48 protein-coding genes and 1 pseudogene (2 of these 49 cut by a window edge) are annotated in these 57671 nt (G+C 62.7%); 22 read left to right on the forward strand and 27 right to left on the reverse strand.

The window, feature by feature from the left end; genetic code table 11:
- The 8 genes from G3O01_RS33945 to G3O01_RS33980 form a co-directional block, all read right to left on the reverse strand.
- Positions 1-1240 carry the 5' portion of an ABC transporter ATP-binding protein gene (locus tag G3O01_RS33945; protein WP_205811360.1) on the reverse strand. 389 nt of this gene lie to the left of the window's left edge, so only the first 1240 of its 1629 coding nucleotides appear in the window; its start codon is at positions 1238-1240; its stop codon lies beyond the left edge, outside the window.
- Positions 1241-1242: 2 nt separating this feature from the next.
- Positions 1243-1935 carry an isochorismatase family cysteine hydrolase gene (locus tag G3O01_RS33950; RefSeq protein WP_205811361.1) on the reverse strand — a complete coding sequence of 231 codons (693 nt, stop codon included), beginning with the start codon at positions 1933-1935 and terminating at the stop codon, positions 1243-1245.
- A 57-nt stretch (positions 1936-1992) separates the two neighbouring features.
- On the reverse strand, positions 1993-2919 hold the full coding sequence (locus tag G3O01_RS33955) for an ABC transporter permease (RefSeq protein ID WP_205811362.1): 927 nt from the start codon (positions 2917-2919) through the stop codon (positions 1993-1995).
- Positions 2912-4051: an ABC transporter permease gene (locus tag G3O01_RS33960; RefSeq protein ID WP_205811363.1), complete on the reverse strand. Its 1140-nt coding sequence runs from the start codon at positions 4049-4051 to the stop codon at positions 2912-2914. The genes G3O01_RS33955 and G3O01_RS33960 overlap by 8 nt, the downstream gene beginning before the upstream one ends.
- Before the next feature lie 54 nt (positions 4052-4105).
- A complete protein-coding gene (locus tag G3O01_RS33965) occupies positions 4106-5206 on the reverse strand; it encodes a BMP family ABC transporter substrate-binding protein (protein WP_205811364.1) in 1101 nt (366 codons plus the stop codon).
- 25 nt (positions 5207-5231) lie between these two features.
- Positions 5232-7061 carry an allophanate hydrolase gene (gene atzF, locus G3O01_RS33970; RefSeq protein ID WP_241024503.1) on the reverse strand — a complete coding sequence of 610 codons (1830 nt, stop codon included), beginning with the start codon at positions 7059-7061 and terminating at the stop codon, positions 5232-5234.
- 261 nt (positions 7062-7322) lie between these two features.
- Positions 7323-9503: a catalase/peroxidase HPI gene (gene katG, locus G3O01_RS33975; RefSeq protein WP_205811365.1), complete on the reverse strand. Its 2181-nt coding sequence runs from the start codon at positions 9501-9503 to the stop codon at positions 7323-7325.
- Positions 9504-9648: 145 nt separating this feature from the next.
- Positions 9649-9885, reverse strand: a complete 237-nt coding sequence (locus G3O01_RS33980; RefSeq protein WP_205811366.1) for a hypothetical protein — start codon at positions 9883-9885, stop codon at positions 9649-9651.
- On the opposite strand from G3O01_RS33980, the gene G3O01_RS33985 reads away from it, so the two are divergent.
- Positions 9869-11143: an autotransporter strand-loop-strand O-heptosyltransferase gene (locus G3O01_RS33985; protein WP_205811367.1), complete on the forward strand. Its 1275-nt coding sequence runs from the start codon at positions 9869-9871 to the stop codon at positions 11141-11143. The two genes, G3O01_RS33980 and G3O01_RS33985, sit on opposite strands and share 17 nt — an antisense overlap.
- 186 nt (positions 11144-11329) lie before the next feature.
- Positions 11330-16564, forward strand: coding sequence for an AIDA repeat-containing protein (locus tag G3O01_RS33990; protein WP_205811368.1), 5235 nt, complete (start codon positions 11330-11332; stop codon positions 16562-16564).
- Between the two features lie 78 nt (positions 16565-16642).
- On the opposite strand, the gene G3O01_RS33995 is transcribed toward G3O01_RS33990, so the two are convergent.
- From G3O01_RS33995 to G3O01_RS34010, 4 genes are read right to left on the reverse strand one after another with little or no spacing between them, the layout of a single operon-like run.
- Positions 16643-17476 carry an AraC family transcriptional regulator gene (locus G3O01_RS33995; RefSeq protein ID WP_205811369.1) on the reverse strand — a complete coding sequence of 278 codons (834 nt, stop codon included), beginning with the start codon at positions 17474-17476 and terminating at the stop codon, positions 16643-16645.
- On the reverse strand, positions 17473-18195 hold the full coding sequence (locus G3O01_RS34000) for an NAD(P)H-dependent oxidoreductase (protein ID WP_205811370.1): 723 nt from the start codon (positions 18193-18195) through the stop codon (positions 17473-17475). Before G3O01_RS34000 ends, G3O01_RS33995 begins: the two co-directional genes overlap by 4 nt.
- Positions 18188-18922, reverse strand: a complete 735-nt coding sequence (locus G3O01_RS34005; protein WP_205811371.1) for an enoyl-CoA hydratase-related protein — start codon at positions 18920-18922, stop codon at positions 18188-18190. The genes G3O01_RS34000 and G3O01_RS34005 overlap by 8 nt, the downstream gene beginning before the upstream one ends.
- Positions 18919-19371, reverse strand: a complete 453-nt coding sequence (locus G3O01_RS34010; RefSeq protein WP_205811372.1) for a DUF2000 domain-containing protein — start codon at positions 19369-19371, stop codon at positions 18919-18921. Before G3O01_RS34010 ends, G3O01_RS34005 begins: the two co-directional genes overlap by 4 nt.
- A gap of 351 nt (positions 19372-19722) precedes the next feature.
- Between G3O01_RS34010 and G3O01_RS34015 the strand changes: the two genes are divergently transcribed.
- Complete coding sequence (locus G3O01_RS34015; protein ID WP_205811373.1) at positions 19723-21390, forward strand: GMC family oxidoreductase N-terminal domain-containing protein; 1668 nt, start codon at positions 19723-19725, stop codon at positions 21388-21390.
- A gap of 108 nt (positions 21391-21498) precedes the next feature.
- Entirely contained in the window at positions 21499-23412 is a 1914-nt protein-coding gene (locus G3O01_RS34020; RefSeq protein WP_205811374.1) for an alkyl sulfatase dimerization domain-containing protein, read from the forward strand.
- Positions 23413-23460: 48 nt separating this feature from the next.
- Here the strand turns inward: G3O01_RS34020 and G3O01_RS34025 are convergent, their stop codons facing one another.
- The 3 genes from G3O01_RS34025 to G3O01_RS34035 all read right to left on the reverse strand — a co-directional run bounded on the left by G3O01_RS34025 (position 23461) and on the right by G3O01_RS34035 (position 26075).
- Complete coding sequence (locus tag G3O01_RS34025) at positions 23461-23868, reverse strand: VOC family protein (protein ID WP_205811416.1); 408 nt, start codon at positions 23866-23868, stop codon at positions 23461-23463.
- Between the two features lie 192 nt (positions 23869-24060).
- Complete coding sequence (locus tag G3O01_RS34030) at positions 24061-24672, reverse strand: TetR/AcrR family transcriptional regulator (protein WP_205811375.1); 612 nt, start codon at positions 24670-24672, stop codon at positions 24061-24063.
- A 365-nt stretch (positions 24673-25037) separates the two neighbouring features.
- Entirely contained in the window at positions 25038-26075 is a 1038-nt protein-coding gene (locus tag G3O01_RS34035; protein WP_205811417.1) for a LysR family transcriptional regulator, read from the reverse strand.
- A 395-nt stretch (positions 26076-26470) separates the two neighbouring features.
- Here G3O01_RS34035 and G3O01_RS34040 point away from each other — a divergent pair, with 395 nt between their 5' ends.
- A complete protein-coding gene (locus G3O01_RS34040) occupies positions 26471-26968 on the forward strand; it encodes an Ohr family peroxiredoxin (protein WP_205811376.1) in 498 nt (165 codons plus the stop codon).
- A gap of 105 nt (positions 26969-27073) precedes the next feature.
- Here the strand turns inward: G3O01_RS34040 and G3O01_RS34045 are convergent, their stop codons facing one another.
- Together G3O01_RS34045 and G3O01_RS34050 are read right to left on the reverse strand one after the other, a co-directional pair.
- Positions 27074-27907, reverse strand: a complete 834-nt coding sequence (locus tag G3O01_RS34045; RefSeq protein ID WP_205811377.1) for a ThiF family adenylyltransferase — start codon at positions 27905-27907, stop codon at positions 27074-27076.
- A 54-nt stretch (positions 27908-27961) separates the two neighbouring features.
- A complete protein-coding gene (locus G3O01_RS34050) occupies positions 27962-29347 on the reverse strand; it encodes an MFS transporter (RefSeq protein ID WP_205811378.1) in 1386 nt (461 codons plus the stop codon).
- A 279-nt stretch (positions 29348-29626) separates the two neighbouring features.
- Between G3O01_RS34050 and G3O01_RS34055 the strand changes: the two genes are divergently transcribed.
- Positions 29627-29947 carry a pyrimidine/purine nucleoside phosphorylase gene (locus G3O01_RS34055; protein ID WP_205811379.1) on the forward strand — a complete coding sequence of 107 codons (321 nt, stop codon included), beginning with the start codon at positions 29627-29629 and terminating at the stop codon, positions 29945-29947.
- A 51-nt stretch (positions 29948-29998) separates the two neighbouring features.
- On the opposite strand, the gene G3O01_RS34060 is transcribed toward G3O01_RS34055, so the two are convergent.
- Positions 29999-30958 (reverse strand): LysR substrate-binding domain-containing protein, encoded by a 960-nt coding sequence (locus G3O01_RS34060; RefSeq protein WP_205811380.1) that lies wholly within the window; start codon positions 30956-30958, stop codon positions 29999-30001.
- A 135-nt stretch (positions 30959-31093) separates the two neighbouring features.
- On the opposite strand from G3O01_RS34060, the gene G3O01_RS34065 reads away from it, so the two are divergent.
- Genes G3O01_RS34065 through G3O01_RS34105 form a run of 9 tightly spaced genes read left to right on the forward strand, consistent with a single transcriptional unit; the run spans position 31094 to position 39434 of the window.
- Positions 31094-32158, forward strand: a complete 1065-nt coding sequence (locus G3O01_RS34065; protein ID WP_205811381.1) for an ABC transporter substrate-binding protein — start codon at positions 31094-31096, stop codon at positions 32156-32158.
- A 54-nt stretch (positions 32159-32212) separates the two neighbouring features.
- Positions 32213-33283, forward strand: coding sequence for an ABC transporter ATP-binding protein (locus tag G3O01_RS34070; RefSeq protein WP_205811382.1), 1071 nt, complete (start codon positions 32213-32215; stop codon positions 33281-33283).
- Complete coding sequence (locus G3O01_RS34075; RefSeq protein ID WP_205811383.1) at positions 33270-34142, forward strand: ABC transporter permease; 873 nt, start codon at positions 33270-33272, stop codon at positions 34140-34142. The genes G3O01_RS34070 and G3O01_RS34075 overlap by 14 nt, the downstream gene beginning before the upstream one ends.
- 4 nt (positions 34143-34146) lie before the next feature.
- Positions 34147-34944 carry an ABC transporter permease gene (locus G3O01_RS34080; RefSeq protein ID WP_205811384.1) on the forward strand — a complete coding sequence of 266 codons (798 nt, stop codon included), beginning with the start codon at positions 34147-34149 and terminating at the stop codon, positions 34942-34944.
- Positions 34941-36077 carry an FAD-dependent oxidoreductase gene (locus G3O01_RS34085; RefSeq protein ID WP_205811385.1) on the forward strand — a complete coding sequence of 379 codons (1137 nt, stop codon included), beginning with the start codon at positions 34941-34943 and terminating at the stop codon, positions 36075-36077. The genes G3O01_RS34080 and G3O01_RS34085 overlap by 4 nt, the downstream gene beginning before the upstream one ends.
- 7 nt (positions 36078-36084) lie before the next feature.
- Complete coding sequence (locus G3O01_RS34090) at positions 36085-36426, forward strand: (2Fe-2S)-binding protein (protein WP_205811386.1); 342 nt, start codon at positions 36085-36087, stop codon at positions 36424-36426.
- On the forward strand, positions 36416-37846 hold the full coding sequence (locus G3O01_RS34095) for an FAD-dependent oxidoreductase (RefSeq protein WP_205811387.1): 1431 nt from the start codon (positions 36416-36418) through the stop codon (positions 37844-37846). Before G3O01_RS34090 ends, G3O01_RS34095 begins: the two co-directional genes overlap by 11 nt.
- Positions 37839-39020 carry an FAD-binding oxidoreductase gene (locus tag G3O01_RS34100; RefSeq protein ID WP_205811388.1) on the forward strand — a complete coding sequence of 394 codons (1182 nt, stop codon included), beginning with the start codon at positions 37839-37841 and terminating at the stop codon, positions 39018-39020. Before G3O01_RS34095 ends, G3O01_RS34100 begins: the two co-directional genes overlap by 8 nt.
- Before the next feature lie 60 nt (positions 39021-39080).
- Positions 39081-39434 carry a RidA family protein gene (locus G3O01_RS34105; RefSeq protein ID WP_205811389.1) on the forward strand — a complete coding sequence of 118 codons (354 nt, stop codon included), beginning with the start codon at positions 39081-39083 and terminating at the stop codon, positions 39432-39434.
- A gap of 36 nt (positions 39435-39470) precedes the next feature.
- Here G3O01_RS34105 and G3O01_RS34110 read toward each other — a convergent pair.
- Positions 39471-40967, reverse strand: a pseudogene (locus tag G3O01_RS34110) (diguanylate cyclase); the annotation flags it as partial.
- A gap of 248 nt (positions 40968-41215) precedes the next feature.
- On the opposite strand from G3O01_RS34110, the gene G3O01_RS34115 reads away from it, so the two are divergent.
- The 4 genes from G3O01_RS34115 to G3O01_RS34130 all read left to right on the forward strand — a co-directional run bounded on the left by G3O01_RS34115 (position 41216) and on the right by G3O01_RS34130 (position 45676).
- A complete protein-coding gene (locus tag G3O01_RS34115) occupies positions 41216-42106 on the forward strand; it encodes a LysR family transcriptional regulator (RefSeq protein WP_205811391.1) in 891 nt (296 codons plus the stop codon).
- 270 nt (positions 42107-42376) lie between these two features.
- Complete coding sequence (locus tag G3O01_RS34120) at positions 42377-43561, forward strand: CoA transferase (protein WP_205811392.1); 1185 nt, start codon at positions 42377-42379, stop codon at positions 43559-43561.
- A complete protein-coding gene (locus G3O01_RS34125; RefSeq protein WP_205811393.1) occupies positions 43558-44322 on the forward strand; it encodes an enoyl-CoA hydratase in 765 nt (254 codons plus the stop codon). Before G3O01_RS34120 ends, G3O01_RS34125 begins: the two co-directional genes overlap by 4 nt.
- Before the next feature lie 34 nt (positions 44323-44356).
- Complete coding sequence (locus tag G3O01_RS34130) at positions 44357-45676, forward strand: MFS transporter (RefSeq protein ID WP_205811394.1); 1320 nt, start codon at positions 44357-44359, stop codon at positions 45674-45676.
- 18 nt (positions 45677-45694) lie between these two features.
- Here G3O01_RS34130 and G3O01_RS34135 read toward each other — a convergent pair whose 3' ends face one another.
- On the reverse strand, positions 45695-45955 hold the full coding sequence (locus G3O01_RS34135; protein WP_205811395.1) for a hypothetical protein: 261 nt from the start codon (positions 45953-45955) through the stop codon (positions 45695-45697).
- 245 nt (positions 45956-46200) lie between these two features.
- Complete coding sequence (locus G3O01_RS34140; RefSeq protein WP_205811396.1) at positions 46201-46365, reverse strand: zinc ribbon domain-containing protein; 165 nt, start codon at positions 46363-46365, stop codon at positions 46201-46203.
- Between the two features lie 320 nt (positions 46366-46685).
- On the opposite strand from G3O01_RS34140, the gene G3O01_RS34145 reads away from it, so the two are divergent.
- The gene (locus tag G3O01_RS34145) at positions 46686-48593 is read left to right on the forward strand and encodes an SMP-30/gluconolactonase/LRE family protein (protein ID WP_205811418.1); all 1908 of its coding nucleotides are present in this window, start codon (positions 46686-46688) and stop codon (positions 48591-48593) included.
- 18 nt (positions 48594-48611) lie between these two features.
- Here G3O01_RS34145 and G3O01_RS34150 read toward each other — a convergent pair whose 3' ends face one another.
- The 4 genes from G3O01_RS34150 to G3O01_RS34165 form a co-directional block, all read right to left on the reverse strand.
- Positions 48612-49763, reverse strand: coding sequence for an acyltransferase family protein (locus G3O01_RS34150; RefSeq protein WP_205811397.1), 1152 nt, complete (start codon positions 49761-49763; stop codon positions 48612-48614).
- 117 nt (positions 49764-49880) lie between these two features.
- Positions 49881-50495, reverse strand: coding sequence for a hypothetical protein (locus G3O01_RS34155; RefSeq protein WP_205811398.1), 615 nt, complete (start codon positions 50493-50495; stop codon positions 49881-49883).
- Positions 50496-50549: 54 nt separating this feature from the next.
- Positions 50550-51341, reverse strand: coding sequence for a molybdopterin-dependent oxidoreductase (locus G3O01_RS34160; protein WP_205811399.1), 792 nt, complete (start codon positions 51339-51341; stop codon positions 50550-50552).
- A 3-nt stretch (positions 51342-51344) separates the two neighbouring features.
- Positions 51345-51938 carry a cytochrome b/b6 domain-containing protein gene (locus G3O01_RS34165; protein WP_205811400.1) on the reverse strand — a complete coding sequence of 198 codons (594 nt, stop codon included), beginning with the start codon at positions 51936-51938 and terminating at the stop codon, positions 51345-51347.
- A 374-nt stretch (positions 51939-52312) separates the two neighbouring features.
- On the opposite strand from G3O01_RS34165, the gene G3O01_RS34170 reads away from it, so the two are divergent.
- Positions 52313-54502, forward strand: coding sequence for a TonB-dependent receptor (locus G3O01_RS34170; RefSeq protein ID WP_205811401.1), 2190 nt, complete (start codon positions 52313-52315; stop codon positions 54500-54502).
- A gap of 23 nt (positions 54503-54525) precedes the next feature.
- Here G3O01_RS34170 and G3O01_RS34175 read toward each other — a convergent pair whose 3' ends face one another.
- Complete coding sequence (locus G3O01_RS34175; protein WP_205811402.1) at positions 54526-55188, reverse strand: DsbA family oxidoreductase; 663 nt, start codon at positions 55186-55188, stop codon at positions 54526-54528.
- A 176-nt stretch (positions 55189-55364) separates the two neighbouring features.
- On the opposite strand from G3O01_RS34175, the gene fusA reads away from it, so the two are divergent.
- Complete coding sequence (fusA, locus tag G3O01_RS34180; RefSeq protein ID WP_205811403.1) at positions 55365-57410, forward strand: elongation factor G; 2046 nt, start codon at positions 55365-55367, stop codon at positions 57408-57410.
- Positions 57411-57419: 9 nt separating this feature from the next.
- On the opposite strand, the gene G3O01_RS34185 is transcribed toward fusA, so the two are convergent.
- Positions 57420-57671, reverse strand: the 3' end of a protein-coding gene (locus G3O01_RS34185) for a DUF2894 domain-containing protein (RefSeq protein ID WP_346779241.1). It continues 387 nt past the right edge of the window; only the last 252 of its 639 coding nucleotides appear in the window; its start codon lies off the right edge, out of view — the gene reads right to left on this strand; it ends in the stop codon at positions 57420-57422.

Here is a 57671-nt window from a genome sequence, read left to right on the forward strand (position 1 = left end):
TGAATTCATCGATCAATTGTTTCGCGCGCTCGCGAAGTGCGCGGCGATCGAGCCGCCATCCGCCGCGTCGCACAGGCGCGCGATCGAAGTTGCGCAGCGCGAGGTTCTCCGCAATGCTCATGCCCGCTACGCAGGCGTTACGCAGCGGCTCTTCCGGCAGCGCAAACAGACGCAGACGATGCATCTCTTCACGCGTCGCGCCATACGGCTGGCCCATCACATGCATGTCGCCCGATTGCGCGCGCCGTTGTCCGACCAATGCTTCGATCAGTTCTTTCTGGCCATTGCCCGACACGCCCGCAAGACCAAGAATTTCACCGGCACGCACTGCCAGCGAGACTTCACGCACGGCCGGATGACCGCGATCGTCGACGACGGAAAGCTTCGACAACGACAGACGCGCCGGTGCATCGGCGGCGAGCGCCTTGCGTGCGGGACGCGTTGTGTCGACACCCGCCAGCACGCGCGCATCGGCTGTGTCTTCCGAGCCCATCATCCACGCGGCGAGACTGTCGCGATCCGTATCCGCGACAGCACACGAGCCGACACGCCGGCCTTTACGCAGCACGGTGACATCGTCGGCATACGCCATCACTTCGCGGAACTTGTGCGTGATCATCAGCACGGTCAGTTCACCGGCCAACGTCAGCGAACGCATCAAACCCAGCACTTCGTCCGCTTCCTGCGGCGTCAGCACGGAAGTCGGTTCGTCGAGAATCAGGAACCGTTGGCGCAAATACAGTTGCTTGAGAATCTCGAGCTTCTGCTTTTCGCCCGCGGCGAGACTCGTGACGGGCGCATCCAGAGCTAGCCGGAACGGCATGCGCTGCATAAATGCAGTCAGTTCGGCACGCTCCGTGTGCCAATCGATTTTCCATGGCAAGCTGCCGCGCGCGAGCAGCAGATTCTCTTCGACAGACAGCCCCGGCGCGAGCGTGAAATGCTGATACACCATGCCGATGCCGAGCGCCTGCGCGTCGCGCGGCGAAGCGATGCGCACCTGGCGCGTGTCGGCGATGATCTCGCCGTGATCGAGCACGCCATAGCCGACCAGCCCCTTCACGAGCGTGCTCTTGCCCGCGCCGTTTTCGCCGAGCAGCGCGTGGATCGTGCCCGGCGTGACCTTCAGCGACACATCCTGCAGTGCGCGGAATGCGCCGAACGATTTGCTCGCGCCGATCACTTCGAGGCCGAGCGCCTGAGTGGGAACCTGAGTAGGCAACTGCGCTGCCGTCGACATGATTAGCGCTCCAGCGTGGCGAGCAACGCAGCGGAATCGGACACCGTGCCGAACACGCCGCCCTGCATCAGGATCATGTTGAGCGCGGCATCGTGATTGCCCTTGTCGGTCGCGCCGCAGCAGTCGGCGAGCACCGTGCATTCGAAACCGCGGTCGTTGGCTTCGCGCATCGTCGTGTGGACGCAGACGTCCGTCGTGATGCCTGTCAGCACGATGTTCGTAATGCCGCGTGTGCGCAGGATCAATTCGAGATCCGTTGCGCAGAACGAGCCCTTGCCCGGCTTGTCGATGATGATTTCGCCCGGCAGCGGCGCGAGTTCGTCGATAATTTCCCAGCCCGGTTCGCCGCGCACGAGTATCTTTCCGCACGGACCGTCATCGCCGATACCAATGCCGTTCGTGCCCGCCTGACGGCTGCGCCAGCGCTTGTTGGCGGGCAGATCCGACAGATCGGGCCGATGGCCTTCACGGGTGTGGATGATCGTGAAGCCCTGCTCGCGCATTGCGGCCAGCACGCGTTTGATCGGTTCGATCGGCGCGCGGGTCATCGACAGGTCGTAACCCATCTTGTCGACATAGCCGCCGATGCCGCAGAAATCCGTCTGCATGTCGATGATGACGAGCGCTGTGTTGTCGGGGCGCAGCGAGCCGTCATAGGGCCACGGATAGGGCCGGGCTTCGATATAGCGGGTCATGTGTGTCTCTCTCGAATCAGATGGCAATAAAGGACGTATCGGTTCAACCAGTCAGGCTCAACGCGTCAGGCTCAACTCGCCTGGCGCGCCGGCCAGCGTGCGGTCCGGACGGCAGTTGAAAATCATGATCGCGAGTGTCAGCACGTAAGGCGCGGCGTTGAACAGGTAGTAGCCGCTCGTCACGCCGATCGCCTGCAATGCGGGGCCGAGCGCGCCTGCAGCGCCGAACAGCAGCGCGGCCCACAGACAACGCAGCGGATGCCATCGCGCGAAAATCACCAGCGCGACGGCCATCAACCCCTGTCCGCTCGACAACCCTTCGTTCCAGCTGCCCGGATAAACGAGCGACAGATACGCGCCGCCCACACCCGCGAACATGCCACCGACCGCCGTCGCGATGACGCGCACGCGCGTGATCGGATAGCCCATCGCTCGCGCGCTTTCGGCGTTCTCGCCGACGAGGCGCAGCGTCATGCCCCAACGCGTCGAGCGCAAACCCCACTGAAGCGCGAACGCGAGCACGACACCGATCACGAACAGCGGATTGATCTTCAGCGCGTTGTGCAATTGCGCGGACGCGGTCCAGTTGCCGAGATCGATGGACGCGAGCATCGGCGCCTGCGGCTCGATGAACGGCTTGCCGAGGTAGAACGCGATACCCGTGCCGAACAGCATCAGCGCAATGCCGAACGCGATATCGGAGACGCGCGGCAACGAGCACACGAGGCCGTGCAGGCAACCGAGCAACAGGCCAACAAGCGCCGCAGCAATCACGCCCTGCCAAGCCGAGCCCATCAGATACGCGCCCGCATAGCCGCTCATCGCACCCGACACGAGAATGCCTTCGAGCCCGAGATTCACGCGGCCGCCTTTTTCGGTCAGACATTCGCCGAGGCTCACGAACAGATACGGCGTGCTGACACGGATCGCGCCCGCGAACAGCGACAGCAGCAGCACCGCAACAGGCGAATGGAGATCAGGCATGGGTTTTCTCCAGTTGAACGGACGAGCCGGATTGCGCGACCGCTTGCAGCTTGATGCGCCACGCAGCCATGCGTCCGCCGAGCGCTTCCCACGCGAGCAGGTTCGCGAACAGCAGGCCTTGCAGAACCAGCGTCGCGGCATCGGGCAGATCGAGACGCCGTTGCAGCAGCGAGCCGCTCGCCTCGATACCGCCAATCAGCAGCGCGCACACGACGATCGCCAGCGGGTTCTGACGCGCGGCGAACGCAACGAGAATGCCCGCGTAGCCGTAGCCAGCGAGCAATGACGCGTTCGCACTGCCCTGCACCGCGGTCACTTCGAACATGCCCGCCAGCCCCGCAGCCGCGCCGCCGAGCACGCACGCCGTCAGCGCCAGCGAATTCACCGGCAGGCCGACGAGACGCGCCGCGCGGTTGTTGCCGCCTGCTACGCGCATCGCGAAACCCTTCGTGCTGTGCTTGACGAACACCCACGCCGCGATGCACGCGAGCACGCCCCAGAAGAGGCCCCAATGCACGTCGATGCCCGGCAGCGAGCCGATCGAGAAAGCATCGGGAATGGCACGCGTCGACGGCTTGTTGAGACTTGCCGGGTCACGCAACGGTCCTTCGACCAGATGCTTGAACACGGCAATCGCGATGTACGACATCAGCAGGCTGCTGATCGTCTCGTTGACGCCGCGGTATTGACGCATTGCGCCGACAGCGCCGATCCACGCACCGCCGACCACCATCCCCGCCAGCGCCATCAGCGGCGTGGCGAGCCACCACGGCATGCCCGCCGGCACGAGTTGCGGCACGACAGCCGCGGCCAGCCCGCCGAGCGCCAGCGCGCCTTCGCCGCCGATCACGATCAGCCCGACCTGCGCGGGCAACGCGACGCACAGCGCGGTGAGCATCAACGGCGCGGCGCGCAGCAAGGTGCTCTGCCACGCGAACGCGGAGCCGAATGCGCCCTGGCCGATGAGAACGACAGCATCGAATGCCGGCTGTCCCTGCACGAGCAGGAATAGTGAAAAAAGCAGCAACGTGCCGATCAACGCGCACAGCGTCGGCAGCGCCGGCAAGACGCCGAGCGCGAGCCGCGCGATGCCCGCCATCGGGCTGCCAGTGAGTGATGCCTGGGTGCTCATCGCAATACCTCGCCTGAACGGAATCAGGTCAAATCCATGGCGTACGACACAGCGTCAGATCTGACCCACGACGCCAGCCACCAGATAGTTCATGCTTTCCAGCGTGATATCCGTCTGCGCGTAGCTCGCGCCCGCCGCGATCGCATTGCCGCCCTTGTTGTCCTTCATCGGCCCCTTGAAGATCACGTACTGGCCCGCGACCATCTTGGACTTGATCGAATCGGCGTTGGTCTTCGCATCGGCCGCGACCTTGGCGCCGTACGGCGACATCTTCACGTAGCCTTCCTTCAGGCCGCCGCGCAGGATGTTCGGCGGCGTCTTGCCGCCTTGCGCATCGGCGACGAGCGCGCGATACGGCGTCGACCAGTCCCATTCGGCGCCGGTCAGATAGCCCTTCGGCGCGAGCGCGGCCTGGCTCGCGTGATAGCCGCAGCTCATGGCTCCACGTTTTTCTGCCGTCTCGATCACCACCTTGGGGCCATCGACATGACAGGTCAGCACGTCGCAACCCTGATCGACGAGACTGTTCGCGGCTTCCGCTTCCTTGACGGGCATCGACCAGTCGCCCGTGAAAATCACGTGCGTGGTGATCGACGGATCGACCGATTGGGCGCCGAGCGTGAACGCGTTGATATTGCGCAGCACCTGCGGAATAGGCTTCGCCGCGACGAAGCCGAGCTTCTTCGTCTTGCTCGCATGACCAGCGACAACGCCGTTCAGATACTGGCATTCGTCGATATAGCCGAAGTAGCTCGAAATGTTCGACGGATTGCCGCTCTTCCACAGACCGCCGCAATGCGCGAAACGCACCTTCGGATATTTCGCGGCCATCTTCAGTACATGCGGGTCGAAGTAACCGAACGATGTCGCAAAGATCAGCGTCGCGCCGTCCTGTTCGATCATCGCTTCCATCGTCTTTTGCACAGCGACCGTTTCAGGCACGTTCTCTTCTTCGACGACCTTCACGTTCGGCATCTTCTTCAATGCCGCAGCAGCTTGCGCCTGCGCCTGGTTGTAGCCGTAGTCGCCACGCGCGCCGACATAAATCACGCCGACGGTGAGTTTGTCGGTAGCGGCGAGCGCCTTGTTGATCGGCACGATGTTGGCGAGCGCGAGTGCGCCAGCACCTTTGATGAAGTCGCGGCGATTGGTCATGATGGATACACCTTTGTCAGAGAAGTCACGAAGCGGATTGAGATTGACTGTCGAGAAACGCACGCCAGCCGCCGAACGGGGTGATGTCTTGCGCGCCGCCATCGGGCGCGACGGCAGCGGGTTCGCAGATAAAGCCTTTGACGTTGCGGCCATTTGCCGTTTGCACGTTGCCGATACCGAGCGGCGCGGGCACGGCGGCGACGAACGCGCCGAACGTGCGCAGCGGCACGTCCCATAGCTCGATGGCGATAGCACCGCCCTGTCCGTTTGCCGTGCGTACGAGACCGGGCTTCGGCGGCGTCGTGTTGGCGAGCGCGAAGAGCCGATACTCAGGCGATGTCGTGGTCGCTTCGATGAAGCGCGCGCCCGCTTCCGGCAGTTGCCAGTTCAACGGCTCGCCACGCAGATGCGCGCCGACGACGGCGAGCGTCACTGTCGGTTCATCGAATGGCAGCGGACGCGCGGCGATTTCTTTTGCGCCGTCGCTGGTGTGCGTGAAAAAGAGCGACTGGATTTGCGCGCCCAGTATTGCGAGGCGTTGATCGCCACCAGCAGGCGCGATCAGCGTGACGCCAGCGGGCAAGCCGTCGGCACGGCGCAATGCCGGCACGGCCAGCGCGCACAGGCCGAGCAGATTGACGAAGTTCGTGTACAGGCCAAGTTCGCTGTTGCGCGCAATCGGCTCGGCGCGCAGATCGGCGAGAGTCGGATGCGTGGGCGTCGTCGGGACGATCAACACGTCGACGGATTCGAACAGTTTTTCCGCGTCGCGCTTCAGGCGCATCAGTTCGTACTGGCCGTTGAACGCGTCGGCGGCGCTGAAGGTGTCGGCCTTGCCGATCACTTCAGCGACGACGGGGTCGATCGCGTCCCGCTGTTCGTCGAAGAACTCGCCGAGCGCGGCGCGCCGTTCGGCCACCCACGGGCCGTCGTAGAGCAACGACGCGACCTGCTTCATCGGCGCGAACGGAAAGGTGCCCGCGGTCAAACCCAGGCGCGATGTGATCGTATCGAGCGATGCTGAAAACGCGGCTTTCGCATGATCGTCGCCGAAGAATTCGAGCATGTCGGGAATCGCGACGCGCAGCGGGCCGCGCGGCAGGCCCAGCGGCGCAACGTGCTCGGAATAGCCGTCGAGCGCGTCGAATGCGGCCATCTGCTCGAGCACGCGCCATGCATCGGCGACATCGTGCGCGAAGATCGACAGGCAATCGAGGCTGCGGCATGCAGGCACGACGCCCCGCTTGCTCACGAGTCCCAGCGACGGCTTCAGGCCGACGAGTTCGTTGAAGCCAGCGGGCACGCGGCCCGAGCCTGCCGTATCGGTGCCGAGCGAAAACGCGACGATGCCCGCCGCGACGGCGACCGCCGAACCCGAACTGGAACCGCCGGACACATATGAGTCGAACTCGACCTGGCGCACCGCGCCGAACGGCGAACGCGTGCCGACGAGGCCTGTCGCGAACTGGTCGAGGTTGGTCTTGCCGATCAGGATCGCGCCTGCATCAAGCAGACGCTGGACAGCGAATGCGGTTTCGTCGGGTGTGTAGGCGAACGGCTCGCAAGCGGCCGTCGTCGCGAGGCCGGCGATATCCACGTTGTCCTTGACGGCGAACGGCACGCCGTAGAGCGGCATGTCCTGCAGCCATGCGTCGCCGGATGCTTGCTTGCGCGTCTGCAGGTCGGCGGCCCGCGCGCGGAGCGTGTCTTCAGGCACGCGCAATATCCACGCTTCGGGTCGGTTCGTCGCCGCAAGGCTATGGATGGCGCGATCGACGGTTTGGGCGGGCGTGATTTCACCGCTCGCATATTTTTCGAGCAGTGCGCGCACCGTCATGGCGGGTTGTGTTTTCATGCGTCCAATCTTGAATACAAGTTGGTGAACGCATTTGCACGGACCATGCCAATTGGATGCGAGATCGCTCAAACGCCTGTCGGGTAAGGCTTTGCGGGAATCGACGCGGGTCTCGACAGGCTGCCAGGTTTTCCCCACCGCGGTTCAGCACCGTGTTGTGACGGTGCAGCCCGCACATTCGCTGTGCATCGTTATGAACGAAAAAGCGGCCGGTCTGACGGCCGGCCGCTCTTGGGGGCGTTCGCTTGCACCCGCTATCAATCACCCCAGATCGAAGCGATCCAGATCCATCACCTTGCTCCACGCCGCAACGAAGTCCTGCACGAACTTCTCCTGCGCATCCGCGCTTGCGTAGACTTCGGCCAACGCTCTAAGCTGCGCATTCGAACCGAACAACAGATCGACGCGCGAGCCCGTCCATTTGACTTCGCCCGTCACGCGATCATGCCCGCCGAACAGATCACCCGCTTCCGACATCGGCTTCCATTCGGTATTCATGTCGAGCAGGTTCACGAAGAAGTCATTGCTCAGCGTTTGCGGCCGCTTCGTGAAGACACCATGCGGAGACTCTCCCGCATTCGCGCCCAGCACGCGCATGCCGCCGACGAGCACCGTCATTTCAGGCGCGCTCAGCTTCAGCAATTGCGCCTTGTCGATCAACAGCGCTTCGGCGGAAACGGAGCACGGCCGTTGCAGATAATTGCGAAAGCCATCCGCGAGCGGTTCGAGCACGGCGAACGAGTGAGCATCGGTTTGATCCTGCGTTGCATCGGTGCGTCCTGGCGTGAACGGCACGGTCACGTTATGACCGGCGTTCTTAGCCGCGCGTTCGATGCCCGCGCAACCCGCCAGCACGATGAGATCCGCCAGTGACACCCTCTTGCCATCCAGCCGTCCATCGTTGAATTCCTGCTGCACGGTTTCGAGTGCGCTCAACACCACCACAAGTTGTGCCGGCTGATTCACGTCCCAGCCGTTCTGCGGCGCGAGCCGGATACGCGCACCATTCGCGCCGCCGCGTTTGTCCGAGCCACGGAACGTCGACGCCGATGCCCACGCGGTCGACACGAGTTGCGAAACGCTCAGCCCCGTCGCCAGAATCCTGTCTTTGAGTGCGTCGATATCGCGAGCGTCGATCAGAACGTGATCGACAGCAGGCACGGGGTCTTGCCAGATAAACGTCTCGTTCGGCACATCGGAGCCGAGATACCGCGAGCGCGGCCCCATGTCGCGGTGAGTCAGCTTGAACCACGCGCGAGCGAAGGCATCGGCAAACTCATCGGGATTCTCGTAGAAGCGACGCGAGATCTTTTCGTAGCTTGGGTCGAAGCGCAGCGCAAGGTCCGTTGTCAACAGCGAAGGCGAACGCCGCTTTGAAGGGTCGTGCGGATCGGGAACCGTGCCGGCGCCAGCGCCGCCCTTCGGCGTCCACTGATGCGCACCAGCGGGACTCTTCGTCAGTTCCCATTCGTAGCCGAACAGGTTTTCGAAGAAGTTGTTGCTCCACTGCGTCGGCGTCGTCGTCCAGATGACTTCGAGTCCGCTCGTCGTCGTGTCGTCACCCTTGCCGGTGCGATAGTGATTCTTCCAGCCGAGTCCCTGCTCTTCCAGGCCCGCTGCTTCAGGCTCGGGCCCAAGCTCTGACGACGGACCCGCGCCATGCGTCTTGCCCGTCGTATGTCCGCCGGCGATCAACGCAACCGTCTCTTCATCGTTCATCGCCATGCGCGAAAACGTCTCGCGGATATCTCTCACTGCGGCCGCAGGATCCGGATTGCCGTTCGGCCCTTCCGGATTCACATAGATCAGCCCCATCTGCACGGCAGCAAGCGGCGCTTCGAGTTGCCGGTCGCCCGTATAGCGCTCGTCGCCGAGCCAGGTGCGCTCGGAACCCCAGTAGATGTCTTCGTCGGGTTCCCACGCATCCTCGCGGCCGCCCGCAAAGCCAATGGTCCTGAAACCCATCGCTTCGAGCGCAACCGTGCCCGTCAGGACGATCAGATCGGCCCACGAAATCTTGCGGCCATACTTTTGCTTGACCGGCCAGATCAGTCTGCGCGCCTTGTCGAGATTGACGTTGTCCGGCCAGCTATTGAGCGGCGCGAAACGCTGCTGTCCGGAACCCGCGCCGCCGCGTCCATCGCCCGTACGATAGGTGCCTGCGCTGTGCCATGCCATGCGCACGAAGAGCGGCCCGTAGTGGCCGAAGTCGGCAGGCCACCAGTCCTGCGATACGGTCATCAACGCGCGTAGATCACGCTTGACTGCTTCGAGGTCGAGACTGCGAAACGCTTGCGCATAGTTGAAGCGTTTGTCCATCGGATCGGACAAAGAGGAATGCTGGTGAAGGATTTTCAGGTTCAGCTGATCGGGCCACCAGTCATGGTTCGATGTGCCGCTGCCGGCGGGATGTTCAAACGGACACTTCTTTTCAATCGACATGCCATTACTCCTTTACTCGGGCATTGCCGAGCTTAGGAGGAAAGCGATCATGTCTATTCCACAACGCATGCGTCCGCTTCAAATTTGCACGAAAAGAGAACTCCGGTGAGGTCAATTGCATTGATTGCGTCATGACCTGGTGCAATTAAAGTTTCCACACGCAAATGCCGATATCACCGCGATCAATAAAAGGATCGTGAAGCCAGGATACTTCACGACCGGCAATGACGGCGCAAAGGGCTTGTTTTCCAGTATTTGGGCAAACGTTAGCGCCCGCCTTTCCGCTTTGTGACGGTTGAATGAATTCAGTCACGCTGCCGAATGCATTGCTGGCGAATCCGTGTTGTTTAACTTTCATTTCGATCATGTCGACAGCAGTCACGCAGAGCACCGAAAACGCGGAAAGCAGCTCGAAGCACAACGACACAGGCAACACTCACGCGGTGCCGACGAACGGCCAACCCGTTCAGAAGCCAGCAGCCGTGCCGACCCAGCAAGGGCCGTTCGGCATTCGCTACGATTTCAACGACGGCTGCCGCGTCACACTGCCCGCAGGCGATGCCGAATGGCGCGTGGTGCTGCGCGACACGGCAACGGCGAACCCGCTGTTCGAAACGCAGCTTGCGGCGGGCGCGGTTGCGAGCAGCAAGAAGTACTTCGTACCGTTCGAGATCGAAGTGTGGTCGCAAGGCACGCAAGTGTTCCGCCATCGGCTCGATCTGAGCGACCGCAACGTACTCGTGCATCTGCCCGTGGGCACGCTGGGCGATACGCTCGGCTGGTTTCCCTACGTCGCGAAGTTCGAAAAGCAGCATCGCTGCCGTTTGACCTGCGTGATGGGCGAAGCGCTGATTGCGCTGTTCAGGAAAACCTATCCATCGATCACGTTCGTCACGCCCGAAGCCGTCAATCCCGACGACTACTACGCGACCTACAACATCGGCCTCTTCTTCACCGACGAAGCAAACGTGCATCAGCCCTGCGATTTCAGGCTGGTCGGTTTGCACCGCACAGCAGCCTATATTCTCGGCATCGATCCGCAAGAAGAACGCCCCGACATCGCGTTACCCGACGATAGCCGCCCGATTCCGGAGAAGTACGTTTGCATCGCGACGCAAAGCACGACGCAGTGCAAGTACTGGAACAACCCGACTGGCTGGCGCGAGATCGTGCAATTTCTGAAGCAGCGTGGCTATCGAGTGATCTGCATCGACCAGAAAGCGACGCATGGCAATGGTGTCGTGTGGAATCACCTGCCCTATGGGTGCGAAGATTTCACGGGCGAACAGCCGCTCGCAGAGCGCGCGCGCTGGCTCAGGCATGCGGAGTTCTTCGTTGGCTTGAGCAGCGGCCTGTCATGGCTCGCGTGGGCCATGAACACGCCCGTCGTGATGATCAGCGGTTTCACGCACCCTACCAACGAATTCGACACACCCTACCGCGTCATCAACTATCACACGTGCAATAGCTGCTGGAACGACGTGCGCGTGCAGTTCGATCATCAGGATTTCATGTGGTGTCCGCGTCATGCCGGCACGCCCCGGCAATTCGAATGTACGCGGCTTATCACGGCAGAACAGGTCAAGCACACGATCAGCCGGATTCCGGCGTTCAACACACAGGCAATGGCAGTTGCCTGAAACATGTCGCGTTGCTACACGACATGACCGCAGCGACAACGCTGACGGCGAAGAGCAAGAAGAACAAGAAGAACAAGAAGAACAAGAAGAACAAAACATAGAAATAGAAAGCAGCACGCAGTACCCGTAGCACGACAAACAACAAAAGAAGTGCAGTAGTGGATACAGGGAAATTCGGGGAAAACAATGAAAAGAATGACGTGGCGTCGCGTGGACGCCGCGCGCGCGCTCGGCCGCCGCTACCGCCGATGCTCGCGCCTGCTCGGCATGCTGCTCGCCGCGCTGACGATCCAGCCATGGTTCGCACAAGGCGCGCTCGCACAGACGACGGTCGCCGCAGGCGACACCGAGACGGGCGCAACGATCGGCGGCACTGAGAACGTACTCGGCAGGACGGTCAGCAATAGCGTGACTTCGGGTGGCCAGCAGAACGTGCTGTCGGGCGGCGTGACCAGCAACACGAGCGTCGGCTCCGGCGGCACACAAACGGTCTCGGCAGGCGGCGTTGCGCAAAGCACGGGCGTCGCGGCTGGCGGGAGTGTCGTGGTTTCGTCGGGCGGGACGGCGCGTGCAACGGCAGTCAATGGCGGCACGGACATCGTGAGTGCGGGCGGCGTGGCAAGCGGCACGATCCTGACGGGTGGTGGATCCGAAGTCGTGTCTTCAGGTGGCCTCGCGCGCGGCACGACAGTCAGTTCCGGCGGAACCATCACGGTGTCGGCTGGCGCCACTGCTTCACGCACGACGGTTTCGTCGGGCGGCATCGACTCGGTCTATGGCACCGACACATCCGCCACCATCAGCAGCGGCGCGTCGCAGCACGTCTTCTCGGGCGGCACGGCAAGCGCGACCACCGTGCTCGGCGGCGGACAGAGCATCGTCAGCAGCGGCGGTTCGGCCGTCGGCGCGATCCTCAGCGGCGGTACGCTCACCGTATCCGCGGGCGGCCACGCGACCCGCACCACGCTCAACGCGGGCAGTGTCGAAAACGTCGCGGGCATCGATACCTCGGCGACTGTCGGCGCGGGTGGCCGGCTGATCGTATCGTCGGGCGGAGTGGCGAGCGCGACGGCCGTCAACAACGGTGGCCAGGCGAGCGTCGGCAGCGGCGGTTCGGTGGTGAGTGCCGTCGTGAGCGGCGGCACGCTGGCGGTCTCGGCCGGCGGCTCGGCGCTATCGACGAAACTTTCCGCTGGCGGCACCGAAAACGTTCAAGGCACCGACACCTCGGCGATGGTCGGCAGCGGCGGCACGCAGAACGTGCTGAGCGGCGGCGTCGCAACCGGCGCGACCATCAGCAACGGCGGGCGGCAGACAGTATCGTCAGGCGGCACGACGACCAGTACGACGGTGTTGTCGGGCGGCACCATCGCGGTGTCGGGCGGCGCGAGCGCGACGGGCATCGTGCAGTCGAGCGGCGCGGCGCTCATCACGGATACGTCCGCGACGGTGAGCGGCATCAACGGCGACGGCAACACGTTCGCCATTTCGGGCGGCATCGCGAACAACATCCTGCTCGAAAACGGCGGCACGCTAACCGTGCTGTCGGGCAATTCGGCGACCAATACGCATGTCGTCAATCAGGGCTCGGCTGTCGTCGTTGCGGGCGGCACGACCAGTTCGACGACAGTCGGCAACGGCGGCACGCTGTCCGTATCGTCGGGAGCAACGGCAACCAATGTCACGCAGCAGTCGGGCGCTGCGCTGATCACCAATACGTCGGCGACAGTCACCGGCACCAATACCGCGAACGGCACGACCAACCCGTTCTCGATCTCGAACGGCGTCGCGCAAGACGTGTTTCTCGAAGGCGGCGGCTCGCTGACCGTGCTCAATGGCACGACGGCGAACGGAACGCAGGTCGGCAATCGCGGCAGCGCAATCGTGCAGAACGGCGGGCAGGCGAACAACACGACGGTGAGCAACGGTGGACAGTTGCTCGTATCGTCGGGCGGCTCGGCCAGCAGCGCAACGATCAACAACGGCGGTCAGCTTGTCGTGTCGGGCGGCGGCACGGTCGTCAATGTGACGCAAAGCTCGGGCGCGGCGCTCATCACCAATACATCGGCGATGGTGACCGGCAACAACGCGAGCGGTTCGTTCAGCATCGTCGGCGGCAATGCGCAGAACGTGATCGTCGAGAACGGTGGGCAACTGTCGGTGCTGAACGGCGATGTCGCCACGCAGACCACGGCGGGCAGCGGCGGCCTCGTGGTGGTCTCGGCGGACGGATCGACGGTCGATACAACCGTCAGCAGCGGCGGCACGCAAACGGTACTGACCAGCGGCAGCGCCACGTCGACCACAGTGTCGAGCGGCGGCCGGCTCAACGTCTCGTCGGGCGGCACGGCCATCGATGTCGATCAACTGGCAGGCGCTGCGCTCGTGACCAACACATCGGCGACCGTGTCGGGCGTCAACGCAAGCGGCTCGTTTTCGATCGTCAGCGGTATCGCGCAAAACGTGATCGTCGAAAACGGCGGCGCGTTGACGGTGCTCGCGGGCAACTCGGCATTCAACACCTCGGTCGGCAGCGGCGGCCTGGAAACCGTGTTGGCCGGCGGCACGGCGAGCGGCTCGTTCGTGACGTCGGGCGGTTCCGAGGTTATATCGGCGGGCGGCAAGGCGATCGGCACCACGGTGGCGTCCAACGGATCGCAGACGGTGTTCGGCACGGCTTCCGGCACAACGGCGATCGCCGGCGGCAACGTGATCGTCAGCGCGGGCGGCACGACCAGCGGCACGGTCGTCAGCAGCGGCGGCAAGGAGATCGTGTCGTCGGGCGGCACGACGCAAGGCACGCAGGTCGTGTCCGGCGGGCAGCAGGACGTCGCGGGCGGCACGACCAGCAACACGCAGGTTAGCAGTGGCGGCCAGCAGCTGGTGTCGTCGGGCGGCATCACGCGCGGCACGCAGGTGAGCAGCGGCGCAACGCAGGTCGTGCTGTCGGGCGGCGCGGTGAGCGGCACGGTAGTCAGCGGCGGCACGCAATACGTGTCGGCTGGCGGCACTGCGGCGGGAACGTCGGTTGGGAGCGGCGGATCGAGCTTCGTGATGTCGGGCGGTTCCGCAAGCGGTACGGTGGTGACGAGCGGCGGCGCGTCGGTCGTGAACTCGGGCGGGACCGCGAGCGGCACTACCGTAAGCAGTGGCGGCAGCGAGGTCGTATCGGGCGGGACGACGGTCGGGACATCGGTTGGCAGCGGCGGGCAGCAGGCTGTGACGGCGGGCGGCACGGCGAGCGGCACAACGGTTGCATCGGGCGGATCGCAGGCGGTCAGTTCGGGCGGGGTCACGTCGGGTACATCGGTCGCATCGGGCGGCTTGCAGACGGTCGGCGCGGGCGGCATCACGAACGGGACGTCGGTTGCGTCGGGCGGCTCGCAGACGGTTAGCTCGGGTGGCGTCACATCGGGGACGTCGGTTGCGTCGGGCGGATCGCAAACGGTTAGCTCGGGTGGCGTCGCATCGGGGACGTCGGTCGCGTCAGGCGGATCGCAAACGGTTAGCTCGGGTGGCGTCGCATCGGGCACGTCGGTCGCGTCAGGCGGCTTGCAAACGGTCGGATCGGGCGGCATCACCTCCGGCACGCTAGTCGCGTCGGGCGGCACGCAGGATGTGCTGTCGGGCGGCACCGCGAACGGTTCGATCGTCGCGAGCGGCGGCCTGCAAACCGTATCGAGCGGCGCGAGCGTAAGCGGCACGCAGGTGCTGAGCGGCGGCACGCAGCAACTGTTCGGATCGCTGACGAATCCTGTCGTGTCGGCAGGCGGCACGCTGACGATCGGCCAGGGCACCGCGGCGGGCGAACTGGTCGGCAACACCGTCAACGACGGCCTGCTGGTGTTCAACCGCCCCGATGCGATCACCTACGCGGGCAACGTCACGGGCGCGGGCCGCATCGAGCAGCGAGGCACAGGCACCGTCGTGCTGAACGGCGACAGTCATCTGTTCACGGGCGCGACGGAAGTGATGACCGGCACGCTAGCCGTCGGCGATATCAGCAACCCGGCCGCGCAGTTGGGCGGCGATGTGATCGTCGACGCACCCGGCACCTTGCGCGGACATGGCTCGATTTCCGGCAGCGTGACGAACAACGGCGTCGTGATGCCGGGCGGCTCGATCGGCACGCTGACGGTGGCCGGAAACTATACGCAGGCCAGCACGGCGACGCTTTCGATCGAAGTCAGCCCGACGTCGGGCTCGCAGTTGCGCGTCGGCGGCGCGGCCACGCTGAACGGCGGGCTGAGCATTCAGTACGATCCCGGCACCTATCAGGCAACGCGTTACGCGATCGTCACCGCGAGCGCGGGTGTGAACGGACGCTTCACCCATGTGTCGGGCACGCTCGCCAGTGGCGCGAATCTCGGCACGTTGCAGCAATCGGTCGAATACACCGCGAACGAAGTCGATCTGGTGTTGACCGGGCTCGGCCAGCAATCGCCCGACGGCACCGCGCCGACGGGCGGGACGACGGGCGTGGTGATTATTGCGCCGGCCGACACGAGCATCTACACCGCGCTCGGCACGACACTCGCGCTGTCCGCCCAGGCGACGAATGCGGCGCTGCTCGAACGCGTGGCGTTGACGGACTATGAGATGGTCGGCAAATCGGTGTGGGCGAACGCCGTCGGTTCGCAGACGAAAGTGCACGGCACGGGCAGCGCGCCGGGATTCGAGGCGCGCAACTATGGCTTCATTGCCGGGCTCGATCGTCGGGTCGGCGCGTACACGGTCGGCGTGGCGGGCAGCTACAACCACAACGACATCAGCGAGGACACCACCGGCGACTCCGGCACCACGGATGCGCTGCGCGCCGCGCTGTACGGCGCGCGAACGTTCGGCCCCGTCGACGTTTCCGCGACACTCGGCGCGGGCGTCGATTTTCTGTCGCAGAAGCGGCCATTCGGCGCGGTCGGCACAGCCGAAGGCGACCACATGGGACAAGAGGCGTCGGCTGCTGCGCAGGCGGCGCTGCCGCTCGCGCTCGGCAGCGTCAAGGTGACGCCGCGCATCGGCATGCGCTTTTCGTACCTGCACGCGAATGGCTTCAGTGAAAGCGGCGCGAATGGCCAGGACCTGTCGGTCGGCACTGACACCGTGCGCAGCCTGCAACCCTACGCGCAGATCTCGTTCGACAAGGACTTCGGCAACCAGCTACGGCCGATGAAGTTCGAGCTGCGCGTCGGCTATGCACGCGAGTTGCTCGGCACGGGTCGCACGGTGACGGTCGGTGCGCAGGACGGGACACTGTTCGCCGCGTCGGGTACCACGCTGCCGCGCGATCAGCTCACGGCCGGCGTCAGTATCGGCATGCAGCCGACGAAGTCGCTGAGCGTGTCGATCGACTACGATGCGCTGATCGCGACCAGTCACACGTCGGCGCAGGCCGCGCATCTGCAGGTGGGTTACCGGTTCTGACGTGCGGCTCGCAGGCGGCATGCTTCGGCATGCCGCCGCCGTTACCCTGCCCGCTCACGTGCAAGCAAGCTAAACCAGTCAAGAAAACGCCGCCTGATAGACCTTCGGCGTCACGCCCGTCTGTTGCTTGAACACACGCGTGAAATGCGACTGATCGGCAAAACCGGTTCGTGCGCCGACTTCTGCAATAGGCCGCCCCGACCGCAGCATCGGCATTGCGTGACGCACGCGCTCTTGTTGCTGGAACGCATGCGGGCTCAGCCCGACTTCCCGTTCGAACGCGCGCAGCAGTACGAAAGGCGTCACGCCGAATTCGCTGGCCAGCGTCGACAGCGTGAGCCGTGCATGCAGGTCATCGCATAGCCGGCTCTTGACCGCGCGAACGAGCGTGGGCTCGCGGCGCACCACGGGCAGGCGATCAGCGTGGCCCGCGTGCCGCGCATGCAGACCAACGACAGCACAGGCAAGCGCCTCGCTGCGCTTGAACGGATCGTCATCCACTTCCGAGCACCAGTTCACGCCGTACAGATAACGCGAGACATCCGCATCGACGATGAACGGACTCGTCACGTCGAACCGCTCGCGTCGCGCAATGCCGAGCCGCTCGCAATACGCCGCGAGCGCCTCAGGCTGCACGTGTTCAACGCGCATTTTCCAGTGGCCATCGCCAGCGGCGGCGCCTGAATGCACGGTATCCGCATCGATGACGATCACGTCGCCGCGATGGCACACACGCCGCTCCTGCCGCACTTCGACGGCGAGTGCGCCGCCCGTGATAACGGCGAGGCAATGCGTGTCATGCGTATGCGGCGGATAGCGGTGGCCGACGAACTGCCCTTTGAGCATGACGGCATCCATCACGTCGGGTGCGCGCCAGACTTTGACGGAAGGTGTCGGCAAGGTGGCTTTCATCGCGATGCGACCTGTGGGAGCGGACGAAAAATATCATCATAGTCCTCCAGCCGCGGCATCGTCAGCGACGGCTGCGCATCCAGCCGCTCGACGAAATCGCCCCAACGCAGCATCATGTCCGCGCGCTCTTCCGGCGAACAGTACGGAACATGCCACGCGAAGAACGGTTCGAGCACTTCGTAGCCGACATAACCGAGCGTGCCCTGCAGCAGATGACGCAGCATGCCGCGCGCAAGTTCGCCGTGAATCCCCTGCTCACCAAACATATGCTCGCGCCCACCGAGCGTCACGCCGATCACGGCGCGCTTGCCCGCCATCCCGCCCCGCGCATAGATGCGCTTGCCGCCATACAGTGCGCCCGACAGGAAACATCGGTCGATCCAGCCTTTCACGATGGCCGGCACCGAAAACCAGTAGAGCGGAAACACGAGCATCAGGATATCGCTCGATAGCAACGCATCGACTTCACGCTGGATATCAGGCGCCACGGCGTCGTGTTCGAGTGCGTGGCGCTGCTCCAGCGCATAGACGAGATAGTCGCTGTTGGCGCGCTCGCTGAAATCGCTGGCCCGCACGACGGGATCGAAATCGAGCGCATACAGATCCGAAAAGGTCACGACGTCGCCGCGCAGTGTCAGACGGCGCTGGGCTTCGTGGGCCATGGCCGTGCAGAAAGAGCGCGGCTCCGGGTGGGCATGGACGACGTGGACTTTACGCATGCGGGATCGACCTCCAGCGAACGGCGGGAATGTACGCGTTGAGATACGCGAGTTCATGATCGACAGCTTGTGCAGCGGCCAACGTCGCGCCCTCGCGCAACAGGCGCCGAGTAGCCTGAAGCGCACTAGGCGGCTTCGACGCGAGGTACGTCGCGTATTCGCCTGCCGCTGCACGCACGTCGGCATCGGCTACGACGCGCGAAACGAAGCCGCGTGCCAGCGCTTCCTCAGCCGTGACCGGGCGGCCGCTCATCAACCAGTCGCGCGCGACCAGATCGCCGACGCGCCGCGCGAGCAACGCCGTCGCACCCGCTTCCGGGACGATGCCGAGGTCTGCAAACGGGAAGCGGAACATCGCGCTTTCGCCCGCAACCACCCAGTCGGCGTGCAGCAGCATCGTCGCGCCGAAACCTACGGCCGCGCCGTTGACCGCGGCGACGAGCGGTTTCGGTTGCGCGACAAACGCATGGATACAGCGCGTGACTGCGCCATCGGCCGACTGCGGCCAGAGCGAGCCGAATTCGGCCGTATCGTGGCCCGCGCAGAAGCAATCGCGGGTTCCGTGCAGCAGGATGCAATGGACGCGCACGTCGCCCTGCGCGAGCAGCAACGCGTTGGCGAGAGCATCGAACATCGTGCCGTTGAGCGCATTGCGCTTCGCCCGCCGATCGATGCCAATCGACCAGATCTGCCCGTCGAGCTGCGAAGTGATGTTGGCCGTCGTCATGCGAACAGCGACAGGCCGCCGACCAGTTTGCCGATTCTGTTCTTCGGCCCGACGAGCCCGACCGCGAGGTATTGCAGCGAATCGCCAGTGAACGTGTGCACGGCATCGAGGAATGCGCTGTAGTCGGTCGTGGTCTGCCCTTGCACGGGAAAATCCACCACGTCGCAATGCGGCAGCGATTTCTCGCGCAGCACGCTCAACTGCTCGGCTGTTGCCTTCAGCACGGGAATCCCGATCGGGATCAGACCCGGATGCGCGGTGCCGTCGCCCTCTCGCAGCGGCGCACCGACCAGATGGCTGTGCCGCTGCCCCAGCGTAAAGGCCACGACGGCGGCAGCGTTCGACGCCTTGCCCGGCGTCAGCGCCTCATCTACGACGATGACGCAGCGCGCGGGTTTGGCTGCAACTTCCGTATCGTTCGACGGTTGTGCTTCTGCTTGCAAAGACAATTCCCTTCTCCTGATGAACCAACCTTGAGGAGCATGCTAGGGAAAGCCGGATCAAAAGTATTGGACGATTTTGCAGCGCATTGATTGACCGGCGGCAAGCCCAGTGAAAGATGCATCCTGCCCGCCACACTCCTACCCGATTTGGGTAGTCCCGCCATTCCGCCTGTGCCTCTATCGTCATAGCGCGTGATCTCACGCGTGCCCGGCGAACGATGGCCTCCTCATTCCCCGCAGCACGCTTAAAGCGCCCTGGAGACGGGCACGCGACCGGCCGTTCGATCCTGCCGCGTCGCGAATAAAGCAGACACGGACGGCGCACGTGCCGTTCGCAAAACGAAAAGGAATCCATCGATGATCCGGTCTTCCTCACCTGCCGTATCCGGCGAGTACGACTATCTCGTGATCGGCGCCGGCTCGGCCGGTTGCGCCGTCGCGGGACGCCTGTCGGACGATCCCACCGTCAGCGTCGCCGTGCTCGAAAACGGCGGCCCCGACGATCATTACCTGATCTGGACACCCGTCGGACTCGCCAAAACCGTCGTCAAGCCCGGTCCGTACAACTATGGCTACTACACCGAACCCCAACCGGCACTCGAAGGCCGCCGCAGCTACCAGCCGCGGGGGCGCGTGCTCGGCGGCTCATCGTCGCTCAACGGCATGGTGTATATCCGCGGCCATCGCAAAGACTACGACGACTGGGCAGCGCAAGGTTGCGCGGGCTGGAGCTATGACGACGTGCTGCCGTATTTCAGGCGAAGCGAAAACAACACGCGCTTTGCAGGCACAGCAAACCCATGGCATGGAACGGAAGGTCCGCTGTATGTCAACGACCTGCGTTCGCCGAACCCGTTTTGCCGGCATTTCCTGCAGGCCGCGCAACAGGCCGGCCACACGCTGAACGACGATTTCAACGGCGCAGACCAGGAAGGCTTCGGCTACTACCAGGTGACCCAGCACAACGGCGAACGCTGGAACGCGGCACGCGCGTATCTGCATCGCGGCAAGACCGACGATGGGCACTTCAACGGTGGCCGTCACAACCTGCACGTGCTGACCGGCACACTCGCGTTGCGCCTCGTGTTCGAAGGCCAGCGCGCAGTGGGCGTGGTGGTCTCGCGCGACGGCGTCGAGCAGACGCTGCGCGCGCGCCGCGAGGTGATCGTCAGCGGCGGCGTGTTCAATTCGCCGCAACTGCTGCTCGCATCGGGCATCGGTCCGGCAAAGCACCTGCAGGAGATGGGCGTCGACGTGCGTCACGATCTGCCCGGTGTCGGCGAGAACCTGCAGGACCATCTCGACGTCGTGCTCAATACGCAACTCGACAGCACCGAGCTGTTCGGCGCGACCTTGCGCGGCGGCTTCCGGCTGCTCAAGGAGATCCGCCGATACCGGCGCCAGCGCGACGGCATGCTGAGTTCGAACTTCGTCGAAGCGGGTGCGTTCGTGAAGAGCCGCCCTGAGCTGGATCGTCCCGATCTCAATCTCGTGTTCACGGTCGCGCTGATCGGCAATCGCAACATGGGCAGCCGGCGCAAGCTGGGGCACGGCTATTCCGGGCACATCTGCGTGCTGCGGCCGGAAAGCCGTGGGGTCGTCCGCCTTCGCTCGCCCGACATGCGCGAAGCACCGCTGATCGACACGCGCCTGATGAGCGCGCCGCGCGACATGGAAACGCTGATCGCCGGCATTCACATCATGCGCGATGTGTTCAATCAACCCGCGATGAAAGACCTTGGCGGGCGCGAGATGAAAAGCGAGAGCTTCGCCAGCGAGGACAGCCTGCGCGCGTTCGTGCGCAGCCACGCCGATTGCCTGTATCACCCAGTCGGCACCTGCCGGATGGGCGCGTCGAACGATCCTCGCGCCGTCGTCGATTCCGAGTTGCGCGTGAGAGGCGTCGAAAGGCTGCGGGTGGTCGACTGTTCGATCATGCCGACGCTGATCGGCGGCAATACGAACGCGCCCGCCATGATGATCGGCGAGAAAGCCGCCGACATGATTCGCGCCGCCGCGCGCTGATTGCCGCAAGTTGCGGCGGCGCGATGCCTTGCGGCGCTGCACGTAAAAACAATCAATGGAGATGAGCCGTCGCGCGCCACGGCGCGGACTGCCGAACAGGAGCATCTGATGTCATATCCAGTCTCGTTTGAACCGCTGCCGGCGTCCGCCGCGACCGTAACCGAGCAGGCGCGCGCGCTGCGCGAGTTGCCGCCGGACGACCCGCTCGAAGAAGCCGACGCGCGGCGCGGTTTCATCGGCACGATACCGGACGCGGAAATTCGCGGCACCTATGATCAACTCGTCTGGAGCCTTGCCGACTATGGCTTTCTCGAAGACGAACACGCGCCCGCCACCGCGCATCCCGCGTTATGGCGTCACGCCCGCCTGAACATGCTGCACGGCCTGTTCAAGGTGACGGAGCGCATCTATCAGGTCAGAGGCTTCGACGTCTCGAACATCACGTTTATCGAGGGCGACAGCGGACTGATCGTGATCGATCCGCTCACGTGCAAGGAGACGGCTGCCGCCGCGCTCGATCTGTACTTTGTGCATCGGCCGAAGCGCCCTGTCGTGGCCGTGATCTACAGCCACAGTCACGCCGATCACTTCGGCGGCGTGCGCGGCGTGGTCAGCGAGCAGGACGTCATCGCGGGCAAGGCGGCGATCATCGCGCCCGCCGGCTTCATGAAAGAAGCGGTGTCCGAAAACGTGATGGCAGGCACGGCGATGGCGCGGCGCGCGCAGTTCCAGTTCGGGCACACGCTCGCGCGCAACGCGTGTTGCCAGATCGACGCGGGCATGGGCAAGAATATTCCGCGCGGCACGATTACGCTGATCGCGCCGACGCAACTGATCGAGCAAGCTTCGGAAACGCATCTGATAGACGGCGTCGAGATCGTTTTTCAGCTCACACCCGAAAGCGAAGCGCCCGCCGAGATGCATTTCTATTTCCCGCAGGAACGCGCGCTCAATCTCGCCGAGAACGGCACGCGTTCGCTGCACAATCTGTGTCCGCTGCGCGGCGCACAGGTGCGCAATGCGCAGCTATGGTCGCGCTACCTCGGCGAATCGCTGGACCGCTATGGACGCGACGCGGAAGTGGTGTTCGCGCAGCACAACTGGCCGACGTGGGGCAATGCGCGGATCGTCGGCTATCTGGAGGCGCAGCGCGATCTCTACAAGTTCCTGCACGACCAGACCGTGCGGCTGATGAATCGCGGCTTCAACGCCGTCGAAATCGCCGAGCAGATCCGTCTTCCCGACGCGCTGCTGAACACATGGCATACGCGCGGCTATTACGGCACCGTGTCGCATAACGTGAAGGCCGTCTACCAGCACTATCTGAGCTGGTACGACGGCAATCCGTCCAACCTCCACGCGCTTCCGCCGGAAGCCGCGGCGCCGCGCTATGTCGAGTACATGGGCGGCGCGCAAGCGATGCTCGAACGCGCCCGCATCGACTTCGAGAAAGGTCACTACCGATGGGTCGCGCAGGTGATGAATCACCTCGTCTTTGCCGAGCCGCGTTTGCGCGAAGCGCGCGAACTCGGCGCGGCCGCTCTGGAACAGATGGGTTACCAGGCGGAATCGGCGACGTGGCGCAACGCGTTCCTGCTCGGCGCGCGCGAGCTTCGCGAAGGACGCGGCGCTTCGACGCAATTCAGCAACCGCAGCCGCGACATGGTGTGTGCGATTACGGAAGAGATGTTCTTCGATTACCTCGCAGTGCGGATCGATGGTCTGAAGGCACAGCACCTGAAAATGCAGATCGACTGGCAATTCACCGATCTTCACCGGCAGTTCGCGCTGAATCTGCAACACGGCGCGTTGACGTGGTCATCGTCGATCCGGCCTGTAGACGCTGATCTGCGCGTGGCGATGTCGAGGCAAACGCTGAACCGCATTCTGTGCGGAGAAACCGGCTTCAAGGATGCTGTCGGTGCGTGCGAAATCCAGTTGGACGGCAGCATCGCGTTGTTCCGCGCGATGCTCGACACGCTCGATCAGTTCGACGGCGATTTCAATGTCGTCGAACCGTAACGCCTTGCCGCGCATGCTTTTCATGCCGCGCGGCAAGGCACAGCGACATCAGTTATCGAACGTGCCGCGATACTCGGGCGAAGCGTCACGGCGCGTATTTAATTCGAACATCACGCCGCCGGGCGCCCGGCAGAAGAAACGCGAGCCGCGTCCATTGTTGAAGATGCCTGTTTCCATCTGTACGCCGTCTTCCTTGAAGCGCTCGTACAGCGCGCTGACGTCTTCGAAACTCGGCAACTCAAAGCCGACATGAAAGTTGGCCGGCCATGCGGGCACGTCGTCGCCGGCATAGTCGATCACGACATCGTAGCCAGGACGCTTGAGAATGTACGACTTCTCCCACGTGCCTGAAATCGTGAAGCCGAGATATTGCTCGAAGAACCTGGCGGTCGCGGCAGTGTCGACGGAAGGAAAGCTCAGATGGTTGAGCTTCATGCTTTGGGTAATGTCAGTCATCATCGGTCTCTCATACAGTGGCGGTAGCCCTATGCATCATCGCCTGAGGACTTCAGAATAAAAGCTGAAGCTCACCTTCAACAACTCGCATTGCGCGCACCTGTCGGATAGCGCGAAACCCGCCTGTGCAAAGGCGTTTCAGGCCATCACCACACATACGCGCGAATTCCGTTACTCACATTCATACGTCTGTCAGCCCGCGCCGGTGTTCGACAGATAGCCGAAAACAGCCGCCCGCACGCGATACTCGAGGTTCCCGATATCCGTCTCGCCACGCTCACCGGCGGCATCGACGATACCCCTCACCATCGCGAACAGGTCGCCCGCCGCGACGTCAGGATGCGCGTGCCCAGGTATTGCGCGTTTGATGATTTGCGTGGCCATGTTTTCCAGTTCTGGCTTGGCCACTTCGTCGCGCAGTGCCGGACGTCCTTCTTCGATATCAAGCAGCCTCGCGAGCCTCGGGCGTTGCAGTTGCTGGCGCACGGCCGCGCCCAGCAGATACTCGAGCGCGGCCTTGCCGTCGGGCATGCCCAGCGCGACGGCCACGTCATTGTGAAAGCGCGTCGTCTCACGGCGGATCAACGCGACAGTCAGCGCGTCCTTGCCCGGAAAGTACTGATACAGCGAGCCGATGCTGACGCCTGCCCGCGCGGCCACTGCATTCGTGTTGAATCCGTCGAAGCCTTCTGTTTCGAGTATCTGCGCGGCAGCTTCGACGATCGTCGCGACCGTCTCTTCCGAGCGCGGCTGGCTCGGCGTTTTTCGGGGGCGCAAGCGTTTTTGCGGTGTCCGCTCGTTCATTCGTCGTTCCCTGTAGAGTCTCGCGCCCGCGTTCAGGCGGTGCAACGGAAGCTATTCTACGGGGCGTTCAATCAACGCACGACGATGCGAGCCAGTTGCGAAAAGAGGTCAGATAGCGCCACTAAACGACACGGCGACCGCAAGTACGATATTGATTACAACCAGCGCGATCCAGCCGGCCAGCACCCATAGAGGTTCGACACGAAGCATGATGCCCTCCATACAGGGATCGACGGCGCATCGGTCAACCTGGCAGGTTGACCGCGTCGATATGCCTGAATGGTAGGAGGCGGGTTGTCGTATGGGTAGACACGCACGGGAACACTCAGCGTTTCCGCGGACGCACCAATGGCTGTTACCCGTGCCTAGTGCTTCACGCCCGGGCTCTCGCTTGCCAGCGAATCCAGATAAAAATCGTCGAGACAAAGCACATTCAGCGCCCGGATCCGCTCGGTCATGTAGTCGACGAATACACGGATGCGCGACGGCAAATGCTGACGGCACAGATAGCAGATGTAGTGTCCCCGATCGTCCGGAACGTACCGCCGCAATGCCATCACGAGTTCGTTGCGTGCGATGTGATCGCCTGTCTGATAGCCCGGCAGTTGTGCAATGCCGCGCCCTTCCAGCACTGCGCGCAACACGAGTTCGGAATCGTTGAAGGTCAATCGGGCCGTCGGCAGCACCTTGCGCATATGGCCGTCCACCTTGAACTCCCATTCGAACACGCGTCCGCCCGAGAACCTGAGATTGATGCATTCGTGCTGCGCCAGATCGTCGAGCGTCTCGGGCAGTCCGTGCCTGTCTGCATAGCGAGGCGACGCGCACAGCACCATTTGCATCGGGATCAGCTGCTTCGCAATGATGCTGGAATCTTCGATACAGCCGTCGCGAAACGCCACGTCGATCTGCTCGGCGGCGAAATCCGTCGGCCTGTCGTCCAGCAGCAGATCGACGGCAATGTCGGGGTACGCCTCGCAGAACTGCGCGAGCAACGGCGCCACGACCTTGCGCCCGAACCCCACGTTCGCGCTGATACGAAGCAGGCCGCGCGGCGGACCCTGTCGCAGGTCGAGCATGTCGTTCATCGCTTCGACGATATGCGTGACGCCCTGATTGCAGTTCTCGAAGAAGCGCTCGCCTTCGCGCGTCAAATGCGTCGAGCGCGTCGTACGAAGAAAAAGCCGCGTGCTGAGTTGCGATTCGAGCTTCTGGACGTTGCGGCTCACAGCCGATCGACCGATGCCCAGGCGCTCGCCCGCTTTCGCGAAACTGCCTTCCGTAGCGACCGCCATGAAGGCGATGATGCCCGCGTAGCTGGTCGAGAAGCAGGTGGACAAGGTGTCGGCGGGGTTCGGCAAGCCGACGCGAAAAGCATGCTGCGATGCATCCAGTTGATCCATCGACGGCTCCCACTCTTGAGATTGCGCAGCGATCTCGCTGCGAAGCGAGGCCATCAAGGAATCTGCTGAGCCCGCTGACAGGAAGGAAAGATGTGCCGCAAGTCCCGTCTACGAGACGCCTGGCGGCGCGGCCTTACGGCTGGCTTTCCCAGTGTAGGACACATCGACCGGATGTGGGACCGCATCCCGCCGCAACGCGATTCGACTGAACATAAAGCGCGCCGACGATTGACGCCAAATGGGAAACACCGTGAGTCCCGCCGTGGCTCTACCGCGACATTGTTCCGTCACTTAGCATGGGAACGGGTCCGCTGTCGCCGTACCTGTATTCGTGTGCGGCCTGCGATACCGCCGAGGGTGGTTCAAAAGTCTTGCTGCCTGGGAGAGAACAAACCATGAACAGGAAACTGGAGGCGCCCCCGCTGACGCTGCTGGATCGCTATCGTGGCAAGGAATTCGAGCCGCTGTACACGACGACGGTCACGGTATCGGGCGGCGAGACGGGACACGGCCGCGCGTCCGGCGTGGTGCGTTCCGACGACGGCAATCTGGATCTCGAACTGCGTCTGCCCACCCAGCTCGGCGGCTCCGGCGACGGAACCAACCCGGAACAGCTGTTTGCGGCAGGCTTTGCCGGCTGCTTCCACGGCGCGCTCAACCTGCTCGGCAAGCGCGCAAAAATGGAACTCGACAATATCGCCGTCGACGTACAGGTCGCCTTTGGCCGCGATCCGATGGATGGGGGCTATGCGCTAGTTATCGATGTGCGGGTGCGCATACCGGGCGTGGAGCGCGCGGTGGCGGAAGAACTGGTGCGGAACGCGGAGCGCCTGTGCCCGTACGCGAAGATGGCACGACAGGGGACGGTGAATATCGTGGCTGTCGTCGATTGAGCGGAAACGCTCAGGCGCCGTTTATCCGGCGGCCCGGAGCCGGAAAGACAACAGCCTGGCACACGTCAACATGCCAGGCTGCCAAGGGGACATCGAAGCGGTAACTCAGTACGCAATCGTCGCCGCGTCGCGCAGTTCTTCGGGCGTCGCAGTCCCGAAGCCGAAGAACTCCAGATAGGCCGGAATCATCTCGAACAGCATGTCGGTGCCGACCTGCACGTCGCAGCCCTTCTCACGCGCGGCGCGCAGAAACGGCGTGTACTCCGATTTCATCACGACTTCGCCGACAAAAGTTTGCGGCGAGATGCGCGCGACGTCGAAAGGAAGCGGATCGCCTTCCTTCATGCCGAGCGGCGTCGCGTTCACGACGACGTCATAACCATCGGGATCTTTCGAGCCCGTACGCACCGCCATTTCCGGGTAGTGCTCGCGCAAGCGCTGCGCAAGCCCTTCGGCGGAATCGGCACGCGTATCGAACAGAGCCAGCTCGCCCACGCCCGCCGCCGCCAGCGACGCTGCAATGGCCGAGCCGACGCCGCCCGATCCCGACACCAGCACGCGCGCGCCCTTCAGTTGACGCCCCTTGCGCAGCACGCCGCGCACGAAGCCTGCACCGTCGAACTGATCGCCGAGCAGCGTGCCATCGGGACGCTTGAGCACCGCGTTGCAGGCGCCCGCGATGCGCACGGCGGGCGTCACTTCATCGACCAGTCCAACCGTCGTCACCTTGTGCGGCATCGTGATGAGCGCCCCACGCAGATTGGTGAAGCGGAAGATCGACTTGAAGCTCTGCTCGTAATCTTCCGCCTTGACGCCCATCGGCACCACGACCGCGTCAATACCCTTGCGATCGAACCATGGGTTGTAAATCATCGGCGACTTGAAGCTCTCGGTCGGAAAACCGATGTGCGCGATGAGGGTGGTCTTTCCGGAAATCATGGTCGGTGGTGCTCTCTCAGGCGTCTGGATCCGCTCAGCGGGCTTTAGCGTGCTTCAGTGGGCGAATGCAGCAGCCCGTGCTGCATCGTACTCGGTCTTGTCGACGGGATGCGCGTCGGGCTTGCCGAGTTCGTCCATGTGCACACGGTACGTTTCACGGGCGCTGAATGCGGCCAGCGAGGCAATGATGGTGACCGCGAAAGCGAGCGCGCCGACCGTCAGCCAGATGTTGGTGGCTCCCGGAGGTGCCACGGCCGTGAACAGCGCGGGCAGCATGGCCGTGATCGCGGTACCGATGTTCTGTGCAATCGCCATCGCCGAAACGCGGGTGCGGGTCGGGAACAGTTCCGGGTAGAAGCTCGGGAACACGGCGTTATAGCCCTGATACACGATGCCCCACATCAGGATCGACATCACGAACGCAACCGGCACGTTATGGATGCTGATCGCGTACAGATAGGCGAAGGCGAGCAGGCCCGACAGCAGCGAACCGACGATCATCGGCGGCTTGCGGCCGATCTTGTCCGACAGGTTGCCGACGTACGGAATCACCAGCACCGCGACGATGTTGCCGACCACCGGAATCCACAGGTACACGTCTTTCGCGAAACCGATGCCGTAGGCCGGTTGCACCGCGTAGGCTGCACCGAAGATGGTGGCCACGACGGGAATCACGTTCATCAGCGCCATGCAGATCACGCGCAGGATGTTCGGCGTGCTGTACTTGAACGCGTCGATCACGGGCGACGTGGAACGCGCCGTACGTTGGCCTTCGTCCGTGAAGGCCGGCGTTTCATCGACTTTGCGGCGGATGACCCAGCCCGCGAAGATGACGACGACGCTCAGCAGGAACGGAATGCGCCAGCCCCAGACGTTGAACTGCTCGGCAGGCATGTAGTGTGCGAGCGGCAGGAACACCGCGGCGGCCAGAATCTGCCCTGCCTGCACGCCTTGCAGCGTGAAGCTGGAGTAGAAGCCGCGCCGTCCGAACGGTGCGTGCTCCAGAATCATCGAGCTGGCGCCGGAGATTTCACCCGCCACCGCGAAGCCCTGCACGAGGCGCATGAGCACGAGCAGCACGGGAGCCAGCAGACCGACCTGATCGTACGTGGGCAGCAGGCCGACGCCGATCGTCGAGAAACCCATCAGGAACATACAGGCCAGCAGCACTTTCTTGCGACCGTGCGTATCGCCGAGATGGCCGAGCACGAATGCGCCAATTGGCCGTGCGACGTAACCCACGCCGTAGGTCGCCAGCGACGCGACGATAGCCGTCGTCGCATTGCCCTTCGGAAAGAAGATCTGAGGAAAGATCAGCGCCGAAGCGGTCGCATAGATGAAGAAATCGTAGTATTCAAGCGCCGATCCGATCCAGCCGCTGGCGGCAGCTTTCTTGGATTGGTGGTTGCCTTGGGGCTCGTGTGCCGGGACTGCGGTCATGGTTGTCTCCTAGCTTGTAGGCTGACGACGCTCAGATGTCATCAGATGGACCGCAGAGTAGCGCCCCGCACCCCAGATGCACAAGAGATTACTACGATATTTCGTTCGATCATCGCGCAGATGTGCGCGATGATCGAACGCTCTGAGGGTTTCTCCGGGTTCGGAACACCTCCGGTGCAGATCCGTTAGACGTCCGCGGGGATTGGTATGATGGCGGGCTCGCGTCATTGCCAGTGGATGGCGCCGCTACTTTTCAACACGACTCATAGGAACACCGCCATGACGGCTGCAACGCAATTCGATCAGGTTTCCGTTGTCAAACGCGCCAATGTCTACTTCGACGGCAAGTGCGTGTCGCACACCGTGCTCTTCGCCGACGGCACGCGCAAGACGCTCGGCGTGATCCTGCCCGGCACGCTCAACTTCGGTACCGACGCAGCTGAACTGATGGAAGTGCAGGCAGGCAAGTGCCGCATCCGTCTCGCAGGCAGCGACGAATGGAAGACTTACGCCGCAGGCGAGTCGTTCTCGGTGCCGGCCAACAGCCGCTTCGATATCGACGTGGTCGAAACGCTCGACTACGTCTGCAGCTACCTGTAAAGCCTCACAGACGTTGCCGCGCTCACGCCCTCGCGTTCGCGGCAACCGTCATCAGGCGCGGCCCTTCGCGCTGCGCTTGCGCGCCGGTTTCGGTGCCGTCTCCGGCACGATTTTCGCCAGTTTCCCCATCAGTTCCTCATGCTCCGCGCGGAGCACTTCGACGAACGCCGAGGCCAACCGTTCGCGCGGCCGATGCGGCGGAAACAGCAGATACATCGGAAACATCACTGGCGGCGAGAACGGCCGGATAGCGATATCGGGCCCGGCGAAATCCAGCGCCACGCCCGGATGCGCCAGCGTCACGCCCATTCCGCATCGCACCAGTTCACAGCAGATCGCCGTGTATTGCGCCTCGATCGCGAGCTTGCGTTCGACACCGGCCCGCACGAACACCTCGTCCATCTGCGCGCGCGTGCCGTCGCCATGACACAGCGAGATGAACGACTCGCCTTCCAGATCTTCCGGTTTGATCACCGCCTTCGATGCGAGCCGGTGCGCAGCCGGCATCACGCAGACAGCGGCGACCTTCGAGAGCATCTCGACATCGCAATTCGATGCTTCGCTGATATACACGGCCACCCCCAGATCGCAGAACTGCGACGCGGTCCAGTGATTCACCGTGCCCGACGTGTTCACATGCAACGACACCGTCACACCAGGATGCAGCGCCTGAAACCGCTTGATCGCATGCGGCACCAGCGTAAGACCCGCTGACGGCATGGCCGCGATACGCAGACGTCCGCTGCCCAGATTGCGAATTTGCGCGGCAGCATTCGTCAGTCCCTGCAAGCCGACATACGCGCGTTCGACTTCGCGAAAGAACGCCGTGCCTTCGCTGGTCGGAATCAGCCGCACGCCGCTGCGCTGGAATAGCAGCAAGCCCGTCTCGCGTTCGAGCTGCGAAATCAGACGGCTCACGTTCGGCTGCGACGTGAAGAGCGCCTTCGCCGCCGCCGTCATCGACCCCGCCACCATGACCGCGCGGAACGCCTCGATATGTTTCAGGTTCATCGGCATCAACCCATATCAACCATGTATGGATTGCTATTTTATTCGTATTGGACGATATGACCATTGCGGACCAGACTGTGCTGCATGGACACGCCACCAGAGCGTCCCTTCCCACACTGACTGGAGATCGTCGTCATGCAAGAAACGCTGCGCAGCCGTTGCCGTTTTACGATCCGTGTTCTCTCCTCTGCGTTAACCCTCGCCTGTCTGACCGCGACTTATCAGGCTCACGCCGAAACGACGCTCTATGTCGCGAATGTCGGCGGCTCGAACGAACAGCTCTATCGCCAGAAAATCATTCCGCCGTTCGAAAAAGCGCATGACGTGAAGATCGTCTACGTGGCGGGCAATTCGAGCGACACGCTCGCGAAACTCCAGGCGCAGAAGGGTCATCAGCAGATCAACGTCGCGGTGATGGACGACGGCCCGATGTATCAGGCAATGCAGCTGGGTCTGTGCGCGAAGGTCGATGAAGCGCCCGTGATGAAGGACCTCTATCCGCTTGCGCGGCTCGGCCCGACGGCGGTTGGCGTCGGCATGGTGGCGACGGGGATCGGCTACAACGAAGAGGCGTTCAAAAAACTCGGCCTGCCCGCGCCCGATTCATGGCAGGTACTCACCGACAAGCGTCTGAAGGGCAAGCTCGGCGTGCCGCCCATCACCAACACGTATGGCCTGCATACGCTCGTGATGCTCGCGCGTCTGAACGGCGGCGGCGAAAAGAACATCGACCCTGGCTTCACCGCGATGACAAAGCAGGTCGCGCCCGACGTGCTGTCGTGGGCGCCGACGCCCGGCGAGATGGACGGCCTGATGCAGGCCGGCGACGTGATCATCGCGCCGTACGGCAGCGGCCGCGCGGTCGCGCTGCAGAACACGGGCTTCCCGCTCAAGTTCGTCTACCCGAAGGAAGGCGGCGTGGCGTTGCAGGTCGCGGCCTGCTCGCTGGCCGAGAACGCGCAGCCCAAGCTTTCGCAGGACTTCGTCCAGTATCTGCTGAGCCCCGAAGTGCAGGCGATGCAGGCGCAAGGCATCGGCCTCGGCCCCGTCAACAAGACCGTCAAGCTGACGCCTGACGTTGCCGCACGCGTGCCTTACGGCGCGGATCAGATCAGCAAGCTGACGGCGATGGACTGGACCACGATCAACCAGCATCGCACGGAATGGACGGAGCGCTGGAACCGCTCGGTCGAACGCTAGGCCGCGCAGCCGCTCCACAGTCCCTACGCCCGCCTCCGAACAGGACCGACGCTTATGACCTTCCTCACCCTGCAAGGCATCTCGAAGCGCTATGGCGACTTCACTGCCGTCGAGCATATCGATCTGTCCGTCGAACGCGGCGAATTTCTCTCGCTGCTCGGCCCGTCCGGTTGCGGCAAGACGACCACGCTGCAGATGATCGCTGGCTTCGTCGCGCCGAGCGCGGGCCGCATCACGCTCGGCGGCCGCGATATCACGAACGAGCGTCCCGAGAAGCGCGGCATGGGCGTCGTGTTCCAGAGCTACGCGCTGTTTCCGCACATGACAGTGGCGGGCAACGTCGGCTTCGGTCTCGAGATGCGCAACATGAAGCGCGACGAGCGCGCGGTACGTGTGGCCGAAGCGCTCGATCTGGTGCGGCTGAAAGGACTCGATACGCGCTATCCGAAGGAACTGTCGGGCGGCCAGCGCCAGCGCGTCGCAATTGCGCGTGCATTGGCAATGCGCCCCGAACTGCTGTTGCTCGACGAGCCGATGTCGAACCTCGACGCGAAGTTGCGCGAGGAAATGCACATCGAACTGCGCGCGATCCAGAAGCGCCTCGGCATCACGACGATTCTCGTCACGCACGATCAGGTCGAAGCAATGACGATGAGCGACCGCATCGCCGTACTGCACAAAGGGCGTATCGCGCAACTCAGCACGCCGTTCGATGCTTATGAACGCCCTGCCACGCCATTCGCATCCACATTTCTTGGCCGCACGAATACGCTGCCTGGCGAAGTGCGGGCGCGCAATCCGCGTTGTGCAGTCGTGGACGTCGCGGGCACGACGCTGCATGTGCCGCACGAAGGCCGCGACGTCGAAGGCGCGGTGCATGTCTACATTCGACCCGAGAAAGTTCGGCTCGCGAATGGCGATGCGCGCATGCACGGGCGCGTTGCGAACCGCGTGTTCATCGGGAATCAGTGGCTGCTCGAAGTCGATACGGCGCTCGGCAAGCTTCATATCGCGCAACCGAACTTCGGCGCGCCGCCGCCCGACGAAGGCAACGAAGTCGGCCTCTCGTTCACCGACGACGATCTGCGCGTGCTGACCCGGGAGAGCGCTCATGGCAACGCTTGACGACTCGCGTGCAGGCGCCGCGCCGTGGCTGCTCTCCTCACCCGCTCTACTGCTGTTCGGCGCGCTGCTGTTCGTGCCGCTCGTGCTGACACTGCTGTTGTCGTTTCGCGTGTTCAGCGATGTGGCGGGCGTCGAGGCCGCATACACGCTGAAGAACTACGCCGAAGTCCTGAGCGATCCGTACTACGGCGAAATCTTCCTGCGCACAGCGGGCCTCGCGCTCGCCGTGACGCTGCTGAGCGTACTGCTAGGCGTGCCGGAAACAATCGTGCTCGCGCGCATGAAGCGGCCCTGGCAATCGCTGTGTCTGCTGATCGTGCTCGGCCCGCTGCTGATTTCCGTCGTGGTGCGCACGCTCGGCTGGCAAATCCTGCTCGGCAATAACGGCGTGCTCAACAACGCATTGCAAGCGATACACATCACGTCCGAGCCGATCCGCCTCGTCTTCACGATGACGGGCATGATCATCGCGCTGACACACGTGCTGGTGCCGTTCATGGTGATGTCCGTGTGGGCGACGCTGCAAAAGCTCGATCCGCAGGTCGAATGGGCGGGGCTCTCGATGGGCGGCTCGCCGCTGCGCGTGTTTCGCCGCGTGGTGCTGCCGCAGATCATGCCGGGCGTGCTGTCCGGTTCGATCATCGTGTTCGCGCTGTCTGCCTCGGCGTTCGCTACGCCTGCGTTGATCGGCGGGCGTCGTCTGAAGGTTGTTGCGACAGCCGCCTACGACGAGTTCCTCGGCACGCTGAACTGGCCGCTCGGCGCAAGCATCGCCGTACTGCTGCTGATCGCGAACGTCGCGATCGTGATGGGTTGCAGCCGTCTCGCCGAACGCCGTTTCAAGCACATTTTCGAGTGACGTCATGAAACAGAACGGATTCTGGGGCCTGCTGTTCAACGCGCTGTTCCTTACTTTCATCCTCGCGCCGCTCGTCGTGGTGATGCTGGTCGCTTTCACCGACAAAGGCTTCATTTCGATGCCCTTCGACGGCGCGTCGCTGCGCTGGTTTCGCGCGATCCTGGAGAACGGCGACATCGTGTCGGCGTTCTGGCTCTCGGTGCGGCTCGCGTTCGCGGCGGCGACCATCGGCGTCGCGCTTGCCGTGCCCGCTGCACTCGCGATTGCGCGTTACCGCTTCACCGGCCGCGCCGCGCTGATGAGCTTCTTCCTCTCGCCGATGATGATCCCCGCCGTCGTGCTCGGCATCGCGTTCCTGCGCTTCCTGTCGCTGCTGCATCTGAGCGGCTCGTTCTGGGCGCTGGTCGCGACGCACGTGATCATCGTGCTGCCGTATGCGCTGCGGCTCGCGTTGTCGTCGGCAGTCGGGCTCGACCGCGATGCAGAACGTGCAGCACTGTCGTGTGGCGCGAGCCGCTTCACCGCGTTCCGCCGCGTCGTGCTGCCGATGATCCGCACCGGCGTTGCGGGCGGCTGGGTGCTGTCGTTCATCCAGAGCTTCGACGAACTCACGATGACCATTTTCGTCGCGACGCCCGGCACGACCACGCTGCCCGTCGCCATGTACAACCAGATCGCGCAGACCATCGATCCCCTCGTCGCGTCCGTGTCGGCGGTGCTGATTGTCGGCACGGTACTGCTGATGGTGCTGCTCGACCGCATGGTCGGACTGGACCGCATCCTGATCGGAGAAGCCCGATGATCCGCACTACTTCCGCCAATCCCGATGTGCTCGTGCTGGGCGGCGGGCTGGTCGGTTCCGCTGTCGCCTGGGGCCTGGCGCGTGAAGGCGCGAAAGTGACCGTGCTGGACCAGGACGACGGCGCGTTTCGCGCCTCGCGCGGCAACTTCGGGCTGGTGTGGATCCAGGGCAAGGGCTATGGCCTGTCGCCTTATGCGCGCTGGTCGCGTAGTTCGGCTTCGCGCTGGCCATCGCTCGCTGCGGCGTTGCTCGATGAAACAGGCATCGACGTCGCGCTGCGTCAGCCGGGCGGCTTTCATTTCTTCTTCTCCGAAGACGAAATCGCCGAACGCGCGAAGCGGTTCAGTACCTTGCAGCGTGAGCTTGGCGACTATCCGTATGAATTGCTCGATGCGCGCGAAGTGCGTGAGCGCATTCCCCAGATCGGCCCCGACGTGATCGGCGCGAGTTACACGCCGATGGACGGCCACGTCAATCCGCTCAAGCTGCTACGCGCGCTGCACGCGGGCATGCAGCAGCGCGGCGTGAAGCTCGTCAACAACGAAGAAGCGCTGCGCATCACGCCCGAAAGCGGCGGGTTCGCGGTGCAAGGCAAGCGTGGCGTCTATCGTGCCGCGCGCGTCGTGCTCGCCGCTGGGCTCGGCAACCGCGCGCTTGCGCCGCACGTCGGCCTGCATGCGCCCGTCGCGCCGAATCGCGGACAGGTGCTGATCAGCGAACGTGTCGCGCCGTTCCTGCACTACCCGACGCTCAACGTGCGGCAAACCGACGAAGGCACGCTGCAATTCGGCGACTCGATGGAAGAAGTCGGCTTCAACGATTTCACGACCACGCCCGTGCTATCCGACATCGCGCGACGCGGCGTGCGCGCCTTCCCGCTGCTGAAAAACGTGCGGCTGGTGCGCACGTGGGCCGCGCTGCGTGTCTACAGCCCGGACGGTTTTCCGATCTACGACGAATCCGCACAGCATCCCGGCGCGTTCGTCGTCACCTGCCATAGCGGCGTGACGCTCGCCGCTGCGCACGCGCTGCGCATCGCGCCGTGGATCGTCGGCGGCGCGATGCCCGATGACATTCCCGCGCTGTCCGGCACGCGCTTTCTCGAATCCCCTGCTCTCATCCCCGCTCACTGATTCCGACATGACTTCCACACCGCTATTCAAGGCCCTGCCCGGCGCCGATGCGCCCGTCGACATCTGGTTCAACGATCAGCCGCTGCGCGTGCCGGGCGGCCGGTCGGTGGCGGCGGCGCTGCTCGCTGCCGGCATCGCGCGGTTTCGCGCGACGCCCGTCTCCGGCGCGCCGCGCGCGCCGTTCTGCATGATGGGCGCGTGCTTCGAGTGTCTGGTCGAGATTGACGGCGTGCCGAGCCGGCAAAGCTGCATGGTGACGGTGCGCGACGGCATGCGCATCCATTCGCAGGAAGGCGCGCGCGATCTGCCGCCGGAAGCTGTTTCGCTGGAGGATGCTCATGCCCGCTGATTACGCTGCAGAAACCTTATCGAGTTTTGCGTCGGAAGCCGTCGATGTCGTCGTGGTCGGCGCCGGTCCCGCAGGCATGAGCGCGGCCACGCGTGCGGCGCGTGCCGGGCTGTCCGTCGTGCTGCTGGACGAGCAGGATGCCGTCGGCGGGCAGATCTATCGTGCAATCGGCCGCGCCGATGCCCGCCGCAAGGAGATTCTCGGCCCTGACTATGCAGCGGGCGCGTCGCTCGCTGACGCGTTCGCGCGTTCGGGCGCGCGGCATGTCGCGCATGCATCCGTGTGGCAGGTGACGCGCGAGCGCGCCGTGCATTACCTGAAGGACGGCAAGGTCGGCAGCTTCGATGCAAAGCGCGTGATTCTCGCGACAGGCGCGCTCGAACGCCCATTTCCGATTCCCGGCTGGACGCTGCCCGGCGTGCTGACGGCGGGCGCCGCGCAGATCCTGCTGAAGAGCGCGGGCGAAGTGCCCGCCGAGCCGCCCGTTCTGGCTGGCTGCGGTCCACTGCTTTATCTGCTCGGCTGGCAATACGTGCGCGCGGGTGTGCCAATCCGCGCGCTGGTCGATACGACGCGTCACGAAGACCGCTGGCGCGCGAAGAAGCACCTGCTCTCCGCGCTGCGCGCATGGCCGTTTCTCAGCAAAGGCCTGCAACTGATCCGCACGCTGCGTGCCGCGGGCGTGCCCATCTACGAAGCCGCCGACGATCTGCGCGTCGAGTCGAAGACCGACGCAGACGGCGGCGAACGTGCCGCCGCGCTCAGCTTCACGACGCAAGGCCGCGCGCACAAGATCGATGCGAACGTGATCCTGCTGCATCAGGGTGTCGTGCCGAATACCCAATTCACGCTCTCGCTGCGGGCGCAGCATCAATGGGACGCTGCGCAACTGTGCTTCACGCCCACGACCGATGCTTGGGGCGAACTCGACGTGCCCGGCATCTTTATCGCGGGCGATGGCGGCGGCATCGGCGGTGCGCTTGCGGCAGCCGAACAGGGTGCGCTGAGTGCGCTCCAGGCCGCCTGCCAGCTCGGCGCCATCGACGCCGCCACGCGCGAGCGCGAAGCCGCGCCGCATCGCCGCGCGCTGGAGAGCGTGATGCGCATCCGCCCCTTTCTGGACAGCCTGTACCGCCCGCGCGACGCGAACCGCATTCCACACGACGAGGTGATCGTCTGCCGATGTGAAGAAGTGACGGCGGGCGACGTGCGCGGCTTCGTCGAACTGGGCTGTCTCGGACCGAACCAGGCGAAATCGTTTGGACGCTGCGGGATGGGTCCGTGCCAGGGACGCATGTGCGGGTTGACTGTGACCGAAGTCATCGCCGATGCGCGCAAGGTGTCGCCGGACGAAGTCGGCTATTACCGCATCCGTCCGCCGATCAAGCCGCTCACGCTGGGAGAGCTAGCCGGTGAATGACACTGCCATCTCCACTTCGAACGCGACGCGCGAAGCCGATGTGCTGGTGATCGGCGGCGGCCTGCACGGATCGAGCAGCGCGTTCCACATGGCCCGGCGCGGTACGAACGTGATCGTGCTGGAAGCCGATTACGTCGCGCGGCATTCGTCGGGCGTCAATGCGGGCGGCGTGCGCACGCTCGGCCGCCCGCTGCCCGAGATTCCGCTTGCGTTGATGTCGCGCGAAATCTGGCACACGATGCACGACACGATCGGCGACGACGGCGGCTTCGTGCCGTCCGGCCAGTTGAAGATTGCGGAAACGGAAGCCGAACTGGATGAGTGTCGCGCACGCGTCGCGGAACTTGAAGCGCATGGTTTTACGCACGAAAAGATCATCGATCGCGAAACCGTGCTGGTACTCGAACCGGCGCTCGCGCCGCATGTAACCGGCGGCATCTGGGTCGAGCGCGACGGTTACGCGCTGCCGTTCCGGACGACGACCGCGTTCCGCCTTGCCGCGCAACGTCACGGCGCGCAGTTTTTCGAAGGCACGCCTGTTGGACGTATCGAACAGCGCGGTACGCGCTGGGTCGCTCACACGCCGCGCGGCGAGTTCAGCGCGGAAAAGCTCGTTGTCACAGCGGGCGCGTGGGCGGGGCAACTTGCCGAACAGGTCGGCGAGCCCGTTCCCGTGCATCCCGAAGGCCTGATGCTGATGGTCACGCATCGCGTCGCACCGTTTTGCCGCGCGACGCTCGGCGCGACGGGACGTCCGCTGTCGTTCAAGCAGTTCGACAACGGCACCGTCGTGATCGGCGGCAAGCTGATCGGGATTGCGGATCTGAACGGCCGTCACGGCGAAGTCGACTTTGCGCGGCTCGTGCGCAGCGCGAATACCGTCGTCGATCTGTTTCCGCATTTGCGCCATCTCGGCGTGAATCGCGCGTGGGCAGGCGTCGAGGCCTTCACCGACGACTCGTTGCCCGTCATCTCGCCAAGCCGCCGCGCGTCGAATCTGGTCTATTCGTTCGGCTATTGCGGCAGCGGCTTCCAGCTTGGGCCGGCGTGCGGGCGGCTCGTGTCCGAACTGGTGCTCGACGGCAAGGCTTCCCTGTCGCTCGATGCATTTGCGATCGACCGTTTCGCGCGCCAGACCGCTTTGGAGCGCGCGGCAAGCGCCGTGGCTCACTGACCTCTTGCGCGCCCTGCCAGCGCGCTTTTTCTACACTCAAACCAAGGAGCAAACCAACGTATGTCCGATATCGTCAGAATCGAAACGAACCAGCGCATGAGCCGTGTCGTGAAGGCGGCGGGACTGGTGTTCATCGGCGGCCAGACGTCGAACGATCACGCACCCGATGTGAAAGTCCAGACGGCAAGCGTGCTGGCGAAGATCGACGGCTTTCTGGAGAAGGCGGGTATCGACAAGACGCGGCTCGTGTCTGCGCAGGTGTGGCTTGCGAATATCGAACGCGATTTTGCGGGAATGAACAGCGTGTGGGACGCGTGGGTCTCGGAAGGCTGCGCGCCGACGCGGGCGACCGTCGAGGCGAAGCTGGCCGCGCCGGAACTGCTGGTCGAGATCGCCGTCGTCGCGTTGGCCTGACGCCTGACAGCAGAGTCGCCGCCGGCTCGATGCTTACGCGTTCGCCACGCGATACGTGCCCCGGCCCGCCTGCTTCGCGCTGTACAACGCCTGATCCGCTCGCCGGATCAGGCCATCGACGGAATCCTCGTTCGCTGCCAGCGCAATCCCCACGCTCGTGCCGATGCTGACGGCTTCACCCGTCGACAGGTGATACGGCAGCGCGATGTCGCGGATCACACGCTGCGCCAGCGCCACCACCGACGGCAGCGTCGCGTGATTCGCGATGATCGCGAACTCGTCGCCGCCCAGGCGTGCAACCAGTTCGCCCGGACGCAGCACGCGCAACAGGCGCGCGGCGACCGTCTCCAGCACTTCGTCGCCCGCGCAATGGCCGAGCCGGTCGTTGACCTGCTTGAAGCCGTCGAGATCCAGATACATCATCGCGATCGATTCGCTCCTGAACCCATTGCCGCTCATCAGGATCTGCTCCAGCCGGTCGCGTAGTTCGCGTCGATTCGGCAAACCCGTGAGCGAATCGTGCCGCGCGAGGTGCAGGATTTTCGCCTCGGTCTGCCGACGCTGCGTCACGTCTTCGATGATTATGATCGAGCTGCCGTCGGGCACCGGGTTGCGCGTCAGTTCGAGCTGGCGGCCATCCTCCAGTTCGAGATCCATCGGCGTATGACCGTCGCCGAGCCACGTGTTGCAGCGTTCTTCGAGCCGCTTTCGCAGCGTCTCGCCGAACTGCGCGATGCCGACGTGGCCGATAAATTCAGGCAGTGGCACATTGAGCTTCAGCATTTCGACCGTCGCACCGAACAGTTCCGCCGTGCGGCGATTCGCGATCACGACATTGCCCGTGCCATCCACTGTGCACAGCCCGTGCGGCATGTAGGCGAGCGCCGCATCGAAACGCGCGGCGAGTTCGGCGTGCCGCTGTTCGGCCGTCATCAGCGCGACGAGTCCGCTGTAGTGGCGGCGCACGACCGAAACCATCGCCGCGTTATAGGCGACGAGCGGCGGAATCAGAATCCATGCGCCGCTGTGCGGTGCAATCAGCGCGCCGATGCCGATCGGCACCGTGCCAAGAAAAATCTGCGCGATGGCAAGACGCGGCAGCGCCGCGTTGCGCGACGCGATGCCGCCCAGAATGCCCGCCGCGACCATGATCGCGAGCGTGGCCAGTTCCTTGTCGGGCGACAGAAAGCATGCGGCCGTGCCGAGACCGAGCAACAGGCAGGCGACCAGGCTGACGGGCGCGTAACGCGCCGCCCACGGGCCGGGATGCACCGTGGCGATACGGCTGCGCGCCACATAGAGACGCACGATGCCGAGTCGCGCGGCCAGCACGGCAATGTCGGCGATCAGCCAGAGCACCGTCCACGTCTGCTGCAGCAGGAAGCACGCGACGGCGGCCACGAAAATGCTGGAGATGCCCGACAGGAACAGCGGCCACGCGTTGTCGAACAGCGCCGACAGCAGTGCGGCGCGCACTGACGGACTGACCACGGCCTTCTCTGGCGTAGGCGTCGCCAGGAGCGAATCGAACATGAAGGTTTTCTCAGACATGGCGCAGTCGCAATCGTGAAACCGCGATCCGGCTCAACGCGCCGCAAGCTTTGCTCTTTGGATTAACGGCCTGAAAATAGCCGACTTGAGTCAGGCAAGTACCTGGTCGAGCGGCAGGTGACGCATGATGCCGTAAATTTGCCCGCCCGTGCTGGCCATGCGTATATCTTACTCACGCAAAATTCCGTTGAGCACGCATCCGTTACCCCATCCTGGAGATTGAAACTTCCGTGAGAGTCGACACGACTACTGTCCGGCTGGTGCTCGCCATCGTGGACGAAGGCAGCATCTCCCGCGCCGCCGACAAGCTCGGGCTCGCCGTGGCCGCCGCGTCGCGCCGCGTGTCGGATCTCGAGGCGCAGCTTGGCGCGAAGCTGTTCCGGCGCGTGCCGCATGGCGTCGAAGTGACCGAATCCGGCGACAAGCTGCTGCGCTACCTCCGGCAGATCGACACGCTGGTCGACCGGCTGGCAGGCGACGCGCAGGCGCTGGTTCAGGGCCAGCAGGGGCGCATCATCATCGGTGCGCCGAAGGCTGTGGTGATCGAGTTTCTCGCGCGCGATATCGCGGGCATCCAGCAGCGCTATCCGGGCATCACGCTGAAAGTGATCGAGGAAAACAGCAAGATCATTCAGCAGATGCTCCGCGACAAGGTGATCGATATCGGCATCTACGAGAAAAAAAGCGGGTTTCTCGATCTGCCACAGGTGGCTTACCGGCAGGACAGGCTCGTGCTGGTGTACAGCCGCACACACTTCCAGTTTCCCGCCGCGCCCGTCGCGATCGACGATCTGCTCGACATGCCGCTCGTCAGTCTCGGCAAGGGCTCGGCGATTCTCACCGCCGTGCAGCGCGCGTATCGCAGCCGCGGACGGCATTTCAGCAACGATTTTTCCGTCAACGGCTTCGATACGATGCTGGCGTTCGTGCGGCACGGTCTCGGCGTCGGCCTGATGCCGCCCGATGTGTTCAGCAGCTTTCATCCCGAGGACACGCTCGGCTGCGCGGAACTGCAAGGCGACTGGCATCAGCGCAGTTACGTGCTGTCGTGCGCCGAAGGGCATGCGCAGGCGCAGACGCTGCACAACGTCGTGGCCGCGCTGACTGACGGATCGAAGTAGCCGCGCCGTGCGCCCTTTCGCAATTTGCGAATCCAGCCATGACCGTTACATCCTTGCCGGTGTCTTCGCGCTGGGTGAGAGTTGTGCATACAACAAACACATGGAGACGGCATGACAATCACCCTTCTTTCTGCGGCTCGCGGCTCATACCTTTGCATTGAGCCGGTGTCGCCGCGACGCGGCGCCTAAGCCCTCTCTCACTCGCCATTTCCATATTCCGACCGGGCGTCGGCGGCGCCCGCTCGCCTTTACCTTTCAGGAGACACACTGATGTCGCGATCCGACGAATTCGCACAATCGCGGCCCTTGCCGCTGCAAGGCATCCGCGTGCTGGATGTCAGCCAGGTGATGGCAGGACCGTTCGCCTGCATGCTGCTCGCCGATCTCGGCGCCGACGTGATCAAGATCGAACCGCTCGAAGGCGACCAGACGCGCGGCGCGATGGGCTTCAAGATGAAGGGGCCGGACAGCATGGGCTTCCTGAACATGAACCGCAACAAGCGCTCTGTTGCACTCGACCTGAAGAGCGACACAGACCGCGAGTTCTTCTACAAACTGGCGAAAACCGCCGACGTTATCGTCGAAAATTATCGGCCCGGTGTGGTGCAGCGTCTGCGCATCGACTACGAGTCGATTCGTGCGATCAATCCGAAGATCGTCTACGCGAGCATTTCCGGCTTCGGGCAAAGCGGCCCGTGGGCGTCGCGGCCCGGTTTCGATCTGATGGCGCAGGCGATGTCGGGCGTCATGAGCGTGACGGGCTATAAGGGCGGCAAGCCGGTCAAGGCAGGCGTACCCGTCGCCGATATCGGCTGTGCGCTGTTTGCCGTGTATGGCCTGCTGTCCGCGTATATCGGCGCACAGAAAACGGGCGTGGGACAGCACATCGACGCGTCGCTGTTCGATTCGGCGATGGCGTTCTCGATCTGGGACATGTCGGACTACTGGGGCACGGGCGTTCCGCCGACGCCGCTCGGCACCAGCAACAAGATGAGCGCGCCGTATCAGGCCGTGAAGGCCCGCGACGGCTACTTCGTGATGGGCGCGACCAACCAGAAGCTGTGGTCGAAGCTGTGCGCGCTGATCGAACGTCCCGAGTTGCTGAAGCACCCCGATTTCGAAACCGTGTCGCTGCGCTTGAAGAACCGCGAGGCGCTGATCGAGATGCTGGAGCAATCGTTCGCACAGCGCGATTGCGCGGAATGGATCGACACGATGCTGGATGCAGGTATTCCGGCAGGTCCGATTCTGTCGTACCCGGAAGCCTTCGGCAGCGAGCATGCACAGCATCGCGGCATGTGCATGGAGATCGATCATCCGATCGAGGGCAAGGTGAAGAACATCGGCTTTCCCGTGAAGCTGCTCGGCACGCCCCAACAGGTGCGACGTCACCCGCCGCTGCTCGGCGAGCACAACGACGAACTGTTCGCCGAGATCAACGGGACACAGCCATGAGCGAGCACGTTTTTCTCAAGAGGGTCGACGTTGGCACGGCGGAAATTCTGATCGACCGCCCCGAGCGTCACAACGCAATGACGATGCCGATGTATGAAGCGTTGCTCGCGCTGATCGACCAATGCCAGCGCGACGCGGCCGTGCGCTGTGTGCTGTTGCGTGGCGCGGGCGGCAAATCGTTCGTGTCGGGCACCGACATCGGCTATTTCACGGACTTTAACGACGGCCGCCAGGGTGTTGCATATGAGGCACTGGTCGAACGCGTGATCGATGCCGTCGAGCGCATCCGGGTGCCGACCGTCGCGGTGATCGATGGATGGGCCGTGGGCGGCGGCCTTGCGCTCGCCACTGCGTGCGACTTTCGCATCTGCAGCGAGGCGTCGAAATTCGGCGCGCCGATTGCGAAGACGCTGTCGAACACGCTGTCGTCGCGCAATCTCGCGCGGCTTCATGCTGCGTTCGGCGTGCCGCGCGTGAAAAAGATGCTGCTGCTCGCCGATTTTCTTTCCGCCGACGAAGCGCTTGCATGCGGCTACGTCTACGAGATCTGCAAGAAAGACACGTTCGAAGATGCGGCGAAAACGCTCGCGCAACGTCTCGGCGGGTTGTCGCAAGTGACGCAGCACGCGGTGAAAGAAAGCCTGCGCCGCATCGTCGTCGAGCAGCGTCTCGACGATGAAGACCTGATCGAATCCGTCTACGGCAGCAGCGCGTTTCGCGACGGCGTGGCCGCGTTCACGGCTGGCTCGAACAAACGCTAACGGCAACTCGCGGCCAATAACACAAGGAGGAGACATGAAACGACTGCTGCCGAAAGCGACCACGATGGTGCTCGCGACGCTATGCCTGATGTACTTCATCACCTACGTGGACCGCGTGAACATCAGCACAGCGGCCGGTCAGTTCAAGAGCGAGCTGGGACTTACGAACACGCAGCTTGGGCTGATCTTTTCCGCGTTCGCGTATCCGTATGTGATCTTTCAGTTTATCGGCGGCTGGGTCAGCGATCGCTTTGGCGCTCGTCGCACGTTGATCGCGTGTGCTTCGGTTTGGGCGATTGCAACGGCGCTCACCGGTTTCGCAGGCGGCTTCTTCTCGCTGATCGCCGCGCGGCTGCTGCTAGGACTGGGCGAAGGCGCGACCTTTCCCGCATCGACGAGCGCGATGGCTGCATGGGTAACAAAAGACAAGCGCGGCATGGCGCAAGGCATCACGCATTCCTGCGCACGGTTGGGCAACGCAATCGCGCCGATGCTCGTGCTCGCGCTGATGACGGCGTTCAACTGGCGTTTCTCGTTCTATCTGCTCGGCGCGTTGAGCGCGGGCTGGCTCGTGCTGTGGATCTTCACGTACACCGAACGCCCTGCCGATCACGCGCGCATCACACAAGAAGAACTCGCGATATTGCCGCCGCCCAAAGTGCATCCCGTCGATGCGCCCGGCACGTGGATGCGCCTCTATCGCCGCATGGCGCCCGTGTCGGCCGTCTACTTCTGCTACAACTGGATTCTCTGGCTGATGCTCGACTGGATGCCGCTGTATTTCATGCACAGCTTTCATCTCAACATCAAGAAGGCGGTCGTCTTCACGTCGGGCGTGTTCGTTGCAGGCGTGGTCGGCGATCTGGTGGGCGGACTCGTCAGCGACCGGTTGTTGCGCAAGTCGGGCAAAGTCAAGCTTGCGCGCAGCTATCTGGTTGCATGCTGCATGGGGCTCACCGGTCTTTCGCTGATACCCGTCGTGCTGCTGCACGATCCGGTGTACTCGCTGATCTTTCTTGCTGCGGCGATGTTCTTCAACGAAATGAACATCGGCCCGATGTGGGCGATCCCGATGGACATCGCCTACGACCGCTCCGGCACCGCGAGCGGGATCATGAGCGGCAACGGGTTCATTGCGGCGATCGTGAGTCCCGTCGTCGCGGGTTATGTGGTCGATCGGCTCGGCAACTGGAACGTGACGTTCATGCTGTCGATTGGTGTGATGATCTGCGGAATCGTGCTGAGCTTCGTGATGAAACCCGATGTGCCGTTTCTGGACAAGTGGCGCGCGGGCAACGCGCGTGCGGGACGCGACACACTCGATACGTCGCTTCCGCTGGCTGACAAGCGCTGAATACGTTTGTCGCCCTTGTCAGCGATGAGCGCTCCCGTCGTGAGCAGGCAACGCAAAACCGTGCGCCTGCTCACGATCCTGCAGGTTCACCGCCGCGATCACCGTATTGCGTGGAATCAGAAATTTCAGGCCATCGTGTTCCGCTTCGCACATGCCTTCGCTTGCGTCGAAGGTGTCGCATATCAGCTGGCTCCAGTCGTCCCGTTTCGCGTGTTCCTTGAACACCTCGGGCGAGACATCGCGCCAGTAAGCGCCATGCAGAATGACAAGCCATGCCATCACGACCTCGCTACGTTCGATCCGCCTTGCAGCGACCAGACGCCAGGCGGGTCGCCGTCGGACGTGTTTCTAAGCATATAGTTACCGCAAACCGTGCACACGTATTCGTCATAGCGGCTGGCGGGATGCTGGGGCGATTCCATCGCACTCAAATCGCCATGCGGTGGCGCGGATGACGGCTTTCCGTCCAATGCCTTGCACGCTTCGCATGGTTTCATCAGCGCGCCCCGAGCCTTGCCGCGCGCTCAACTCTTGCGCGACGTCTTCGCGACGAACGGCGCGGGTGCGTGCTGCACCTTGTCACTGCCGCATTTAGGGCATTTCAGATGCACCGTTGCATGTTCTGCGACGTGCTCGGCGTGCTCGAACTTTTCCCCACAACTTTCGCAACGATACTGGTAGGTCGGCATGCTGATTCTCCGATGCGGAAGAACTGGATGCGGATGCAAGACCGCGTCGCCGCGAAAATGCATGCGGCAGTAACTCATTCTAGTGCGGCATGCATCGATTGAAGATCTCTTTTCATCGCACCACATCCGTGCCGACCATGCGCACGGCATGACGCTGATTCAATGCACATGATGTGACTCACTTTTTCTGCACTGACGTTCGTGTATCGACATCCGTTTGAATAAATGGACGCTTAAAATTTCCTGCATCGGGTGGCGCGCGCTACTCATCACTCCCATCGCTCGACTTCAGGAGAACGTTTTACATGCCCATTCATCGAATGCGATTGCACACGCTATGCATCGGCTTATTCATCGCCATGTTCGCGTCGATCTGTCATGCGCAGTACACCACCGACTGGCTCGCGAATACTTATGGCACGCTCGCCGCGCATGTCGGCAATGGCGCGCGTTCAATGTGGGTCTCGCCTGAAGGCGTGATCTATACGGCGTCGATGTGGGACGAGAACGAAGGCGGCGTCGCGATCTATCAGAATGGACAGAGCATCGGATCGATCGGCATTCACAGCGAGTTCCAGGGCGGCGCGATTACGGGCAATGCAACGTCGATCTTCGCGGCGATGCAGGCAGGCACGCAATATGGCAGCGGCGGCGTCGGGCGTTATAACCGCGCAACGGGCACACGCGATCTCGTCATCAACGTCAGCACATGGAACGCCATCACCCGCGCCGACGCGATCACAGGTCTCGCGACAGCAGGATCGCAACTCTATGCGAGCGATTTCTTCGGCAATCGCGTGCGCGTCTTCACGACGGACGGTGCGTGGTTGCAGGACATCAGCGTCTCAGGTCCAGGCGCGCTGGCGCTCGATAGCGCAGGCAACCTGTGGGTCGCGCGCAAAAGCGCGGGGACGATCGTCGAATATGGGCCTACGGGCGCGTTGCTGAATACGATCCAGATGGCTGCAACGTCGCGCCCTTCCGCGGTGTATGTCGATGCCTCGACAGGGCTGCTGATGGTCGGCGACGAAGGCCCCGACATGAACATCAAGCTCTACAACGTGACGGGCGCGCCGCAACTGGTCGGCACGTTCGGTGTTCAGGGCGGCTATCTCGACACTACAGCGGGCGTCAAGGGCCAGGTCGGCGACAAGCGCTTCACGCGCGTCGAAGGCATCGGCAAGGACGCAGCGGGCAATCTGTATGTGCTCAACAACCCGTGGGGCGGCGGCTGGGATCTGGGCCGCAACGGCGGCACCGACCTTCACGCGTACAACAGCGCGGGCACGCTGCTGTGGAAATTGCAGGCGCTCAACTTCGAGGCTGTCGCGGCACCGGACCCGGTGACGGATGGTGCACTGTTCTACAGCGGCACGAACATCTATTCGGGCACCGCGGGCGGCACCTTCGTCGCGAACACCGTCGATCCCTTTTCGTATCCCAACGACCCGCGCCTGAACGTCAACGACACCCAGCGCAACGAACATTTCGGCCAGCTCGTCAGCGTAGGCGGCAACCGGATTCTCGTTGCGTCAGGGCAGAACCCGGCGATCTTCTACTTCTATCATTTCGAGCCATCCAAGGGATATATCGCTGTGCCCGATGCTTCGCTTCCTGGCACCGCGTTCAATACGACGCGATCGGTGACGGGCGGCTTCAGCATCGATAACAAGGGGGATGTGTGGGCCGGGCTTGATCGCACGAATCATATCTATCACTATCCGCTGACGGGCTTCGACGGATACGGCAAGCCGACATGGGGCGCGGGCATCGCATTGCCCATTCCGATGAGCATCCGTCCGTTGACGCGCATCATCTACCTTGCCGAAAGCGACACGATGATTCTCGCGCAAGGCATCGCGGGAAGTTCAGACTGGACAGCGATGAGCACCCGAATCGAGGTGTATCACGGCTGGAGAGCGGGCAACATGACGCGGCCAGATCCGGTGATCAATCTCACCAGCGCGAATGCGAAGTCGATGACGGCAGCGGGCAATTATCTGTTCGTCGGTTATGTGCACACGGTGCCGAACATCGACGCGTTCAATCTGACCACGGGCCAGCTCGTCACAACGCTGACCAACTCGAATCCAGGCAATGTGGATGTCGGCAATGACGTGGACTCGATGTACGGGCTGCGGGCTTATCTGCGTTCGACAGGCGAGTACATGATCACCAAAGACAATTACAACGGGTCGAGCGTGATCGTGTATCGCTGGACGCCTTGATTCTATTGCTTGCCGGTGTCACGCCGCGGGCGCGCCAGGCACGTCTGGCGGTGAGTACTTTCGCAGGCGCTGTGAAATAACGTGCGAAGGCTTTTCGATGATGCGATAGAACGCGTAGCTGATCGCAAAAGCCAGCGCCACTTCGACGAACCACGCGTAGCGCGAGGTTTCGTCGAATGTGGTCAGTTCGAGCAGTGCCAGTGCAGTCTTGTGGCAAAGATAAAGGCTGTACGACCACGCGCCGAATACCGCCAGCACCGACCACAAACGGGAGTGAGAAGGCGTGGCTGTTTCCGCCGCAATCCAGATCGCGGCGAGAAACTGGAACAACGGCAATGTGATATCCGGCGTAATCAACGGCAGCATGGCCGGCTTCAGATTCGATTCCGACAGCAGGATCATGACGGCGGCGCCCGCTGCAACGACGACCACTCGCAACACGACAAGATGACTGGCCAGCAAACGCGTGCTCGCGTCGAGACCGCGCTTGAGCCACATCGTAAGCGGCGAATACGCGCCGCGAATCTGGAACTGCGCGGCGTTGCGCTGCGTCTCCGCAATCAGGCAGCCACCGATCCAGCCAGCCGCGTATAGCAATGCCGTACCTGGAACGTGATACGTCTCGATCACGCAGCCGTGACAGACAGGATGCCCGAACAGCCGCACACACGCGACCATCACGGCCGCCAACAAAACACAGCCGGCAATCATTTCGCCGATATATCGAAAGCGCGGCCGCAAGAACGGATAAACGGCGTAATACACCATTTCACAGTAAAGCGACCACAACACCGACTCCAGATAATTCTGCCCCGCCGGCAACGGCTGAACGACGCACAAAAGCACGACAAGCGGCAATCCGATCCGAACGAATCGCGACGCGTAATAGTTAACCGGCTTAAGCGCGACGTCCTTGTGATATGCGGAGTGAATGCAATAGCCCGAAATCACGAAGAAAACAATGACAGCAGCCGGCCCGGCGAATAACGCCGTCGATCCAGACCACAGCGCGCCGCCCAGAAACGAAAGCTGATGCGGTAAAAGCTGCTTGAAAAGGGGCGGCTTGAAGTGGTACATCAGCACCCAGAATGCCGCGAGAAAGCGAATCGCGTCTATCTTTAAGGATTTACCCGCATTGGCGGATGCCGACCGGTTGATGTTAATCGCCATTTTTTTGCCCCTTTTATTACGGCTGCGACGATGTTAGCGTCGCAGCCGGTAACAAAAATCGAAAAAAATTGGCGAAATTATTTAAAGCCGATCAGATTCAACCGGCAATTGCAGCTTTTACATCGGCGGCACGACGCCGTCCTTCTCGACCACCACACGTTGCGCGACATAGGCGCCTTGCGCGGCAGGCGTTGCCACCACGAACACTTTCTTGCCCGGCGTCAGATCGGTATGCGCAGCCGGCGTGATCGTCACGATGGGTACGTTCGGCGGCACCGTCACGACGTTGCTGCCGCCTTTGTACGACAGCTTCAGGTCGCGCCCGCTCGTGCTCTGCACGACGGTATCGACGTTCGCATTGGTCATCGAGCTGTTCGGACCGAGATCCCACGCGTAATGCCCTTCGCCCGTGCCGCGTGCGGCCTCGGGGAACACGACGACTTCCGTCGCCGTCAGCTTGCCGTCCGTGCCCGTGGTCGCAGCCGTGCCGATGAACGAGCCCGGTTTGATATCCGACAGTTGCATCGGCTTGACGGCCGAAACGGTCACGGCCGGCTTCACTTCGATCGATACCGTATCGCCGCTGCGGCGATGGACCTTCAACGTGTCGCCGTCGAGCGACACGATTTCGCCCCGGATGCGCGAAGGTTTTGCCGCAGGCGTCTGCGCGAACGCAGCCGTCGCAAGCGTGGCCGTCACGAGCGTGGCAACGAGTTTGATGCGAAAAGACATGGAAGCTCCCAACTGGTTGGTTTAAGTGTTGCGAGAGAGAACAGGGTCATGACGTCACGAGCCACCGAACCAGTTGTAGCCCTGGTTCTCCCAGTACCCGCCCGGATACTGGTTCGTGATTTCGATCGAGACGATATGCTTCGGATTCTTGTAGCCAAGCTTGGTCGGCATGCGCAGCTTCATCGGAAAGCCATACTTGGGCGGCAACACGTCGCCGTCGTACGTGAGCGTGAGGAGCGTCTGCGCGTGCAGCGCGGTCGGCATGTCGACGCTGGTCCAGTAGTTGTCCGCGCAACGTAGCGACACGTACTTCGCGCTCGTATCCGCGCCCACGCGACGCAGGAAATCGGAGAAACGCACGCCGCCCCAATGACCGATCGCGCTCCATCCTTCGATGCAGATGTGACGCGTAATCTGGCTTTCCTGCGGCAGCGCACGCAGTTCATCGAGCGTCCATGTGCGCTTGCCGTGCGCGAGTCCGCCGATCTGCAAGCGGTAAGCCGCTGCATCGACCTCGGGCACGTCATCGATGTCATAGAACGCATTGAACGGAAACGGACGCGTGATCATCGATTCCGGATAAGTCGGCGCGAGTTTGTTCGGATCGAACAGCAAGGCCTGAACGTCGTCGTTGAAGAACGAGATGCGGCGCAACGCGGTATTGACCGTCTTGTCGTTGCTCAGATCGCAGCCGGACAGCATTGCGATGCCGCCGAGCGTCAGCAACCGCTGGCCGAACAGCCGCCGCGCGGGTGATTTGAGTTCGCGCTGTGCATCGCGGATGATCGACTCGCCATGCGTCGCGAGAAAAGAGCCGGGTTGCGTGGTTCGCTTGCGGATCGTCATGACTCAGCGCCCCCGGATCATCAGCAGCAACGAACGCGGCACGAGCGCGACCATCGCCACATGTACGACGAAGAACGCGACCAGCACGCTCATGCACACGAAGTGCACGACGCGCGCATTGTCATAGCCGCCCATGAGCGTGCGCAGCAACGGAAACTGCACCGACTTCCACACCGCGAGCCCCGACAGCACGATCAGCACGATGTCGGCGATTACGACGAGATAGGCGAGCTTTTGAATCGCGTTGTAATGCGCGAGGTCGTCGTGCTTGAGGCGTCCACGCAGCGCTGACACCAGATCGGCTATGACCTGCCTGGGCTTGAGCGGCAACAGTTTCCTGCTGAAACGTCCAGACGCAAAGGTGAACGCGAGATACACGATGAAGTTCGCCACCAGCAACCACATCACCGCGAAATGCCATTGCAGCGCGCCGCCCAGCCAGCCGCCGAGCGTGATCGAAGGTGAAAACTGAATGACAGGAAAGATTGGCGATGCATCGTAAATCTGCCAGCCGCTCATGACCATCAGCACGACAGCCAATGCATTTATCCAGTGCGTAATACGCACCCACCCCGGTTGAACCGTGTTGTGACTCAAGACCACTCCAGGTTTGCTGTTGTTATTTCCGGCGCCGCGCGATTGCCTAGTAGCACGCGCACGCGCGAGACCGACATGAAGACATAAGGGCAAACGCAATCGATCGCGGGTTATTCCGTCGCACCGAAAGATTTTTTTCTTGCAATTGACTTTCGATGTCGACGAAACCCGCGCGTCTCGTCGCGGGTCATTGAAGGCTTGCAACACACAAACGTTATGTTATAACATCGCCGACATCATCTTTCGCCGCGACGAAAGAACGGAGAGTCAGACCAACACAGACCCATACAGACCAAGACCGCTAATGACGCAATCCGTCATCGCGTAAGCGATTCGAAAATCAATCTGTTGCATATCTCATTCATAGGATTCCTATGGATCGGATGCGCTCGCGCTTTAAAAACGAACATCTCAACGACATTCAACCTAGAATAAAAATGCGCAAACACACTCAGGTCATGTACGCCACGCTGCTGCTCTTCGCTACGGCTTCACAGGCATCGGCGGCTACGGATAACTCCACGACGACAGAAGGCATCGCCGACCCAACCGAAATGAGCGACGTGAAGGTCAGCGCCAAACGTCTCGATGACGTGCGCAACGGCTTGTCACCTGAAACGGGCAGCAGCGTCTACCATTTCACACAGGACGATATCGATGCCCTGCCCGCGGGTCAGGACACGCCGCTCAATCAGGTGCTGCTACAAGCGCCCGGCGTCGCCGCCGATTCATACGGCCAACTGCACGTGCGCGGCGATCACGCGAACCTGCAGTACCGGATCAACGGCATCATCATTCCCGAGCCGATTAGCGGATTCGGCCAGTCGCTCGATACGCGCATCATCGATCAACTCAATCTGGTGACAGGTGCGCTGCCCGCGCAATATGGCTACCGCACAGCGGGCATCGTCGACATTCGCACGAAAACGGGCGACGAAGGCAACGGCGGCTCGGTCAGCGTATTCGGCGGCAGTCATCAAACCATCAAGACCAGCGCAGACGTATATGGCAGCCAGGGACCGCTTAGCTACTATCTGAGCGGCTCGCTCGGCGTGAATAACCTTGGCATTGAAAATCCCACGGCAAGCGCCAACGCGATTCACGATCACACGCGCCAGGGCGACGCATTCGGCTATCTGTCGTACATCATCAATCCGCTGACGCGCGTGAGCGTGCTGTTCGGCACGACCAGTAACCAGTTCGAGATTCCGAATACGCCCGGCCTGCCGACCAATTTCACGCTCAACGGCAACAACACGTTCGATTCTTCGCAACTCAACGAAACCCAGTCCGAACTGAACAACTTCGCGGCCATCGCGTTGCAGGGCACGAATGGCGGAGCATTCGACTATCAGATCGCATTTTTCACGCGATACACGCGCACGAAGTTCAATCCGGATCCGGTCGGCGATCTGATGTTCAACGGTGTCGCGTCGGAAGACTTTCACAGCAACTCGGCCAATGGTGCACAGGTCGATACGACCTGGCATCTGAACGACAAACACACGATTCGCGCGGGCCTGTTTTTCCAGCAGGAACACGCAGTATTCGACAACAGCGTGAACGTGTTTGCGGCCGATGACAACGGCAATCAACTCTCCGATCAGCCGTTCAACATTCAGGACAACAGCAGCAAGACAGGCTATCTGTACAGCCTGTACGCACAGGACGAATGGAAGGTTACCGACCGTCTCACGCTGAACTACGGCCTGCGTTACGACCGGATGGACGAGTACACCACAGCGAGCCAGTTGAGCCCGCGCATCGGCATGGTTTATACGCTCACGCCGACCACTACGGTGCACGCCGGCTATGCGCGCTATTTCACGCCGCCCGCTTTCGAACTGGTATCGGGATCGACAATCTCGAAGTTCAACGGCACGACGAACCAGAGCCCGTCGAATCAGAACGATCCCGTTCAGCCCGAACGCAGTCATTACTTCGATATTGGCATTACACAGAAGCTCGGCTCGGCGATTACGCTCGGGCTCGATGCCTACTACAAGAAGTCGACCAATCTGCTGGATGAAGGTCAATTCGGCTCGGCGCTGATCTTCACGCCGTTCAACTATCAATACGGCAAGACGTATGGCGTCGAATTCACGGCGAACTACAGGCAGAACAATATCTCTGCGTATCTGAATCTCGCGTATAGCCGTGCGCAGGGCAAGCAGATTAGTTCGGCGCAGTTCAATTTCGATCCCGACGAACTGGCCTTCATCAACAGCCATTGGGTGTTTCTCGATCACGACCAGCGCGTGACGGCTTCATTCGGCGGTGCGTACGATCTTGGCAAGACCACCTTCACTGTCGATGGACTCGTCGGCAGCGGGCTGCGCAGCGGCTTTGCGAACACGGACCGTTTGCCCGTCTATGCGCAGGTCAACCTCGGTGTGATCCAGCACTTCAACCAGCCGCTGATCGGCAAGTTCGATGCGCGGTTCGTCGTAGTCAACGCATTCAATCGCGTCTACGAACTGCGCGACGGTTCAGGTATTGGCGTCGGCGCGCCGCAGTACGGCCCGCATTTCGCGGTGTATGCAGGCGCGACCAAGTACTTCTAATACACGCGGCTGCAAGTCAGCAATTACGCGCTGGCTTTGTCTTCTTTCTCTTCAGCCAGAATCTGCTGGATCACCTGCTCGAATGCTTCGACAGGTTGCCCGCCCGTTACCAGGTACTTCTGGTTGAAGATGATCGACGGCACCGACGTGATGCCCATCGACTGAAACTGCTGTTCTTCCGCGCGAACATTGTCGGCATAGTCGTCGCCGCTCAGCACGTCGCGGGCTTTTGCAGCATCGAGGCCGACCGATTGCGCGGCCTCGACCAGCACATCGTGATTGCTCGGATCCTTGCCCTCGCCGTGATAAGCCTTCAGCAACGCGAGCTTGAGCGCCAACTGCTTGCCTTCGATGCCCGCCCAATGCAGCAGCCGATGTGCATCGAATGTGTTGTACACGAAGTTGCGCGGCCCGAACTGAAAGCCGACATCCGCACCGCGCTCGCGAATCATCGCCTGCGTTTCTGCGATCTGCTCGGGCGTGCGGCCATACTTCTTGCCCAGATACTCGACGATCGCCTCGCCTTCCGGCCCCATCTGCGGATTCAGTTCGAACGGATGCATGACGAACTCGGCATTGACTGCATCGCCGAGATTCGACAGCGCGCGCTGCAACGATGAAAGCCCGATAGCACACCACGGGCAGGCGATATCGGAGACAAAATCGATTCTGAGCTGTTGGGTCATTGCGTAGCGAATCCAGTGTGCGTTCGTGAAGATCGGACCACCTTATCAGAAACGGGTGCGATCGTTTTTTACCGCGCCGCAGCATACCCGATAACGCGATTTCGCGTGCGCCGTCTGGCACGACGCGCATTTTTCACCAATAATGGCCGAATAACTGTCGCAGAATGAGGACGGCCATGGATTACCCACCCGAAGCCATCCGTACCATCGCGTTGGTCGGACACGCCGGATGCGGCAAAACCTCGTTGATCGAGGCGCTGCTCAAGGAAGGAGGCGCGATCCACGCGGCAGGCAGCGTCGACCGAGGTTCGACCGTCTGCGACTTCGATCCGCTGGAGCGCAAATACCACCACTCGCTCTCTTCCGCGATCGCCCACCTGCATTACCAGAACACCCGCATCTACCTCGCCGACACTCCCGGCTACCCCGACTTCTCCGGCCTTTCCATTAGCGCGTTGCCCGCCGTCGAAACCGCGGCGATCGTGATCAATGCGCGAACGGGCATCGAAATGACCACGCGCCGCATGATGGCGTGGGCCGAAGCGCGCAAGCTGTGCCGGATCATCGTGGTGAACGGCATCGACGGGGAGAAGGTGAATCTGCCGGCGTTGCTGGAAGAAATTCAGGAAACATTCGGCACAACCTGTCTGCCCATCAACCTGCCCGCGCAGGGCGCGCGTGCCGTGGTCGACTGCTTCTTCAATCCATCCGGTGAATCCGATTTTCTTGGCGTCGAGTCCGCGCACAACGCGCTCGTCGATCAGGTGATCGAACTCGATGCGAAACTGATGGAGCTGTATCTCGAACAGGGCGAAGCGATCAAGCCTGAACAACTGCACGAGCCATTCGAGCGAGCGTTGCGCGAAGGACATCTCGTGCCGGTGTGCTTCACGTCGTCATCAACGGGCGCGGGCATTCGGGAACTGCTCGATGTGTTCGTGAAGCTACTGCCCAATCCGCTCGAAGGCAATCCGCCGCTCTTCTATCGCGATGTCGATGGCCGTCGCGAAACGGTACAGGCCGAACCCGATCCGAACAAGCATGTGCTCGCGCATGTGTTCAAGATCGTCATCGATCCATACATCGGCAAGATGGCTGTGTTTCGTATTCATCAAGGCACGGTGCGGCGCGACAGCCAGCTTTATATCGGCGATGCGCGCCAGCCCTTTCGCGTCGCGCATCTGATGCTGCTGCAAGGCAAGGATCACGAAGAGATTGCGCAAGCCGGGCCGGGCGATATCTGCGCGACCGCGAAGATCGACGAGATTTTCTTCGATGCCGTGCTGCATGACGCCGCCGAAGACGGCAACATCCATCTCGCGCCGCTCGACTTTCCGACGCCCATTTACGGCTTGGCCATCGAACCGGAACGGCGTGGCAACGAGCAACGTTTGTGGGAAATTCTGCAAAAGCTCGCGGCGGAAGATCCTTGCTTGCGGATCGAGCATCCCGTCGGCACCAATGAGACCGTCGTGCGTGGTCTGGGCGAGTTGCATCTGCGGCACATGCTGGAGCGTCTCACCGATCAATACAAGCTCGCCGTGCTCACGCGACCACCGAAGATCGCGTATCGCGAAACCATTGGCGGCAAGGCAGAAGGACATCATCGGCACAAGAAACAGACAGGCGGCGCGGGCCAGTTCGGAGAAGTGATGCTGCGCGTCGAACCCTTGCCGCGCGGCGCGGGCTATGAATTCGTCGATGCCGTCAAAGGCGGCGCAATTCCCGGCCAGTTCATGCCAGCCGTCGAGAAAGGCATCTTGCAGGTAATCGAGAATGGCCCGCTTGCAGGCTTTCCGATGCAGGACGTGCGCATCACCGTGTTCGACGGCAAGAGCCATCCCGTCGATTCGAAGGAAGTGGCGTTCGTCACGGCGGGCCGCAAGGCTTTCATCGACGCTGTGCTCAAAGCGCAACCCGTTCTGCTCGAACCGATCGTGAACATCGAGGTGATGACGCCCGAGACGTCGATGGGCGACATCATCGGCGATCTGTCGTCGCGGCGCGCGCAGGTGCAAGGCACGCGCAATCTGGCGGGACATGCCGTGGTGGTCGCAGGAAAAGTGCCGCTATCGGAACTCACCGATTATCAGTCGCGGCTGAACGCGATTGCGGGCGGGCATGGCAACTACAGCATCGAGCTGAGCCACTACGATCCCGTGCCGCCGAACCAGCAGGACAAGCTCGCGTCGCAGTACAAGAGACAGCCCGATACGGCCTGATGTAGCCGGTCAGCGAGACTTGCTACGCGCGCCCTTCTTCGTGGCCGCGGCGCGCGGCGCATCCTTGACGGGCAGCGCGCCGCCGCCCGTCAGCTGTTCCATCCACGACAACGCATCCACGTAAGACAGGAACTGCTGCAGATAACCCGGCGACAACTCGCTCATCAGCGACAGCGACCGGTGCACGAGGCTGCTCGAATTAAGCGGCCCGGCGTTGCCCGGCACCTGTTCGAGCGACTGGCGCAACTGTTTCCCGGCGCT

The organism is Burkholderia sp. Ac-20365, from assembly GCF_017104715.1.
Classification (GTDB): domain Bacteria; phylum Pseudomonadota; class Gammaproteobacteria; order Burkholderiales; family Burkholderiaceae; genus Paraburkholderia.

What these genes read in the sequence shown, in the direction of transcription:
- G3O01_RS33990 (WP_205811368.1), top strand. Translation starts at nt 11,330, where the DNA reads ATGAAAAGAATGACGTGGCGTCGCGTGGACGCCGCGCGCGCGCTCGGC.
- G3O01_RS33950 (WP_205811361.1), bottom strand. Translation starts at nt 1,935, where the DNA reads ATGACCCGCTATATCGAAGCCCGGCCCTATCCGTGGCCCTATGACGGC.
- G3O01_RS34070 (WP_205811382.1), top strand. Translation starts at nt 32,213, where the DNA reads ATGACCTTCCTCACCCTGCAAGGCATCTCGAAGCGCTATGGCGACTTC.
- G3O01_RS34140 (WP_205811396.1), bottom strand. Translation starts at nt 46,365, where the DNA reads ATGCCGACCTACCAGTATCGTTGCGAAAGTTGTGGGGAAAAGTTCGAG.
- G3O01_RS34155 (WP_205811398.1), bottom strand. Translation starts at nt 50,495, where the DNA reads ATGTCTTTTCGCATCAAACTCGTTGCCACGCTCGTGACGGCCACGCTT.
- G3O01_RS34130 (WP_205811394.1), top strand. Translation starts at nt 44,357, where the DNA reads ATGAAACGACTGCTGCCGAAAGCGACCACGATGGTGCTCGCGACGCTA.
- G3O01_RS33965 (WP_205811364.1), bottom strand. Translation starts at nt 5,206, where the DNA reads ATGACCAATCGCCGCGACTTCATCAAAGGTGCTGGCGCACTCGCGCTC.
- G3O01_RS34145 (WP_205811418.1), top strand. Translation starts at nt 46,686, where the DNA reads ATGCGATTGCACACGCTATGCATCGGCTTATTCATCGCCATGTTCGCG.
- G3O01_RS34030 (WP_205811375.1), bottom strand. Translation starts at nt 24,672, where the DNA reads ATGAACGAGCGGACACCGCAAAAACGCTTGCGCCCCCGAAAAACGCCG.
- G3O01_RS34035 (WP_205811417.1), bottom strand. Translation starts at nt 26,075, where the DNA reads ATGGATCAACTGGATGCATCGCAGCATGCTTTTCGCGTCGGCTTGCCG.
- G3O01_RS34125 (WP_205811393.1), top strand. Translation starts at nt 43,558, where the DNA reads ATGAGCGAGCACGTTTTTCTCAAGAGGGTCGACGTTGGCACGGCGGAA.
- G3O01_RS34085 (WP_205811385.1), top strand. Translation starts at nt 34,941, where the DNA reads ATGATCCGCACTACTTCCGCCAATCCCGATGTGCTCGTGCTGGGCGGC.
- G3O01_RS34000 (WP_205811370.1), bottom strand. Translation starts at nt 18,195, where the DNA reads ATGCGTAAAGTCCACGTCGTCCATGCCCACCCGGAGCCGCGCTCTTTC.
- G3O01_RS34160 (WP_205811399.1), bottom strand. Translation starts at nt 51,341, where the DNA reads ATGACGATCCGCAAGCGAACCACGCAACCCGGCTCTTTTCTCGCGACG.
- G3O01_RS33995 (WP_205811369.1), bottom strand. Translation starts at nt 17,476, where the DNA reads ATGAAAGCCACCTTGCCGACACCTTCCGTCAAAGTCTGGCGCGCACCC.
- G3O01_RS34055 (WP_205811379.1), top strand. Translation starts at nt 29,627, where the DNA reads ATGACGGCTGCAACGCAATTCGATCAGGTTTCCGTTGTCAAACGCGCC.
- G3O01_RS34065 (WP_205811381.1), top strand. Translation starts at nt 31,094, where the DNA reads ATGCAAGAAACGCTGCGCAGCCGTTGCCGTTTTACGATCCGTGTTCTC.
- G3O01_RS33985 (WP_205811367.1), top strand. Translation starts at nt 9,869, where the DNA reads ATGTCGACAGCAGTCACGCAGAGCACCGAAAACGCGGAAAGCAGCTCG.
- G3O01_RS34135 (WP_205811395.1), bottom strand. Translation starts at nt 45,955, where the DNA reads ATGGCATGGCTTGTCATTCTGCATGGCGCTTACTGGCGCGATGTCTCG.
- G3O01_RS34175 (WP_205811402.1), bottom strand. Translation starts at nt 55,188, where the DNA reads ATGACCCAACAGCTCAGAATCGATTTTGTCTCCGATATCGCCTGCCCG.
- G3O01_RS34045 (WP_205811377.1), bottom strand. Translation starts at nt 27,907, where the DNA reads ATGATTTCCGGAAAGACCACCCTCATCGCGCACATCGGTTTTCCGACC.
- G3O01_RS34005 (WP_205811371.1), bottom strand. Translation starts at nt 18,922, where the DNA reads ATGACGACGGCCAACATCACTTCGCAGCTCGACGGGCAGATCTGGTCG.
- G3O01_RS34150 (WP_205811397.1), bottom strand. Translation starts at nt 49,763, where the DNA reads ATGGCGATTAACATCAACCGGTCGGCATCCGCCAATGCGGGTAAATCC.
- G3O01_RS34015 (WP_205811373.1), top strand. Translation starts at nt 19,723, where the DNA reads ATGATCCGGTCTTCCTCACCTGCCGTATCCGGCGAGTACGACTATCTC.
- G3O01_RS34050 (WP_205811378.1), bottom strand. Translation starts at nt 29,347, where the DNA reads ATGACCGCAGTCCCGGCACACGAGCCCCAAGGCAACCACCAATCCAAG.
- G3O01_RS34105 (WP_205811389.1), top strand. Translation starts at nt 39,081, where the DNA reads ATGTCCGATATCGTCAGAATCGAAACGAACCAGCGCATGAGCCGTGTC.
- fusA (WP_205811403.1), top strand. Translation starts at nt 55,365, where the DNA reads ATGGATTACCCACCCGAAGCCATCCGTACCATCGCGTTGGTCGGACAC.
- G3O01_RS34120 (WP_205811392.1), top strand. Translation starts at nt 42,377, where the DNA reads ATGTCGCGATCCGACGAATTCGCACAATCGCGGCCCTTGCCGCTGCAA.
- atzF (WP_241024503.1), bottom strand. Translation starts at nt 7,061, where the DNA reads ATGAAAACACAACCCGCCATGACGGTGCGCGCACTGCTCGAAAAATAT.
- G3O01_RS34020 (WP_205811374.1), top strand. Translation starts at nt 21,499, where the DNA reads ATGTCATATCCAGTCTCGTTTGAACCGCTGCCGGCGTCCGCCGCGACC.
- G3O01_RS33955 (WP_205811362.1), bottom strand. Translation starts at nt 2,919, where the DNA reads ATGCCTGATCTCCATTCGCCTGTTGCGGTGCTGCTGCTGTCGCTGTTC.
- G3O01_RS33960 (WP_205811363.1), bottom strand. Translation starts at nt 4,051, where the DNA reads ATGAGCACCCAGGCATCACTCACTGGCAGCCCGATGGCGGGCATCGCG.
- G3O01_RS34040 (WP_205811376.1), top strand. Translation starts at nt 26,471, where the DNA reads ATGAACAGGAAACTGGAGGCGCCCCCGCTGACGCTGCTGGATCGCTAT.
- G3O01_RS34170 (WP_205811401.1), top strand. Translation starts at nt 52,313, where the DNA reads ATGGATCGGATGCGCTCGCGCTTTAAAAACGAACATCTCAACGACATT.
- G3O01_RS34095 (WP_205811387.1), top strand. Translation starts at nt 36,416, where the DNA reads ATGCCCGCTGATTACGCTGCAGAAACCTTATCGAGTTTTGCGTCGGAA.
- katG (WP_205811365.1), bottom strand. Translation starts at nt 9,503, where the DNA reads ATGTCGATTGAAAAGAAGTGTCCGTTTGAACATCCCGCCGGCAGCGGC.
- G3O01_RS34075 (WP_205811383.1), top strand. Translation starts at nt 33,270, where the DNA reads ATGGCAACGCTTGACGACTCGCGTGCAGGCGCCGCGCCGTGGCTGCTC.
- G3O01_RS34025 (WP_205811416.1), bottom strand. Translation starts at nt 23,868, where the DNA reads ATGACTGACATTACCCAAAGCATGAAGCTCAACCATCTGAGCTTTCCT.
- G3O01_RS34080 (WP_205811384.1), top strand. Translation starts at nt 34,147, where the DNA reads ATGAAACAGAACGGATTCTGGGGCCTGCTGTTCAACGCGCTGTTCCTT.
- G3O01_RS34060 (WP_205811380.1), bottom strand. Translation starts at nt 30,958, where the DNA reads ATGAACCTGAAACATATCGAGGCGTTCCGCGCGGTCATGGTGGCGGGG.
- G3O01_RS34090 (WP_205811386.1), top strand. Translation starts at nt 36,085, where the DNA reads ATGACTTCCACACCGCTATTCAAGGCCCTGCCCGGCGCCGATGCGCCC.